Source organism: Pseudomonas sp. P4_B3 (genome assembly GCF_056402295.1).
The window spans coordinates 1-55989 of record NZ_JBFUHR010000033.1 but is presented as its reverse complement, the minus strand read 5'-3'; the positions used below and the strand labels follow the sequence as shown (position 1 = coordinate 55989).

The 55989-nt window shown below is 61.2% G+C and carries 54 protein-coding genes and 1 pseudogene (1 of these 55 only partly in view); 19 read left to right on the top strand and 36 right to left on the bottom strand.

Annotation, left to right across the window (positions count from 1 at the left end):
- Nucleotides 1-613 carry the 3' portion of a bile acid:sodium symporter family protein gene (locus AC1DWG_RS28760; RefSeq protein WP_477788686.1) on the top strand. Its footprint begins 386 nt before the window's first position, so only the last 613 of its 999 coding nucleotides appear in the window; its start codon lies beyond the left edge, outside the window; it ends in the stop codon at nt 611-613.
- Between the two features lie 43 nt (nt 614-656).
- Here the strand turns inward: AC1DWG_RS28760 and AC1DWG_RS28755 are convergent, their stop codons facing one another.
- From AC1DWG_RS28755 to ribBA, 6 genes are all read right to left on the bottom strand, one after another.
- A complete protein-coding gene (locus AC1DWG_RS28755) occupies nt 657-2372 on the bottom strand; it encodes an amidase (RefSeq protein ID WP_477788685.1) in 1716 nt (571 codons plus the stop codon).
- A gap of 264 nt (nt 2373-2636) precedes the next feature.
- A complete protein-coding gene (locus AC1DWG_RS28750) occupies nt 2637-3791 on the bottom strand; it encodes an ABC transporter ATP-binding protein (protein WP_477752785.1) in 1155 nt (384 codons plus the stop codon).
- A gap of 17 nt (nt 3792-3808) precedes the next feature.
- The gene (locus AC1DWG_RS28745) at nt 3809-4618 is read right to left on the bottom strand and encodes an ABC transporter permease (RefSeq protein WP_007976227.1); all 810 of its coding nucleotides are present in this window, start codon (nt 4616-4618) and stop codon (nt 3809-3811) included.
- A gap of 6 nt (nt 4619-4624) precedes the next feature.
- Nucleotides 4625-5557, bottom strand: a complete 933-nt coding sequence (locus tag AC1DWG_RS28740) for an ABC transporter permease (protein ID WP_223463131.1) — start codon at nt 5555-5557, stop codon at nt 4625-4627.
- Entirely contained in the window at nt 5554-6579 is a 1026-nt protein-coding gene (locus AC1DWG_RS28735) for an ABC transporter substrate-binding protein (protein WP_477765532.1), read from the bottom strand. The genes AC1DWG_RS28740 and AC1DWG_RS28735 overlap by 4 nt, the downstream gene beginning before the upstream one ends.
- Nucleotides 6580-6910: 331 nt before the next feature.
- Entirely contained in the window at nt 6911-8020 is a 1110-nt protein-coding gene (gene ribBA, locus AC1DWG_RS28730; protein ID WP_477788684.1) for a bifunctional 3,4-dihydroxy-2-butanone-4-phosphate synthase/GTP cyclohydrolase II, read from the bottom strand.
- 70 nt (nt 8021-8090) lie between these two features.
- Here ribBA and AC1DWG_RS28725 point away from each other — a divergent pair, with 70 nt between their 5' ends.
- The gene (locus AC1DWG_RS28725) at nt 8091-8387 is read left to right on the top strand and encodes a DUF1330 domain-containing protein (protein WP_477765534.1); all 297 of its coding nucleotides are present in this window, start codon (nt 8091-8093) and stop codon (nt 8385-8387) included.
- A 1007-nt stretch (nt 8388-9394) separates the two neighbouring features.
- Here the strand turns inward: AC1DWG_RS28725 and AC1DWG_RS28720 are convergent.
- Together AC1DWG_RS28720 and AC1DWG_RS28715 are read right to left on the bottom strand one after the other, a co-directional pair.
- Nucleotides 9395-10705, bottom strand: a complete 1311-nt coding sequence (locus AC1DWG_RS28720; RefSeq protein ID WP_477788683.1) for an ATP-binding protein — start codon at nt 10703-10705, stop codon at nt 9395-9397.
- Complete coding sequence (locus tag AC1DWG_RS28715) at nt 10702-11442, bottom strand: response regulator (RefSeq protein WP_007978356.1); 741 nt, start codon at nt 11440-11442, stop codon at nt 10702-10704. Before AC1DWG_RS28715 ends, AC1DWG_RS28720 begins: the two co-directional genes overlap by 4 nt.
- Before the next feature lie 295 nt (nt 11443-11737).
- Here AC1DWG_RS28715 and AC1DWG_RS28710 point away from each other — a divergent pair, with 295 nt between their 5' ends.
- The 3 genes from AC1DWG_RS28710 (at nt 11738) to AC1DWG_RS28700 (ending at nt 13627) form a co-directional block, all read left to right on the top strand.
- Nucleotides 11738-12001, top strand: a complete 264-nt coding sequence (locus tag AC1DWG_RS28710; RefSeq protein ID WP_223463033.1) for a DUF2790 domain-containing protein — start codon at nt 11738-11740, stop codon at nt 11999-12001.
- Nucleotides 12002-12049: 48 nt separating this feature from the next.
- On the top strand, nt 12050-12262 hold the full coding sequence (locus tag AC1DWG_RS28705; RefSeq protein ID WP_477788682.1) for a hypothetical protein: 213 nt from the start codon (nt 12050-12052) through the stop codon (nt 12260-12262).
- A 147-nt stretch (nt 12263-12409) separates the two neighbouring features.
- The gene (locus tag AC1DWG_RS28700; RefSeq protein WP_477788681.1) at nt 12410-13627 is read left to right on the top strand and encodes a cytochrome c biogenesis protein DipZ; all 1218 of its coding nucleotides are present in this window, start codon (nt 12410-12412) and stop codon (nt 13625-13627) included.
- A gap of 17 nt (nt 13628-13644) precedes the next feature.
- On the opposite strand, the gene AC1DWG_RS28695 is transcribed toward AC1DWG_RS28700, so the two are convergent.
- On the bottom strand, nt 13645-14106 hold the full coding sequence (locus AC1DWG_RS28695) for a GNAT family N-acetyltransferase (protein WP_477788680.1): 462 nt from the start codon (nt 14104-14106) through the stop codon (nt 13645-13647).
- A gap of 76 nt (nt 14107-14182) precedes the next feature.
- Complete coding sequence (locus AC1DWG_RS28690) at nt 14183-15160, bottom strand: AraC family transcriptional regulator (protein ID WP_477765279.1); 978 nt, start codon at nt 15158-15160, stop codon at nt 14183-14185.
- A 178-nt stretch (nt 15161-15338) separates the two neighbouring features.
- On the opposite strand from AC1DWG_RS28690, the gene AC1DWG_RS28685 reads away from it, so the two are divergent.
- Nucleotides 15339-15608, top strand: a complete 270-nt coding sequence (locus AC1DWG_RS28685; RefSeq protein ID WP_477765280.1) for a DUF4242 domain-containing protein — start codon at nt 15339-15341, stop codon at nt 15606-15608.
- 45 nt (nt 15609-15653) lie between these two features.
- Nucleotides 15654-16466, top strand: coding sequence for a class I SAM-dependent methyltransferase (locus AC1DWG_RS28680; protein ID WP_477788679.1), 813 nt, complete (start codon nt 15654-15656; stop codon nt 16464-16466).
- A 69-nt stretch (nt 16467-16535) separates the two neighbouring features.
- On the opposite strand, the gene AC1DWG_RS28675 is transcribed toward AC1DWG_RS28680, so the two are convergent.
- Both AC1DWG_RS28675 and pcsA read right to left on the bottom strand, forming a co-directional pair.
- Nucleotides 16536-16922 (bottom strand): DUF488 domain-containing protein, encoded by a 387-nt coding sequence (locus AC1DWG_RS28675; RefSeq protein ID WP_477765282.1) that lies wholly within the window; start codon nt 16920-16922, stop codon nt 16536-16538.
- 2 nt (nt 16923-16924) lie between these two features.
- The gene (pcsA, locus tag AC1DWG_RS28670; RefSeq protein WP_477752771.1) at nt 16925-17647 is read right to left on the bottom strand and encodes a phosphatidylcholine synthase; all 723 of its coding nucleotides are present in this window, start codon (nt 17645-17647) and stop codon (nt 16925-16927) included.
- A gap of 259 nt (nt 17648-17906) precedes the next feature.
- Between pcsA and AC1DWG_RS28665 the strand changes: the two genes are divergently transcribed.
- Nucleotides 17907-18632, top strand: a complete 726-nt coding sequence (locus tag AC1DWG_RS28665; protein WP_477788678.1) for a tellurite resistance TerB family protein — start codon at nt 17907-17909, stop codon at nt 18630-18632.
- A 102-nt stretch (nt 18633-18734) separates the two neighbouring features.
- Here AC1DWG_RS28665 and AC1DWG_RS28660 read toward each other — a convergent pair whose 3' ends face one another.
- From AC1DWG_RS28660 to potE, 8 genes are all read right to left on the bottom strand, one after another.
- Nucleotides 18735-19409, bottom strand: a complete 675-nt coding sequence (locus tag AC1DWG_RS28660) for a DUF3313 domain-containing protein (RefSeq protein ID WP_477765284.1) — start codon at nt 19407-19409, stop codon at nt 18735-18737.
- 50 nt (nt 19410-19459) lie between these two features.
- Nucleotides 19460-20728 (bottom strand): OmpP1/FadL family transporter, encoded by a 1269-nt coding sequence (locus AC1DWG_RS28655; RefSeq protein WP_477788677.1) that lies wholly within the window; start codon nt 20726-20728, stop codon nt 19460-19462.
- A gap of 68 nt (nt 20729-20796) precedes the next feature.
- A complete protein-coding gene (locus tag AC1DWG_RS28650; protein WP_477765286.1) occupies nt 20797-22410 on the bottom strand; it encodes an arylsulfatase in 1614 nt (537 codons plus the stop codon).
- A 216-nt stretch (nt 22411-22626) separates the two neighbouring features.
- The gene (locus AC1DWG_RS28645) at nt 22627-22905 is read right to left on the bottom strand and encodes a DUF3303 domain-containing protein (protein WP_116263655.1); all 279 of its coding nucleotides are present in this window, start codon (nt 22903-22905) and stop codon (nt 22627-22629) included.
- Between the two features lie 204 nt (nt 22906-23109).
- Complete coding sequence (locus AC1DWG_RS28640; RefSeq protein ID WP_477765287.1) at nt 23110-23649, bottom strand: HD domain-containing protein; 540 nt, start codon at nt 23647-23649, stop codon at nt 23110-23112.
- Complete coding sequence (locus AC1DWG_RS28635) at nt 23649-24050, bottom strand: hypothetical protein (protein ID WP_477752765.1); 402 nt, start codon at nt 24048-24050, stop codon at nt 23649-23651. The genes AC1DWG_RS28640 and AC1DWG_RS28635 overlap by 1 nt, the downstream gene beginning before the upstream one ends.
- Nucleotides 24051-24231: 181 nt before the next feature.
- Nucleotides 24232-26517, bottom strand: coding sequence for an Orn/Lys/Arg family decarboxylase (locus tag AC1DWG_RS28630; protein WP_477765288.1), 2286 nt, complete (start codon nt 26515-26517; stop codon nt 24232-24234).
- On the bottom strand, nt 26514-27923 hold the full coding sequence (gene potE / locus AC1DWG_RS28625) for a putrescine-ornithine antiporter (RefSeq protein ID WP_477752763.1): 1410 nt from the start codon (nt 27921-27923) through the stop codon (nt 26514-26516). Before potE ends, AC1DWG_RS28630 begins: the two co-directional genes overlap by 4 nt.
- A gap of 182 nt (nt 27924-28105) precedes the next feature.
- Between potE and AC1DWG_RS28620 the strand changes: the two genes are divergently transcribed.
- Both AC1DWG_RS28620 and AC1DWG_RS28615 read left to right on the top strand, forming a co-directional pair.
- Complete coding sequence (locus AC1DWG_RS28620; protein WP_477752762.1) at nt 28106-28435, top strand: hypothetical protein; 330 nt, start codon at nt 28106-28108, stop codon at nt 28433-28435.
- Between the two features lie 124 nt (nt 28436-28559).
- Nucleotides 28560-28976 (top strand): organic hydroperoxide resistance protein, encoded by a 417-nt coding sequence (locus AC1DWG_RS28615; RefSeq protein ID WP_007991821.1) that lies wholly within the window; start codon nt 28560-28562, stop codon nt 28974-28976.
- A gap of 117 nt (nt 28977-29093) precedes the next feature.
- Here AC1DWG_RS28615 and AC1DWG_RS28610 read toward each other — a convergent pair whose 3' ends face one another.
- The 6 genes and pseudogenes from AC1DWG_RS28610 to AC1DWG_RS28585 all read right to left on the bottom strand — a co-directional run.
- Nucleotides 29094-29603: a copper chaperone PCu(A)C gene (locus tag AC1DWG_RS28610; RefSeq protein WP_477788676.1), complete on the bottom strand. Its 510-nt coding sequence runs from the start codon at nt 29601-29603 to the stop codon at nt 29094-29096.
- 1 nt (nt 29604) lies between these two features.
- On the bottom strand, nt 29605-30210 hold the full coding sequence (locus AC1DWG_RS28605; protein WP_477752760.1) for an SCO family protein: 606 nt from the start codon (nt 30208-30210) through the stop codon (nt 29605-29607).
- A gap of 180 nt (nt 30211-30390) precedes the next feature.
- Complete coding sequence (locus AC1DWG_RS28600; RefSeq protein ID WP_477765291.1) at nt 30391-31275, bottom strand: ChaN family lipoprotein; 885 nt, start codon at nt 31273-31275, stop codon at nt 30391-30393.
- Nucleotides 31276-31327: 52 nt separating this feature from the next.
- Nucleotides 31328-32095: a heme ABC transporter ATP-binding protein gene (locus AC1DWG_RS28595; protein ID WP_477765292.1), complete on the bottom strand. Its 768-nt coding sequence runs from the start codon at nt 32093-32095 to the stop codon at nt 31328-31330.
- Complete coding sequence (locus AC1DWG_RS28590) at nt 32095-33078, bottom strand: FecCD family ABC transporter permease (protein WP_477765324.1); 984 nt, start codon at nt 33076-33078, stop codon at nt 32095-32097. Before AC1DWG_RS28590 ends, AC1DWG_RS28595 begins: the two co-directional genes overlap by 1 nt.
- 166 nt (nt 33079-33244) lie before the next feature.
- Nucleotides 33245-33388: pseudogene (locus AC1DWG_RS28585) on the bottom strand (hemin-degrading factor); the annotation flags it as partial.
- Between the two features lie 114 nt (nt 33389-33502).
- Between AC1DWG_RS28585 and metE the strand changes: the two are divergent.
- A complete protein-coding gene (gene metE, locus AC1DWG_RS28580; RefSeq protein ID WP_477788675.1) occupies nt 33503-35791 on the top strand; it encodes a 5-methyltetrahydropteroyltriglutamate--homocysteine S-methyltransferase in 2289 nt (762 codons plus the stop codon).
- 160 nt (nt 35792-35951) lie between these two features.
- Here the strand turns inward: metE and AC1DWG_RS28575 are convergent, their stop codons facing one another.
- The 6 genes from AC1DWG_RS28575 to AC1DWG_RS28550 all read right to left on the bottom strand — a co-directional run bounded on the left by AC1DWG_RS28575 (nt 35952) and on the right by AC1DWG_RS28550 (nt 41991).
- Nucleotides 35952-36623, bottom strand: coding sequence for a class I SAM-dependent methyltransferase (locus AC1DWG_RS28575; RefSeq protein WP_477788674.1), 672 nt, complete (start codon nt 36621-36623; stop codon nt 35952-35954).
- Between the two features lie 96 nt (nt 36624-36719).
- A complete protein-coding gene (locus tag AC1DWG_RS28570) occupies nt 36720-36938 on the bottom strand; it encodes a DUF4287 domain-containing protein (RefSeq protein WP_477788673.1) in 219 nt (72 codons plus the stop codon).
- Nucleotides 36939-37051: 113 nt separating this feature from the next.
- A complete protein-coding gene (locus AC1DWG_RS28565; RefSeq protein ID WP_477765296.1) occupies nt 37052-39430 on the bottom strand; it encodes a DUF3772 domain-containing protein in 2379 nt (792 codons plus the stop codon).
- A gap of 108 nt (nt 39431-39538) precedes the next feature.
- A complete protein-coding gene (locus AC1DWG_RS28560; RefSeq protein WP_477765297.1) occupies nt 39539-40969 on the bottom strand; it encodes a heavy metal sensor histidine kinase in 1431 nt (476 codons plus the stop codon).
- Between the two features lie 8 nt (nt 40970-40977).
- Nucleotides 40978-41649: a heavy metal response regulator transcription factor gene (locus tag AC1DWG_RS28555; RefSeq protein WP_477788672.1), complete on the bottom strand. Its 672-nt coding sequence runs from the start codon at nt 41647-41649 to the stop codon at nt 40978-40980.
- Nucleotides 41650-41733: 84 nt separating this feature from the next.
- Nucleotides 41734-41991, bottom strand: coding sequence for a DUF2790 domain-containing protein (locus tag AC1DWG_RS28550; protein WP_477765298.1), 258 nt, complete (start codon nt 41989-41991; stop codon nt 41734-41736).
- 372 nt (nt 41992-42363) lie between these two features.
- On the opposite strand from AC1DWG_RS28550, the gene AC1DWG_RS28545 reads away from it, so the two are divergent.
- Genes AC1DWG_RS28545 through AC1DWG_RS28535 form a run of 3 tightly spaced genes read left to right on the top strand, consistent with a single transcriptional unit; the run spans nt 42364 to nt 45337 of the window.
- On the top strand, nt 42364-43329 hold the full coding sequence (locus tag AC1DWG_RS28545) for a Bug family tripartite tricarboxylate transporter substrate binding protein (protein WP_477788671.1): 966 nt from the start codon (nt 42364-42366) through the stop codon (nt 43327-43329).
- 1 nt (nt 43330) lies between these two features.
- Nucleotides 43331-43813 carry a tripartite tricarboxylate transporter TctB family protein gene (locus tag AC1DWG_RS28540; RefSeq protein ID WP_477755625.1) on the top strand — a complete coding sequence of 161 codons (483 nt, stop codon included), beginning with the start codon at nt 43331-43333 and terminating at the stop codon, nt 43811-43813.
- A gap of 15 nt (nt 43814-43828) precedes the next feature.
- Nucleotides 43829-45337, top strand: coding sequence for a tripartite tricarboxylate transporter permease (locus AC1DWG_RS28535; protein WP_477755624.1), 1509 nt, complete (start codon nt 43829-43831; stop codon nt 45335-45337).
- Between the two features lie 25 nt (nt 45338-45362).
- Here the strand turns inward: AC1DWG_RS28535 and AC1DWG_RS28530 are convergent, their stop codons facing one another.
- The gene (locus tag AC1DWG_RS28530; protein WP_477788670.1) at nt 45363-46250 is read right to left on the bottom strand and encodes a LysR substrate-binding domain-containing protein; all 888 of its coding nucleotides are present in this window, start codon (nt 46248-46250) and stop codon (nt 45363-45365) included.
- A gap of 161 nt (nt 46251-46411) precedes the next feature.
- Between AC1DWG_RS28530 and AC1DWG_RS28525 the strand changes: the two genes are divergently transcribed.
- Together AC1DWG_RS28525 and AC1DWG_RS28520 are read left to right on the top strand one after the other, a co-directional pair.
- Nucleotides 46412-47713, top strand: coding sequence for an NAD(P)/FAD-dependent oxidoreductase (locus AC1DWG_RS28525; protein WP_477788669.1), 1302 nt, complete (start codon nt 46412-46414; stop codon nt 47711-47713).
- 54 nt (nt 47714-47767) lie between these two features.
- A complete protein-coding gene (locus AC1DWG_RS28520; protein WP_477788668.1) occupies nt 47768-48856 on the top strand; it encodes a polyamine ABC transporter substrate-binding protein in 1089 nt (362 codons plus the stop codon).
- 108 nt (nt 48857-48964) lie between these two features.
- Here the strand turns inward: AC1DWG_RS28520 and AC1DWG_RS28515 are convergent, their stop codons facing one another.
- The gene (locus AC1DWG_RS28515) at nt 48965-49483 is read right to left on the bottom strand and encodes a carboxymuconolactone decarboxylase family protein (protein WP_477788667.1); all 519 of its coding nucleotides are present in this window, start codon (nt 49481-49483) and stop codon (nt 48965-48967) included.
- A 134-nt stretch (nt 49484-49617) separates the two neighbouring features.
- Here AC1DWG_RS28515 and AC1DWG_RS28510 point away from each other — a divergent pair, with 134 nt between their 5' ends.
- Nucleotides 49618-50433, top strand: a complete 816-nt coding sequence (locus tag AC1DWG_RS28510; protein WP_477788666.1) for a helix-turn-helix domain-containing protein — start codon at nt 49618-49620, stop codon at nt 50431-50433.
- A 131-nt stretch (nt 50434-50564) separates the two neighbouring features.
- Here the strand turns inward: AC1DWG_RS28510 and AC1DWG_RS28505 are convergent, their stop codons facing one another.
- Entirely contained in the window at nt 50565-50996 is a 432-nt protein-coding gene (locus AC1DWG_RS28505) for a nuclear transport factor 2 family protein (RefSeq protein ID WP_223515445.1), read from the bottom strand.
- 158 nt (nt 50997-51154) lie between these two features.
- On the opposite strand from AC1DWG_RS28505, the gene AC1DWG_RS28500 reads away from it, so the two are divergent.
- Nucleotides 51155-51805 carry a DUF2238 domain-containing protein gene (locus AC1DWG_RS28500; protein ID WP_477765303.1) on the top strand — a complete coding sequence of 217 codons (651 nt, stop codon included), beginning with the start codon at nt 51155-51157 and terminating at the stop codon, nt 51803-51805.
- A 180-nt stretch (nt 51806-51985) separates the two neighbouring features.
- Here the strand turns inward: AC1DWG_RS28500 and ilvD are convergent, their stop codons facing one another.
- Nucleotides 51986-53668, bottom strand: a complete 1683-nt coding sequence (gene ilvD, locus AC1DWG_RS28495) for a dihydroxy-acid dehydratase (protein WP_477765304.1) — start codon at nt 53666-53668, stop codon at nt 51986-51988.
- Nucleotides 53669-54078: 410 nt separating this feature from the next.
- Between ilvD and mqo the strand changes: the two genes are divergently transcribed.
- Nucleotides 54079-55725: a malate dehydrogenase (quinone) gene (gene mqo / locus AC1DWG_RS28490; RefSeq protein ID WP_477765305.1), complete on the top strand. Its 1647-nt coding sequence runs from the start codon at nt 54079-54081 to the stop codon at nt 55723-55725.
- Nucleotides 55726-55989: the final 264 nt, after the last annotated feature.

Sequence of the window (55989 nt, the reverse complement as noted above, 5' to 3'; positions counted from 1 at the left end):
GGCGATTTGCAGCGCGGCGGCGTCCAGCCTGTTCGGGATTTTCCTCACGCCGTTGCTGGTGACCCTGTTGCTGAATGTCCACGGCGAAGGCTCCTCGACCCTCGACGCCATCCTCAAGATCAGCGTGCAGTTGCTGCTGCCGTTCATTGCCGGGCAGATCGCGCGGCGCTGGATCGGCAACTGGGTGGCGCGCAACAAGAGCTGGCTGAAGTTCGTCGATCAGGGTTCGATTTTGCTGGTGGTCTACGGCGCGTTCAGCGAGGCGGTGATCGAAGGCCTCTGGCATCAGATTCCGCTGTGGGAACTGGCCGGGCTGGTGGTGGCGTGCTGTGTGCTTCTGGCATTGGTGCTGGTGGCCTCAACCGTGCTGGGCAAGGCATTCGGCTTCAATCAGGAAGACCGCATCACCATACTTTTCTGTGGCTCGAAGAAGAGCTTGGCGACCGGTGTGCCGATGGCCCAGGTGTTGTTCGCCGGTAGCACCATTGGCTTGCTGATCCTGCCGTTGATGCTGTTCCACCAGATTCAACTGATGGTCTGTGCCGTGCTGGCGCAGCGTTATGCCAATCGGCCGGAATCGATTGCGGAACTGATGGCCCAGGTTGATCCCTGATGATCCGGGACTGGAGCGGTAAAGGCTCCAGTCCCGGTGTCGATTACCGCTTGTCAGCCGCCAATGGCGGAGTACGCGGCGGGATCATGCGTTTGTTGCCGGTCGACTCGAACGCCGATGCCAGGTGCAGCAGCGAGGAGTCGTCATAGGCGCGCCCGGCAAACGTCAGGCCGACCGGCATGCCGATGTCCGGCATCACGCCCATCGGCACGGTGACCGTTGGCACGCCAAGGTGACGGATGGCGAGGTTGCCGTTGGCGACCCATACGCCATTGCTCCAGGCGATATCCGCCGATTGTGGATCGATATCGGCATTCGCCGGGCCCACATCGGCGACGGTCGGGAACAGCACCGCGTCGAGACCCAGGCGATCCATCCAGTCTTCCAGATCGATCTTGCGGGTTTTCTCCAGCCCGCGCAGGCCATCGGGCATCGTGCTGATCTGGTCCCACGGGGTGATGCCACGCTCGGCCATGCGCACGTATTCGTCCATGCCGGCAACCAGGTCGCCCTCGCGGTTGGGCAGGGTGCCCGGGTCGTGAGGGAAGATCTGCGGGCCGTCGACATCGACCAGACGGTTCAATTTCGGATCGCCGTTCGCTTGCAGGAAATCATCGAACGCCCAGGCGGTCAGGTCCCACAGTTCGTGGTGCAGGAATTCCTTGGAAACGATGCCGCGATTGAACACGGTCGGCGCGCCAGGACGATCGCCTTCGCAATTGGAAACCAGCGGGAAATCCACGTCGATCACTTCGGCACCCGCGTCTTCGAGGGCCTTGCGTGCCTGTTCCCAGAGCCCGATCACCGAAGGACGGGTGTTGATGCGTTGGCCGGTCGGCCCACCGATGCCCGGCGCTTCGGATGTGCCGGCTTCAGGGTCGGCGTTGATGTACATGCGTGGAATGCCGAACTTCTTGCCTTTGAGCGCCTCGCTGTTGGCGGCCAGCGCCGCGTAGGATTTGGGGCGCACCAGGGACGAGCTCGGGATCGGCACCCAGGGTTGCAGGCGCCACAGGTCGCCACGGGTGTCCGGGTCATCGGCGACCACCACGTCGAGCACTTCGAGCAGGTCGGCCATGGTCCGGGCAAACGGCACGACCACGTCCATGGTCGGGGTCAACGGCCAGTTGCCGCGCACCGAAATCACTCCGCGCGAAGGCGTGTAGGCGCACAAGCCATTGTTCGAGGCCGGTCCACGGCCGCTCGACCAGGTTTCTTCCGCCAGGCCGAAGGCCGCGAAACTCGCGGCAGTGGCCGTACCCGCGCCGTTCGACGAACCGGAGGCGAAAGGGGCGGTGAGGTAATCAGCGTTGTACGGGCTTTCGGCGCGGCCGTAGACACCGCGCTGCATCCCGCCGTTGGCCATCGGCGGCATGTTGGTCTTGCCCAGGCAGATCGCCCCGGCGGCGCGCAGGCGCTCGATGGTGAACGCATCGCGATAGGCGACCAGGTCCTTGAAGGCCGGGCTGCCGGAAGCGGCGGTGAGGCCCTTGACCAGATAGCTGTCCTTGGCGGTGTAAGGGATACCGTCCAGCGCTCCCAGCGTCTGGCCCTTGGCGCGACGGGCGTCGGACGCCTGCGCTTCGGCGAGCGCCTCGGGGTTGCGCACCACGACCGCGTTCAGCGCGGTGGGGGTTTCGGGGCCGTCATAGGCGTCGATCCGCGCGAGATAAGCCTGGACCAGTTCAACCGAGGTGGTCTGGCCGGATTCGAGCGCGGCGCGCAGCTCGGCAATGGAAACTTCGGTAACTTCGATCATGCTGCCACCGCCGCTTGCAGGTGGAGGGTCCCAAACACTTCAGTTTTCTCGAAATGGACTTTCATATCGTTATTCTCGTTGCACTGTGTGGCACGACAGGGTCGGGTGTTAAAAATACTGAGCACTATTTAGCATTAAACCGGGATTTTAGGAATAAGTTGTCCAATTTATCTTACAGGCGACAGAAAAAAGGCCACCACAACCCGACGTTGTGGTGGCCCGAGGGTGACTCATTATAGTGGCCCGCGCGCGCAGGCCAATGGATCAGTGAGCGCCGGCGGCCTTGTTCAGGTCGCTTTCGGCCCATTCGGTGTAGACGCAGGCATCGGCGGTGGCCCAGCGCACCCGCACCGGGTCACCGGCCTTGAGCGGCATGCCGGCGGCGGACAGTGCCTTGACCGTCATCGAGGTACCGCCCGCGGTGACCACGCTGCAGGTCTGGCTTTCGCCGAGAAACAGCACTTCCACGACCTTGGCCGAGACTTCGTTCCAGCCGGCGGCCAGCGGTTCGGCAAGGGCTTGTTCATTGCTCAGGGCCAGGGCTTTTTCCGGACGCACCATCAGCAGCACGTCCTGATCGGTGTGCAGGCCGGCCGTGAGTCGGATCGACAGCGCCTGGCCTTCGAAGGTCGCCACCGCATTACCCTGGGCCTTGAGCTTGAGGAAGTTCGAGTTGCCGAGGAACGAGGCGACAAAGGCGTTCGGCGGATTCTGGTACAGGTCATAGCCGCTGCCGAGGCCGACGATTTTGCCGTGGCTGAAAATCGCGATGCGCTGGGACAAACGCATGGCTTCTTCCTGATCGTGGGTCACGTAGACGATGGTGATGCCCAGGCGCCGATGCAGTTGGCGCAGTTCATCCTGCAAGTCTTCACGCAGTTTCTTGTCCAGTGCACCGAGGGGTTCGTCCATCAACAGGATGCGTGGCTCATAAACCAGCGCCCGTGCAATGGCGACTCGTTGCTGCTGGCCACCGGAGAGTTGCGAAGGGCGGCGATGGGCAAATTGCTCAAGCTGCACCAGCTTGAGCATCGCATCGACCCGGCGTTCGCGTTCGGCGGCGGCCAGTTTGCGAATGGCCAACGGGAAGGCGATGTTGTCGCGTACCGACAGGTGCGGGAACAGTGAGTAGCGCTGGAACACCATGCCGATGTCGCGTTTGTGCGGCGGCACGTTGACCAGCGACTGGCCGTTGACCAGAATCTCGCCGCTGCTCGGGGTTTCGAAGCCGGCAAGCATCGACAGCGTGGTGCTTTTGCCCGAGCCGCTGGAGCCGAGGAAGGTGAGGAATTCACCGTCCTTGATGTCCAGCGAGATGTTGTCCACGGCGGCGAAGTCGCCGTAGTGCTTGTTCAGGTTACGCAGGCTGACCAGGGGCTTGTCATTTTGCTGCGCGGAATCTTTGATCACTGCACTCATGTCGTACTCCTGGGCGCTCAGGCGCTGATTTCGTTGCGCCGGCGCAGAGCGGCGGCAATCACCATGACCAATACCGAGAGGCCGATCAGCAGCGTCGAAGCGACGGCGATCACGGGCGTCAGGTCCTGGCGCAGGGTGGTCCACATTTTCACGGGAAGGGTTTGCAGGGTCGGGCTGGCCATCATCACACTCAGCACCACTTCATCCCACGAGACGAGGAAGGCGAAGAGGGCGCCAGCCACCATGCCCGGACGGATCGCCGGGAAGGTCACCTTGAACACCGCTTGCAGGCGCGAGGCGCCGCAGATCACCGCTGCATCCTCGATCGACTGGTCGAACAGCTTCAGCGAGTTGATGATCGAGATGATGGTGAACGGCAACGCGACGATGACGTGGCTGACCACAAACGCGAACATGGTCCCGGTGTAACCCAGTTTCAGGAACAGCGCGTAGACCGCCACGGCGATGATCACCAGCGGCACGATCATCGGCAGGGTGAACAGGCCGTAGAGCATTTCCCGGCCGGGGAAGCGGCCACGCACCAGGGCGAAAGCGGTCGGCAGGCCCAGCGCGACGGCGAAGAACGTGGTCAGCACCGCGACTTTCAGGCTGGCCATGGCGGCGTTCATCCAGTCGGCGTTGGAGAAGAACTGGCCGTACCATTTCAGCGTCCAGCCCGGCGGCGGGAACACCAGCCATTGCGACGATCCGAACGACAGCAGCACGATGAACACAATCGGCAACAGCAGGAACAGACCGATCAGCCCGGTGGTGGCATACAGGCCGAAGCGCATGCGCCGGCTCATGGCATTGGGGGTCAGGAGCATGACGGCTTACCTCGCGTTGCTGGCGCCAACCGGGGATTCCGGCTGAAGCTTCAGGTAGAAGTAGAACAGCACCAGCGTGATCACGATCAGCAACGCGGCGCCGGCACTCGCCAGGCCCCAGTTGAGGAACGACTGCACCTGCTGAATGATGAACTCGGGCAGCATCATGTTCTGTGCACCGCCCAGCAGCGCCGGGGTCACGTAGTAACCGAGGGACATCACGAACACCATCAAACCGCCGGAGAACAGCCCCGGCCGACACAGCGGCAGGAACACCCGGAAGAAGTTGGTCCAGGGGCTGGCGCCGCAGATCGAACCGGCCTGCAGGATCATCGGGTCGATGGCCTGCATGGTCGCCTGCAACGGCAGCACGATGAACGGGATCATGATGTAGCTCATGCCGATCACCACGCCGGTGAGGTTGTGCACCATCTCCAGCGGCTGATCGATGATGCCCATGGCCATCAACGCCTTGTTGATCACCCCGGAGGCTTGCAGCAGCACCAGCCACGAATAAGTGCGGGCGAGCAGGCTGGTCCACATCGATAGCAGCACGATGTTCAGGATCCAGCGGCCCCAGCCGCGGGGCACCAGGGTGATCGCCCAGGCCAGCGGGAAGCCCAGCAACAGGCTGAACAGGGTCACCAGGCCGGCCACCGAGAAGGTGTTCAGCAACACCCGGGCATAGGCCGAGTTGGCAAACAGTTGCTCGTAGTTGCCCAGCCCCGGCACCGGTTCCAGCACGCCGCGCAACAGCAGGCCAATCAGCGGCGCGAGAAAGAACAGGCCGAGAAACAGCAGGGCGGGGATCAGGTTGCTCGATCCGCGCCAGCGCTGGGCCAGGCTTGGCGATTGCGTCATTGCAGCCGCCTTGCCGGCAGCGCCAGGGGCGCTCCCGACTGACGTGGAGGGACGGGATGCGGTTGCCGTCATTTTCATTTGACCAGCCATTCGTTCCACCGTGTCGCGATGGCCGGACCGTTCTTGGCCCAGTACGCGAAATCAAGAGTGATCTGATCCTTTACGTAGGCGGTCGGCAGATTCGGGGCCAGCACCGAGTCCAGGCGCTGCACGCTGTCGACGTTGACCGGGGCGTAGGCGGTCAGGTTGGAGAAGTCGGCCTGGCCCTTGGCACTGCTGGCGTTGGCCAGGAACTTCATCGCCGCGTCCTTGTTTTTCGAACCCTTGGGGATGACCAGAATGTCGGCCATGACCAGGTTCTGCTTCCAGCTTACGCCGACCGGGGCGCCGTCTTCCTGCAGGGCATGAATCCGGCCGTTCCAGAACTGGCCCATGCTCGCTTCACCGGAGGCCAGCAGCTGCTGCGACTGCGCGCCGCCGCCCCACCAGACGATGTCTTTCTTGATGGTGTCGAGTTTTTTGAAGGCGCGGTCCAGGTCCAGCGGGTAGAGCTTGTCCGCCGCTACACCGTCGGCCAGCAGCGCCAGTTCCAGCACGCCAGGGCTTGGCCATTTGTACAGGGCGCGTTTGCCGGGGTAGGTCTTGGTGTCGAACAGCGCGGACCAGTCTTGAGGCTTGTTGGCGCCGAGCTTGCCTTCGTTGTAGCCGAGGACGAAGGAGAAGAAGAACGAGCCGACGCCGTAATCGCTGACGAAGCGCGGGTCGATCTTGTCGCGTTCAATCACTTTGAAATCGAGGGGCTCGAGCAAGCCTTCGGCGGCGGCGCGCAGGGCGAAGTCGGCTTCGACGTCGACCACGTCCCACTGCACGTTGCCGCTCTCGACCATGGCCTTGAGCTTGCCGTAGTCGGTCGGACCATCCTGCACCACGGTGATGCCGCTGGCCTTGCTGAACGGGTCGGCCCAGGCCTGCTTCTGTGCATCCTGGGTGCTGCCGCCCCAACTCACGAAGTTGACGCTTTCAGCCGCCAGCAATGCCTGGCTGGTCACGCTCAGCAGTCCTGCAAAAAAAACCGCGGTCGCACGTTTGTTCAACACCATTTTCACGCCCTCATTGTTGTGTTTATGAGCGGGGCTTTGGAGTGCCCGCCAATCGGGAGCAGTAGGTCCGTCGAGTCAGTGCTGACTGTCCGGTCTATGGAATATCATATTATGGTATTCCAAACTTTGTGCAAGCACTTTGCCGTACCGGCTATCAGCCGAAAGTGGATTTTTTGGCTCTGGGGGATTGGCCTGAGCCCGTCAGGCAGCGCAATCCCCTGTAGGAGCGAGCCTGCGCGCGATGAGGGCGTGTCTGTCGATATCAGTGTTAACTGTCATGCCGCCATCGCGAGCAGGCTCGCTCCTACAATGAATCGCGTTAAACCAAGCGTCAGTCCGTGAAGGCGATACTCTCCACCACCTCCAGGTCATACCCGGTCAAGCCTGCATATTTCAGAGGCGGACCCAGATGACGCAGCTTGCCCACGCCAAGGTTCTGCAGGATCTGCGCTCCAGTACCCACCTCCGAATAAATCCGTGACTGCGAGCGGCTGAACTGCCGGGGCGGCTGGGTCAGTTGCGGCACGCGTTCGAGCAGCGCCTGCGAGGATTCGTGATTGGCCAGCACCACCACCACGCCGTGGCCTTCGGCGGCGACGCGCTGCAAGGCGGCCCACAACGTCCAGTTGGTCGGCCCGCTGTATTCGGCGCCGACCAGATCGCGCAACGGATCGATCACATGCACGCGCACCAGCGTCGGCTCATCGCGACGCAAATCGCCCATGACCATGGCCATGTGGACACCGCCTTCGATGCGATCCTCAAAGGTGATCAGACGAAAGGTGCCATGCACGGTCGGCAGGTCACGTTCACCAATGCGCACGATGGTGTGCTCGGTGCTCAGGCGATAGTGGATCAGGTCGGCGATGGTGCCGATCTTGATCCTGTGCTTGCGCGCGAACACTTCCAGGTCAGGGCGGCGGGCCATGGTGCCGTCGTCGTTCATCACTTCGACGATCACCGAGGCGGGTGTATGGCCGGCCAGGCGGGCCAGGTCGCAGCCGGCTTCGGTGTGGCCGGCACGGGTCAGCACGCCGCCTTCCCGGGCGCGCAACGGGAAGATATGGCCGGGTTGCACGATGTCGGCAGGGCCGGCATGGGCGGCGACAGCAGCGGCCACGGTGCAGGCACGATCTGCAGCGGAAATGCCGGTGGTCACACCGACGGCGGCCTCGATGGACACGGTGAAGGCGGTGCTGAACACGCTGCCGTTGCTTGGCACCATCTGCTCCAGGCCCAGGCGTTTGCAGTGCTCGTCGGTCAGGGTCAGGCAGATCAGGCCGCGGGCTTCCCGGGCCATGAAACTGATCGCCTCGGGTGTGCAGCAATCGGCGGACAGCAACAGGTCGCCTTCGTTTTCCCGGTCTTCATCGTCCACCAGCAGGACCATTTTGCCGAGGCGGTAATCTTCGATGATTTCTTCGATGCTGTTGAAGGCCATGCTGGAGTCTCGGTATTTGTTGGATTGGTAATGTGGTATACCATAATACAAAATAAACCGAGAGGTCACTATGAAGGCTTACTGGATTGCTCACGTGGATGTCACCGACCCCGATCAATACAGCCAATACACTCAGCGGGCGCCGCAGGCGTTTGCCCTGTATGGCGGTCGGATTCTGGCTCGCGGTGGGCGTAGCGAGGCGATGGAAGGCCGGGCTACGCCGCAACGCAGCGTGGTGATCGAGTTCGATTCCTATGAGCAGGCGGTGGCTTGTTATCACTCGGCGTTGTATCAGGAGGCTAGGGGGTATCGTGAAGGGGTGGCTTCGGCTGAGGTGATTATTGTCGAGGGCGTGGCGCCGCTCTGAATGGCGACTGAGTACATATCCGTTGCTGCGGTAACGGCGGCTGGCGGTTTCGCCCTTACGGCGAGTCCCTTTTTTTACAAGCGCCTAAAAAAGTAACCAAAAAAACGCTCGCCCCGAACGTACGGCCCCTCGCTAAGGCTCGGCGTTCCTTCGCTCCGGCATTCATCCGGGGGCATTGCCCTCCGGTCGGCTTCGCTTCGACCTACATGCAATGAGTTCGACTGCGTCGAACGGCGCTGCGCGCCAATCCCCGGATAAACACCTCCGCTCAGCCTGCCGAGGGGGCGGGTGGATCAAGATCAAAAGCTGCAGGCGAGCTAACGCTCGGCCTGATGAGTGGTGAAGAGCGTGGGTGTACGCCGCTCTGCCTTTGCTGTTCTGTGGGCGAGCTTGGTCCGGGCGGCGTTCCGACGAAGGCGGCCTGCCAGCCGACCAATTTCTTTCGAATGTACCCAGCTCAACTGTAGGAGCTGCCGAAGGCTGCGATCTTTTGATCTTGTTTGTAAGTAATAAAGCCAAAAGATCGCAGCCTCGTTGCACTCGACAGCTCCTACAGGGAAATGCGCACGCATGAAGAACCAGGCCGGCCGGTAGGCCGCCTCGCTTTTGCTTTTGCGGTACACGCCCCCTCGTGAGGCCGAGTGGAGGTTCTGCGCAGTGGGCAACCCGGCATGGATGCCGGGTTAGCCGCCCCTGGCCATGGATGGCCGATGGCGGCGGGCCCACGGAGCAGGACCGGAGCGAGGGCATGCCGAGCCTAGGCGAGGCACCGAATGTCAGGGGCAAGAGCCCTTGGTTACTTGGGGCTTTTCCAAGTGACCCGCCGTAAGGGCGGAACCCTAAGTGGCCGTTACCGCAGCAACGGATAGGTACACCCTCAAAAATCCATGCCGCCTGACACAAAGCCATCGTCGGAACGCCGCCCGGACCAAGCTCGCTCCCACAGGGATCTTCAGTGGCCACAAGTCCCGAGTAAACCCGAGAACCGGAACCGAAACCGAAAAGATCTACACCGACAATCGCAACTCCGCACACAACCCGCCACCCTCACGATTGCTCAAGGTCAACGACCCTCCAATGGCAATTGCCAATTGCTGGGCGATCGCCAGCCCCAACCCGGTGCCACCAGTGCTGCGGTTGCGGGAGTTTTCCACGCGGTAGAACGGTTCCATCACTTGCTTGAGTTCTTCTTCAGCGATGCCCGGGCCGCGGTCGAGGATCTTGATCGACAGGTTGCCATCGGCCTGTTTTTCCACTTGCAACTCGGCAGCACCGGCAAATTTCAATGCGTTGTCCGTCAGGTTGACCAGCACCCGGCGCAAGGCGTGGGGGCGGGTGTCGATGACGGTGGCGCTTTTGCCTGTGAGCCGAACGTCCTTGCCCACGTCCTGGTAGTCGAACACCAGGCTGTCGAGGAACGAGTCGAGGTCGGTGCGGCGGCTTTCTTCGGTGGCGCCGTGGATGCTGCGGGCGTAGGCCACGCCTTCGCGGACCAGGTGTTCCATCTCGCCAAGGTCGTTCCACAGTTTGTCTTTTTCGCTGGAGTCGTCCATGAACTCGGCGCGCAGTTTCATGCGGGTGATCGGGGTTTGCAGGTCGTGGGAAATCGCCGCGAGCAACTGCATGCGTTCCTTCAGGTACGCCGCGATGCGTGCCTGCATCGAGTTGAAGGCCTTGGCGGCGTGGGCGACTTCGGTCGGGCCTTTTTCGTCCAGGAGTACTGGGTGCGCGTTGGGGTCCAGGGTTTCGACGGCACCGGCGAGGCGGGTGAGGGGGCGGATGGCGATTCTGACCGCCAGCCAGGAGCAGGCCAGCATCAGCGCCAGTTGCCCGAGCAACACGATGGGCAGCCAGGGCGACAACGGGACCATTGCCGGACGGACGTCGATGGTCAGCGGGCTGCCATCTGCCAGGTTCAAGTGCACTTGAAAATGTTTTTTCGGCCCGGGAATGTCGGTAAAGGTCATCGGGTAATCGTGACCGATGGCGTCTTTGATCGAGGCGATGGCAATGGGCGTATCGGGCATGTCGGTGCGTATGGGCGTGCCCGGCGAACCCTCATTGAGCAGGTAGCTGTAATTGCGCCGCTCCAGTTGTTGCAGCCAGCCGGATCGCTCGTTGGCGGGCAAGCGGTCGAGGATGGCTATGGACGTGGAAACGTCGGTTTCCAGGTTGCCGAGCATGGTGTTTTTCGAGGATTCGTAGCGCTCGTAATACTGCGCGCCGAAGGACAGCGCCTGGGCGAGGATCAGGCCGATCAGGAAAATCAGCGACAGCCGCGAGGCCAGGGTCCGCGGCCAATGCAGCGCCTGCGTCATGATTGATCGCCCAGAATTTCCACCGGCAGGGAGAACACATAGCCTTCGCTGCGCACGGTCTTGATGTAGGCCGGTTCGCGGGCGTCGTCGAGCAGGCGCTGGCGCAGGCGACTGACCAGCAAGTCGATGGAGCGGTCGAACAGGTCGGCATCGCGGCCCTGAGTCAGGTTCAGCAGCTGATCACGGTTGAGCACTCGTTGCGGATGATCGAGAAACACCCGCAGCAATCGATACTCGGCACCGCTCAGGGCAACCATGGTGCCGTCTTCGTCGAGCAGGTGACGGGCCGAGGTGTCCAGACGCCAGCGCCCGAAGGCCAGTAGGCGGCTGGCTTCGGTCACCACCAGGTTCGGCGGCAGCATGCGGGTGCGCCGTAGCACCGCGTTGATCCGCGCCAACAGTTCACGGGCCGCGAAGGGCTTGACCAGGTAGTCGTCGGCACCCATTTCCAGACCGAGGATGCGATCGGTTTCATCGTTGCGGGCGGTGAGCATCAGCACTGGCGTGGTCTTGTGTTTGCCGGCGCGCAGTTCGCGGCACAACAGCAAGCCATCGTCCCCCGGCATCATGATGTCCAGCACGATCAGGTCCACCGGGGTGGTTTCCAGAAAAGCGCGCATCTGCCGTCCATCCGCCACGACCGTGGTGCGCAAGCCGTTCTTCTTCAGGTAGTTGCCTACCAGCTCGCGGATTTCGCGGTCATCGTCAACGATGAGGATGTGATCAACGTGATCCATTGGGCCAAACCTCTGATAAATGGGGAATGCCACACAGTCTATCGAGCCTGGGCGGGCTCGCCTGCCGCCCTTTGTATTGCAGTGTATCTGGCTTGCCTGAGGATACACACGAAGGCAAAAAAGCCGATTTTCAGCGGTTTTGTATTGCTCTGTATCTGCGCCCGGTTCTGATACGTACCGATTGATTCACGCCGATTCCCGACACAGACGAGATACCTCGCAAGCTTTTAATAGGTTCCATCGAGGCAAACCAGACCGCTTCGGATCAACCTTTTGAAACCTTGAGGAACTCGCCATGAACACCAAAGCCATCTACGCCGCGTGCCTGTTTGCCGCACTGAACATCTGCACCCTGTCGGCCCGTGCCGAAGCCGATGTCGCTCCGAAAACCTACACCTACGGCACCCAACTTGACATCAGGAAAGTGGTGTCGCTGACCGAAGACGCTACGCCTTCCTGCGGCGTGGTAAATGCGCGGCTGACGTACCTCGACGCTCAGTCGAAATCCCAGGTGCTGGATTACCGAAAATTCGCCGACAACTGCAACTCGCAAAACTGAGTGTTGCGACCAACGATCGCCCAAACCATTTGAAACAGGAAGGACATCATGAACAACGTTTCCCGCTTTTTGACCGCCATCGCCTTTTCCGTCGCCGGTGTGGCCGCCCATGCCAACGCCGCTGTCGAGCAAAGCGCCTGCGCCAGCAACACCTGCTTCCAGCTCACACCCGTGGCGGAGAAGGGCACCAATGGCTTCCTGGCGCAGGACGGTTCCAGCCGTACACCGCAAGGGCAGATGCTGGATGAGCAGACTGCTTGAGAACACCCCCAACCCGCTGTAGGAGCTGGCTTGCCAGCGAAGGCGGTCTTGCAGGTGATATCTGTATTGAATGTGCCGACGCCTTCGCAGGCAAGCCTGCTCCTACGGTGGTGATGTGTCGCCCTCTAATGTGTATTAGGTGATCCCATGTTACTCATTGCTTTCCTGGGCGGCATATTGACCGTCCTCAGCCCGTGCATCCTGCCGGTCGTGCCATTGCTGTTTGCCGGGGCCGACCACACACGCTCCTCGATCCTGCTCACCCTCGGCGGCATGGTCCTGACCTTTGCCCTGGTCTCCAGCCTGGCCGTGGTCAGCAGTGAGTGGGTGATTCAGGCCAGCAACACCGGCCGCCACGTAGCGCTGGTGGTGATGGTGCTGTTCGCCCTGTCGCTGATTTCCGCTCGGGTCGGTGACTGGCTGGCGCGGCCCTTCGTGCTGCTGGGTAATCGCATCGACCCGAACTCGCGCAAGGTGTCCGGGCCGCTGGCTTCGATCATGATCGGTGTCGCCACCGGGTTGCTCTGGGCACCGTGCGCCGGGCCGATCCTCGGGGTGATTCTGACCAGCGCCATGCTGCAGGGCGCGAACGCCGGCACCAGTCTGTTGTTGGTGGCCTATGGTGCGGGCAGTGCGCTGTCCCTGGGCACCTTGATCTTTACCGGTCGCGGCCTGGTCAATCGCTTGAAACCGTCGATTCCGGTTACGGGCTGGTTGCGCCGTGGCGCCGGGGTTGCGGTGCTGGCCGGGGCGGCGGTGATTGCAACGGGGGCCAACGACCTGTTGCTGGCCAATACTTCTTCGCAAGGTGTCAGCAGTGTCGAGAAGGGCGTGCTGGAGACCGTGCCGAAAGTCTTCGATTACCTGGTCAGCAAGGTAAAGGCCGACAGCGCCATGGACAATGCCCAAGGCGCGATGCCGTCGCTGTCCGGCGCGGTGGATTGGTTGAACTCGCCCGCACTGACTAACGAAGCGCTGAAAGGCAAAGTGGTGCTGGTGGATTTCTGGACCTTCGACTGCATCAACTGCAAGCACACCCTGCCGTACGTGAAGGACTGGGCGAAGAAATATGAAAAGGACGGACTGGTGGTGATCGGCGTGCACACGCCCGAATACGGCTTTGAACGCATCATCGACAACGTCAGGGCCAAGGTGAAGGAGTACGGCATCACCTACCCGGTGGCGATCGACAACAACTACGCGATCTGGCGCAACTTCGACAACCAGTACTGGCCGGCGCACTACCTGATCGATGCCAAGGGGCAGGTGCGTTACACCCACTTCGGTGAAGGCAGCTACGACACGCAGGAACAAATGATTCAGCAGTTGCTGCAGGAGGCCAGGGCCAGCGCGCCTGCGGCGTAATCCGCTTGATCAATGGCTCACAGGTCCCGAGCCATGAGCCATTGATCTTTTTCCCACGCTTCAAATCGCTCCAGCACCACCCAGCCGCGCTTGGCGTAATAAGCGCTCTGGTCCTGGGTGTGCAGGTAGATTCTCTTCTCGCCGCTGGCTTTGGCTTGCGCGCAAATCCCTTCGATCAATCGCTCTGCCAGGCCCTTGCCGCGTGCCTCGGGGGTGATGAACACGCAAGCGAGCCACGGCCCCAGATCCGGGCGATGGTCCAGGTCGGCCCTGGCCAGTGCTGCGCCGCCCACCAGCTCGTCGTGGTCGAGGGCGATCAGACATTTCCAGTCGCCGTTGTCTTGGCCTTCGGTGAACTCACGTTGCCAGTCAGGCAGGGGCTGTCCGGCGTATTCGTAGTGGAACTGCTGGTGGATCCACGAAGCGAATGTGTTGCTGTGCTGCATATGTCGAGCAAGCCAGTCCAGGCGGGGTGCCATGTTGTGAGTCCTTTCAGAGGTCAGTCGCTGGGTAGCGAGAGTAGCGGGCCTGGGCGGTGCTGTCGCCTGCGCTGGCTCAGCGACCGCTCAAGTGATTCGAGGCCACCTGAGCGCGCCGCCACGCCGCCGGCGGCGCACCGTACTCGCGACGAAAGGCGCGGCTGAAGGCGGTATCGGTCTGGTAGCCGACTTCTTCGGCGATCCGCGTCAAGGAGCTGTTGCTGCTGCGCAACAGATTGGCGGCCAGCAACATGCGCCATTGCGTCAGGTATTGCATCGGCGACACCCCCACCAGTTGCTGGAAACGCTCGGCCAATACCGATCTTGAGGTGCTGGCGGTGCGCGCCAGTTCGTCCAGCGTCCAGGCGTGGCAGGGTTTTTTATGCAAGGCGTTGAGGGCAGCGCCGACGATGCGGTCGCGAACACCGGCCAGCCAGCCGGTGCGGCCTTCGCCCTGTTCATTCATGTACAGGCGCAGCACTTCGATGAACAGCACTTCGGCGAGTTTGGCCAATACCCCTTCGCCGCCGGGGCGGGGCGAGCGGGCTTCGGCGAGGGCATAGCGCACGGAGGATTCCAGCCAGATGCCGGCATCCGAGCCGCGCACATTGACCCGCACCACGGCCGGCAAGCCCTTGAGCAACATGCCTGCCAGGCGCGTGTCGCAGGCCAGGTACCCGCACACCAGGCGGGTGACCGCGCCACCCCCGCCATAACTCAGCTGCCGGGGCCGCCGCGCCAACACCGCATCCAGTCGCGCACCCGTGGCCGGGGGTAATCCGGGACGTGAGCACATGCGATGGGCATCGCCCTGGGGGAAGATCACCACGTCGCCCGCACTCAGCAGCAGCGGCGGGTCATCGCCCAGTTCGACATAGCACTCGCCCTCGGTGATCAGGTGAAAGATCACCACCCGTTCCGCATCGGGCTCCAGAAACGGCGCCGCCGTATCGGCGCTGGGCGACTGGTAGCACCAGGGCGCAGTGAAGCGGGCGTTGATGAAGATCGCGCCGACCAGATGCACGACGCGCAGGGTCTGTGACAGAGCGTCCATTGGGGTTTCCCCGTGGGAGGGTTCCTGATTGTGAACGCGCCGGCGCGCAACGTGGAATCTCCGGACGATCGGGCAGGGTTGGGCGACGATCGGGCAGGACGCCAGCGCCCGTCAGGACGATAGTTTGACCACAGGGTGAGTGCCGCCCTGCCATCCAGAACAATAAAGAGAGGTTGCCATGCCTAAGTTCGTCATCGAACGTGAGATCCAGGGCGCCGGAGCTCTGTCGGAAAGGGATTTGAAAGCCGCTTCGCAAAAGTCCTGCCGGGCCTTGCGTGAGTTGCCAGAGGTGCAGTGGCTGCAGAGTTATGTCACCGGTGACAAGCTCTACTGCGTGTACATCTCGCCGAACGAGGAGCAGATCAGGGAGCACGCCCGGGTGAGCGGGTTTCCCGCCAATCGCATTTCCCAGGTCATGAACATTATCGACCCGACAACGGCGGAGTGAACGCCCGCCAGGCCCGATTCGTGTTTCACCCCAGAGACCGTTTCCATGAGTACACCCATTGACCTCACTGCCTTGAAAAACCGCCAGATGGCCTCCTGGGCCAGCGGTGACTACGCCGTGATCGGCACCACCCTGCAAATTGTCGGCGAGCAACTGGCCGAAGCCTGCGACCTGTTGTGCGATGAGCGCGTGCTCGATGTTGCTGCCGGCAACGGCAACGCGACACTCGCGGCTGCACGCCGTGGTTGCCAGGTGACGTCCACCGACTATGTCGCGGCCTTGCTCGAACGCGGCGAAGAACGGGCCCGGGCAGAACGCCTGAACGTCTCCTTCCAGGTCGCCGATGCCGAAGCCTTGCCCTTTGCCGACGGCAGTTTTGATGCCGTGCTGTCGACCTTCGGCGTGATGTTCACGCCGGACCAGCCCAAAGCCGCCACGGAACTGGCGCGGGTTTGCCGCCCGGGCGGCCGGATCGGCCTGGCCAACTGGACGCCGGAAGGTTTCGTCGGCCAGATGTTCAAGACCCTGGGCCAGCACCTGCCACCCCCGCCGGGAGCGAATCCGCCCTCGCGCTGGGGTACTGAAGCCTGGCTGCACGAGCATTTTGACGAGCGGGAATTTCTGCTCCAGGTGACGCGTCGCACCTTCAATTTCCGCTATCGCTCGGCGGCGCATTTCATCAACACCTTCCGCGAGTGGTACGGGCCGGTGCACAAGGCCTTCGCCGCGCTGCCCGCGGACGGCGCCAAGGCCCTGGAGATGGACCTGACCGAACTGATCCACCGGATGAACCGGGCGGGCGACAAGTCGCTGGTGGTGCCGAGTGAATACCTGGAAGTGGTGATCACGCGGCGCTAAGCGATAACAATGCAACCCCCCCTGTAGGAGCGAGCAGGCTCGCTCCTACAGGGGGGGTTGGAGTTCCGGCTAAATGACCTTCGCACCACGCGCCTCCAGCAACTCGCGCAACACCGAGCGATGACAATGCGCTTCATCCTCGCAATAACAGCCCACGGCCAGGGATGTCTGATGGGACAACGCAGCCAGCAGGTCGAGCATCTGACTGGCAGCGGGCTGGCTCATCTCGGCCTTGAATTTGCGTCTGAACACCTCCCAGGCCTTGGCATCTTGCGCAGCCTTGGCCTCGGCCACCAGCTCCGCGCTGGGCGACAGCAGCGGCTGCCAGACATCATAAAAATCCCGACAGGCGAATTCGGCTTTCGGTACGCCACGGGGAGGGCGGCGTACCGTACCCAGGCGCAAACCTTCGTCGGGTCGACGGGGTGATCCGAGTTGAACAATATGGACCGCCATGGCTACTTGAGCCGCGATTGGTCAAACCACTCGAGCGCCGTGCGCCATAAGCAGATGCCCAGGAAGTACGCCGACATCAGCAGCCACAGCCCCATCACCAACGGGTTGATCACCGGGTGGTTGAGCACCAGCGACAAACTGCACAGCAACCAGATGGCCGTCACCGCAATGTTGATCGGCATGAACCGGCGCACGCGGAACGGATGCAGGAATTTCATCCGGGTCACGGTCAGCAGCGCCAGGCCAATCACCGTAACAAAGGTGATCCACGGCGACGGAGCGATGATGTACAGGCACAGGGCAACCACGTTCCAGGCGGCGGGGAAGCCCTGGAAGTAGTTGTCCTTGCTCTTCATGTTGACGTTGCAGAAGCAGAACAGCGACGACACCAGAATCAGCGACACGCTCAGCAGCAAGGTGTAGTCCGGCAACGGGATGTAGCGATAGATGAACAGTGCCGGGATAAACACATACGTCAGGTAATCGATCACCAGGTCGAGGATCGAGCCATCGAAGCTCGGCAACACTGACTGCACATTGACCTTGCGCGCCAGTGCACCGTCCAGCCCGTCGACGATCAGGGCGACGCCCAGCCACAGCAGGCAATGGGTCGGCTGGTTATCCAGCAGGGACAGGGTGGCGAGGAAAGCGGTGACCACGCCAGTGGCGGTAAAACCATGGGCGCCCCATGCTTTGAGTCTGGCGATTCGTAGGGTTGAAATCACGGGGGCGTTCTCCAGTGAATGAAGCAAGCCAGTTGTCACCCCGCGTATGGGGGCGGTGGCAAACCGGGTCGGGTTGCAGGTATCGACCGGGTATCCGGGAATAAGGTTCACCACCTATGAATCTTAGCTGCGCCGCAAAAAAATACTCCGGACCCATCTGCGGTAGCACGGGCGCGTCAGCCCAACGGTGCTGGCACATTCGCCTGCGGGGACTATCGTTGCCTGACTGGATAAACCCCTTCCAAAGAGGACAAGCGTCATGAACACCAGCGATCTGCTCGAACAATTATTGCGCGCCGGCCAGGGCTCGATGGCGCAGCAGGGTGGCAGTGGCGCGGCGGCCCAAGGCGGGCTCGGCGACCTGGGTGGATTGCTCGGCGGGTTGTTGGGCGGTGGCGGCGGTGCTGGCGGCGGTGGCGCAGGGTTGGGCGGTTTGCTCGGTGGTTTGCTCGGCGGCGGTTCGCCGATGGGTGGCGCGCCACAAAGCCGCTCCGGTGGTGGCACAAATTATGCGGCGCTGGCGTCCCTCGGCATGATGGCGTTCCAGGCGTACCAGGCCTGGCAGCGCAGTCAGGCGTCGGCCCCGCAAGAAGCTCCGCGCACGGTGGACTTGCTCGCCGGCCCGGAAGCCGAGGAGCACAGCCATGCGATCCTGCGGGCATTGATTGCGGCGGCCAAGGCTGATGGCCGGATCGACGACGCCGAGAAGCAGATGATCAGCACCGAGATCGGCCGTCACACTGACGATCCTCAATTGCAGCAATGGCTGGACGATGAAGTCGCCAAGCCACTGGACCCCAATGACGTGGCGCAGTCGGCGACCGATCCTGGAATGGCCTCGGAGATGTATCTGGCCAGCGTGATGCTGGTGGACGACCAGCAGGACGCCGAGCGCAACTATCTGGATGAACTGGCCGCGGCGTTGCAGATCGAGCCGCAGCTGCAATTGCATCTGGAGCAGAAAGCCAAGGGCGGCGCGGCCTAAATCGCCTTCGACAGCAGAAACGTGGGGATGAAGGAGTGACCGCAAGAGTCAGGAAGGAACCCCAGGTGGCGAGGGAGCAAGCTCCCTCGCCACAAGAGTGTGTTACTTCAGGAACGCCTGGAAGTCGGTGCCCAGTTTGTCGATCGCCGCCTTGAAGTCCTTGGCGGTAATCTTCTGGCTTTCGTTTTCCAGGGCGGTGCCAAACACCTTGCGCACCACTTTGGCCACGGTCTGGTTGCTCTTCGCGTCGACGAACTCGGCTTCGATGAACAGGGTGGTGTCCTGGTCGCGGTGACCGGTGGCGGCCTGAGTCGCGCCGACAACGGCTGCGACCGGGACCACTTCATACCACTTCATGCCTTCGTTCTCGGCGGTCACCCCGGTAATTGCCGCACGCATGATCAGGGGCCTGGAACCGGCCGGTGCGGACGAGGTGTTGGACACTACGCGGTATTTCTGACCCAGGGTGGCCTTGGCCTTGCTGGTCATGTAGTTCTGGATGTCGGAGAGCGTTTGCTGGTTGACCCGTTCGTTGGGCTTGGGCGCCGGGTACAGCTCCAGCTTGTTGAACACCACGGTGTCATAGGCATTCGGGTTCCACGAAGGGCTGACCCAGCGCATCGCGGTGCCGCCGCTCGGCGTTTGGACTTCCTGCAGGTTGTTGTAGTTGGACAGGAAGCCAGAGTATTGCTCCTTCTCAGTCACTTTCGAGGTGCAACCGCCTAGCAACAGACTGGCCAGCGCGGCGCCGACAAGCAGGTTTCGGGACAGATTCATAGTGGTGTTTACTCCTTGGATGAAATCGTCGTTCTTTCGTTTACAAGACATCAGAATCGCCAGGTCATATTCCCGGTCAAGGCTTGAATCCAGGCATTGTCGAATTCACCGGAAACTCGATTGCCCGATACGGATTTGGCCTGGTCAACCGGCATGTCGCCGATCCAGACCATGGCCCAGCTGACGTTGACATCAGTGTCTTTGTTCAGAGCATAGGTGGCTCCTGTGGCAATGCGCCAGGATTCGCTCATCGGCACGACCACGCTACGGTTGCTGTCCGAGACGGCACTGCTGTCGTAGGCCACGCCGAAGTTCCACAACCACTGCTCGGTGGCCTGGTATTGCGCGCCAAGGGAAAGGTGCCAGGTGTCCTTGAAGCCGGCGTCGACCGTTGTCGATTGCGCACCAAGGGCCGTGGTGTCGACCTCTACGGCGATGTCGCCGAACTTGGACCAGTCCTGCCAGTTGGCCGAGGCCAACAACGCCCATTGCCGGTCCAGTTGCTGGAACAGACTCAGGGTGACGGTTTGCGGTACCTTCATGTCGAGTTCGGTGTTGGTGTTGTTGACGCGCTCGAGCAGACGTCCGTCGCCCTTCACATCGAGCCGGTCCTCGAAGTCCAGGTCGACCTGGCTGGTGTAGGTCAGGCCGATGCGTGTGCCGGGTTGCGGGGCGTAGATCACTCCGACGTTGGCGCCATAGCCCCAGGTGTTGTCCCGGTACTTGAATTGGCCGTCAGAGCGGTCAGTGAAGCCGAAAGGGGAGCGGTCGATGGCGGTGTCGGCCTTCAGCATGCCGTACATGGCCTTGATGCCCAGGCCGACCGACCACTGCTCGTTGAAGCGATAAGCCACGCTCGGTACTAGCGACAGGCCGAGCAGGCTGGAGTTCTGTGCGAAGTAACGGCCGGACCAATCGTTGTCGTAGTTGACCGCCAACCCGAAGTCACCGTACTGGCCGAAACCGACGCTCCAGTGCTCGTCCAGTTCATGGCTGATGAAGAAGCTGCCACCGGGAATCGGATCGAGGGCATTGCCACTGCCGCTGCCCGGGACGTTGGTGCCAGAGTCGCGGTCGAAGCTCAGGTCGCCATACAGAACCTGCAAGCCGGCGGTGATTTGCGTGCCCGGCAGGTAGCTCATGCCCGCGGGGTTACTGGCTATGGTCGAGGGGCCTTGGGCACGGGCGGCGGCGCCGGCGTTGGCCAGGCCAGCGTTATCGGTGCCGATTTCATAGAGCATGATGCCACCGGCCCAGGCTTGCTGGCAGCACAGGGCAAGTAGCGCAGAAGCGGGCAGGGTAGCGGTTTTTGTCGGCATTGAAATCCCTCAGCAATTGTCCATTTCGAATACGGGTGGACTGCACCAGCCACCCGTGGATTCGGCTGTTACTTAGCCATCTCTGCTCGAGCCTTGGCGATCTTGGCTTTAACCGAGTCGAGGTTGAAACTCGCGCCTTTTTGCATCGGCGGGAACTCGATCGCTGTTTCAGCCAGTTTGGCCACCTGCTGCTGGACGAACACGAAACGCCAGAATTGGAACTTGAACCAGTCGAAGTATTGTTGCGAACCCTGTGCGGCCTGATTTTCCGGCCAGCCCATGCGCTCGAATGGGTCGAGTCGAAGATTGGTCAGGTTCGGCACGTCCACATCAACTTTAGCCCCCAACCAGCCACCCGGTTGATCAATGAAGCGATATTTGTAGTCGTCTATGCGCACTGCACCCAAGGAGCTTTCTCCGAAGTAGAAAACTTCATGTCGGTTCGACGGACCTTTTCCGGTGATCATTGGAGTTTGATCATAGCCGTCCAGGTGAACTTTGTAGGTGGTATCGCCCAATTGTTTGCCTTTGAGCAGTTCCGCCGTGATGTTCGGGTTGCCTGCCGCCGCGACCAGGGTCGGGAACCAGTCCATGCCGGACATGATGCCGTTGGCGATCTGATTGGCCGGCACCTTGCCTGGCCAGCGAATGATTGCCGGCACCCGGAAGCCACCTTCCATGACCGTGCCTTTGCCCATGGCGAACGGCGTCGTGCCGCCATCGGGCCAGGTGAAGTTTTCCGCACCATTGTCGGTGGTGAAAATCACGATGGTGTTGTCGTCCATGCCGTCTTTTTTCAGCTTCGCCAGGACGTCGCCAACGATGTCATCGAGCTGCGCCATGCCGGCTTCCTGTTCCGACCAGCCATTCTGCGAGTTGCGCATGGCCTCGTACTTGTCGGACAGGTGCGTGACGATGTGCATGCGGGTCGGGTTGAGCCAGACGAAGAACGGTTTGTTGTCCTGTTTGGCCTTGTCGATGAAAGAGAAGGCCTTGTCGCGAATCTCCTCGTCAACGGTTTTCATCCGCTCCGGATAGAGCGTGCCGGCATCTTCGATTTTCTGCTTGCCCACCTTGCCCCAGCGCGGCATCACGGTCGTGTCATCGGTGGTGGAGGCCCAGCTGTGGACCATGTTGCGTGGGCCGACGCTGTCCAGCAGTTCCTTCGGATAATTGGGGTGTGCCGGATCCTCCATGGCGTCGAGGTGATAGAGGTAACCGAAGAATTCATCGAAACCATGGACGGTGGGCAGGAACTGGTTGAGGTCACCCAAGTGGTTCTTGCCGAACTGGCCGGTGGCATAACCCATGGCCTTGAGGGTGGTCGCGATGGTGACGGCTTCGGCGGGAATACCCACGGGCGAGCCGGCCTGGCCGACAGTGGTCATTCCCGTACGAATCGGCAGTTCGCCGGTGATGAAATTGGCGCGGCCGGCGGTGCAACTGGCCTCGGCGTAATAGTCGGTGAAACGCATGCCTTCGTTCGCTAGCTGATCAAGGTTGGGCGTTCGGCCGGCCATCATGCCCTGGTTGTAGACGCCGATATTCGACCAGCCGATATCGTCGCCCATGATCACCAGGATGTTGGGGGCTTTGTCGGCGGCAAGGGTCAGGCTGGGAAACGCCATTGCAGACAGCAACAGGGGGACCGCTAACATCGAGGTTAAGGTTGTCCGATTCATGTCGAGCTCCTGCGTACTTGCGTGAGTAAATCGAGACGAGCCCCCAACCGTCGTTGAAATTCGTAACCCCCGGGAAGAGCGTAGGTTTGAATTGCGAAATATCCAGTAATGGATAGTCAGAAAGCATTGATTCAGGCGCATTGCGCCGAAAGAGTGTCCCGTTAAAGACACCGGCGAAATCGGGGCGGCGAGCGGTACTCGCCGCCTCAATCGTCATTACCGGGCGGCAGTGGCGGCCAGCAAGGGTGCGATTTGCTCATCGGTCAATGCGGCGTGCACGTCCATGCTCATCAGGTCGTTCCACTCCAGCACCCATTTTTGAATCGGCACCAAATCACTCGCCTCGGCAATGCCGAAGCCGGCCGAGCTCCCTACAGCATGCCAGCGTCCGTGCATGGTGACGCCTGCAGGCGGCGCGCCACCGGTCTTGAGAAAACGTGCGATTGCGGCATCACGGTTATCCGGGCTGATTGTCCAACTGACGATGAATAACATCGGCCACCTCCTGTTACGGATTGGCACCGGTCTTTATGCGCGTACCTGGCTGGCGCCGGGGCCGTGGCCGCGCTTGGGTTTCCAGTTCCGTCCTGGCTGGCTTGCGGCAAAATCTCCCATGGAAGGCATAGCAGTGCACCGCGATTCCTGTATGACCGCTGATCCTGTTCCGGTGCATTTTCGAGGGGGTAACAGACGCCTGTTTCACCAGCGAAACATGGGCAGCGGGCGCAGCGGCGAGCGGATGAATTGCCGGGCTGAAAGCTTCATCAGCATCGAGTGAAAACCGTGATCGGGAAAGGTCGCCTGCACGGTTTTGATGAAGCTTCGGGGCAAGCCGAAACGCACCAGGCCCAGCGACACATCCACCAGATCGGCCTGGCGGAAGTGTTCGACACTGTTGGCACAAGCGCCGCGATACCGGCGCAGCTTGTGATGCTCAAGTATCAACGCGCTGACTTCATCCTTCAGTTCCACTCGTTGCTGGCTGTCGAGGTACTCAGTGGCCAGGGCAATGGATGGCGGCAGGTAGTCGAGGGTGTCATCGGTCCAGATACCCAGGTCATGAAACGCCGCTGCGATCTGTACGGCGTCCGAGGGCAAACCTTCGGCACCGCTGAGGGCGGTATGGAAATTCAGCACCCGGTAAATGTGGTTGCGGTAGCCCTGCAGGTCGGCACCGATGGCCAGGGCGTACGTGGTGAGAATCTTGTCGGTGAGGGGGAACTCGAGAATGGGCTTCATCAGGCGTCACGCAACAGGTCGTTGGCATTGAGCAATTCGTAGGCAATCTCCGGGCGCTTTTCCATGGCACGGCGAATAGCGGCGGGGATGTTGGCGCGGGTCTTGCGGCACAGCCCCGGCAGTTCGCCAACGCGGATGCCGATGCCGCGCATGGTGCGCACTTCGTTGAAGCCGGGGGCGATGTCCACGCGCAGACCCAACTGTTCGAACATGCGCCGTTGCACGTGCTCAAGATCGCTCAGGCTCTGCAGGTTTTCCAGGCGTTCGATCAGGCGTTTTTCTTCGTTGCGGGTCAGAAACAGAATGCGCAGGTCCGCCCCCGGTGTTTCCAGCAACGGGTCACGCCCGCAGTCGCAGGCGCCGGGCGGGCAGGGTGAGCGGATTGCAGCGGTGGTGGTCATGGGGATCAATCATAGAGCGCTGTGATCGAATTTGCCCATAGGGATTTGTGGGGGCGATGCAAAGCAATGTAGGAGCGAGCCTGCTCGCGATGGCGTCGTGTCAGGCAACAGTGATGTTGGCTGCAAAAACGCTATCGCGAGCAGGCTCGCTCCCACAGGGGTTGCGGTGAACCTGCGTGACTTATTTCAGTACCAGCATCCGATAAACGCCGTCCTCGACTTCGATCCCGTGGGTGTCATGGGTGAAGCCGGGGAAGGATTTGTCGAAGGCTTCCAGTGCCTTGAGATACGCCAGCAATGGACCGTCCGCAGGCCCTGCGTTCTCACCCGGCATGAGCAACGGGATGCCTGGTGGATACGGCACGATACCGGTCGCGGCAAGACGCCCGGCGGCTTCGTTGAGGGTCACCAGTTCGATGTCGTTGCGCACCAGTTTTTCGTAGGCCTCCACCGGGCTGAACTCGGCCTTTGGCAGGGTGCCGAAGGCCTGGGACATGTTGGCGGTGGTCTTGTGTTTCTTCATGGCGGCGAAGATTTCGTCGGCCAGATCCTTCAGGCCCATGCCGGCATAGCGGTGCTGGTTGGCGTTGTACAGATCGGGCAGGCACAGCTCGAGTTCGGCGTTGTCGTCGTAATCGCGCTTGAAGTCGAGCAGGGCATTGAGCAGTGTGCCCCATTTGCCTTTGGTGATACCGATGGAGAACAGGAACAGGATGGTGAAGTCGGTGGTTTTCTCGACCACGATACCCTGACGCCCCAGGTACGCGGTGACTACGCAGGCGGGGATGCCGTTGGTGAGCAGGTTGCCGTCGTCGCCCATGCCCGGGGCAAGTACCGAAACCTTGATCGGGTCGAGCATGCAGTAGCCGTCTTCGATGTCACCGAAACCGTGCCATACCGCGTTCGGGTGCAGGACCCAGCAGTTCGGGTCGGTTTTAAGCGTAGCCGGGTCGACCTCATGGAACGGCACGGTCGCTGCGCCAACCTGTACGGTCGGCGGCTGCCAGCAGGTGAAGAACCAGTCATCCTTGCTCAGCATCTCGTTGTGCATGCGCGAGAGCACCTGGCGGAAGCTGATGGCTTCTTCGATCGATTCGCTGGTGAGGATCTGCCCGCTCGGTGCTTCCATCATTGCCGAGCTGACGTCGCAGGACGCCATGATCGCGTAGTTCGGCGAGGTCGAGGCGTGCATCATGTACGACTCGTTGAAGCGCGCATGTTCGATCGGGTTACGCCCGTCGCGCACGTGGATCATCGAGGCCTGGGACAGGGCGGCCAGCAACTTGTGGGTCGACTGGGTGGCGAACACGGTCGGCTTGGACTTGTCGTGATCGGCAGGGTTGCCGTGCATGGCATGGCGCCCGCTGTACAGCGGGTTGAAGCGCGCATAACCGTACCAGGCTTCGTCGAAGTGCAGACGGTCGACACTTTCGCCCAGCAGCTCTTCGACACGGGTGACGTTGTAGGTCAGGCCGTCGTAGGTGGAGTTGGTGACAATGGCGTGCACGGGTGTCGGGTCGATGCCTTCCTTGACCAGCGGGTTGTTGGCGATGGCGGCTTTCACGCCTTCGGCACTCAGGGTCTGCGGCAGGATCGGGCCGATGATGCCGTAGCGGTTGCGGGTCGGCACCAGGTAGGTCGGAATCGCCCCGGACAGAGTCATCGCATGCTCGGCGGACTTGTGGCAATTGCGGTCGCACAGGGCGATCTGGTTGCGCGTAACGCTGGCCATGAGGATGACGCGGTTGGACATCGACGAACCGTTGGTCACGTAGTACGTGCGGTGCGCGCCGAAAACCTTGGCGGCATAACGTTCGCCCTGGCCGATGGGGCCGCTGTGATCGAGCAGCGAACCGAGTTCGCCAACCGAGATCGACAGGTCGGAACGCAGCAGGTTTTCGCCGAAGAACTCGTAGAAGGCCCGACCTGCGGTGCTTTTCAGGAATGCCGTGCCACCGGCATGCCCAGGGGTGTGCCACGAGTATTCATAGTTGCGGGCAAACTTCACCAGCGCGCCGAACATCGGCGGCAAGGCGGCCTGGCGATAGCGTTCGATGGCCGCCAGGATGCGCCCGCTGAGGAAACGGGAGGTGTCCTCGGGCAGCCAGATGAAGTCGTCGGCGTGTTGCATGACCAATAACGGAATGGTCGACGCGGTGGTACGGTCGCTGATCAGGAACACCGGCACCCGGGTGTTGCGCTCGCGCAGCTTGACCAGCAATTTGGTGCAGTCGGCGTGGCCTTCGCTGGTGTCCATTTCCCATCGGATGAGCACGCATTGAATGGCCGGGTCCGAGCGCAGGATCGATGCAGCATCGGTGAGGCTTTCCGAGGCCAGAACACTGACACCACGTCCCTCTACGTCGTGGACCAGTTGGTCCAGGGCGCGGCCGAACACCGTTCGCTTGTCCGGCGGACTGCTGACCAGTAGCGCCAGCATGCCCAGCGAGTGTTTATATTCCGTCATGCTTGAACCTCCATAGTGGCTGTATTCAGATTATTCACCGGCACTGGCTCGGCAGTGAGGTGCTGCGCGCTGACGGTTTGCGTCGGTACGCTGTTGTTGAGAGCTTCGAGGCGGATCAGGCGGTTGTTGACGAAGCCGAACAGGGTGTAACCGAAGATCGTGGCCACGCCGCCCAGCATCAGGGCCTGCTCACCGGAGCTGTACAGTGCCAGGTAGCTGTAGGCCGCCGCGATCAGGGCAATGACGTTGGTCACCAGTGCCTTGCCTTCCGGCACGTTGGAGACTTTCTGCATGGTCATCAGCGCGGCCATGGACAAGATGTAAGGCACCAGGTTGGTCACCACCGCGAGATTGACCAGGGTGTCGAACTGCTTGCTCAGGTCAGGGCTGATGGTGAGCAGGGCCAGCGCGGTCTGTGCGGCGAGCAGTACCAGCATGCCGACAATCGGCGTTCCCGCTTTGTTGGCCTTGGCGAAGATCGACAGGAAGTAGCCGGTGTCGGCCGAGCTTTTGTACACCTGGGCAATCGTGAACTGCCAGCCCAGCAACGAGCCGATGCAGGCGAGCACCATGGCCGCCATCACGATGTCGCCGACCATCGGGGTGAACATCTTGGCAAACACCAGGCCGAACGGTGCGGTGGACGCGACCAGTTCTTCGTTGCCGACGATACCGAAGATGACGTTGGTGGAGACGATGTAGATCACCGCCGCACCCAGGGTGCCGCCCAGCACGGCAATCGGTACGTTGCGCTCAGGGTTTTCCACCGCGTCGGTGTTGGCGCAAGCCGATTCCAGGCCGAGGAAGGCCCACAGGGTGATCGCCACCGAGGCGCCTGCCGCTTCGAACCAGCCTTTGTCGTGAGGGTTCCAGCCTGCGGCGTAGACGCTGCTGTCGAACCAGAACCAGCCCACCGTGGATACCAGCACCACCGGGGCAATCACACCCCAGACCGTGATCGCACCGATCCGGCCGGTGATGCTGGCGCCGCCAAAGTTGGCGAAGGTGGTGATCCACAACAGAGCAATAGTCGCCAGACCTACTTGCAGCGAATCGAGTTTTATCCCGAACAACACCTGGATATAACCAACCGCAGTAATACTGATCGCCACGTTGGCAATCAACAGCGACAGACCGTAGGTGTAGTTGGTGATGTAGTTACCCGCTTTACCGAAGGTGTATTCGGCATAACCGCCCATGCCGCCGGTCTTGCGGCTGAGCATCCCGCATCGCGCAAACGCGTAGGCCAGAGCGAGGGAACCGGTGGCCGTCACCAGCCAGGAGAGGATCGAAATTGCACCGACTTCCGCGAGTTTCGTCGGTAGAAGCACAATGCCGGAGCCCAACATGTTGACGGCAGTCAACATTGTCAGTTGCCCCACACTCATTTTCTTTGCGACTGACATTCCGTTGCCTCACTTAGTTGGCGATTGAGAGTCTTAGCTATAGCAAAGGATTGAAAACTCGCAAGAAATGACATTGCCCATCTCGTTTTCGCTTTAATTTGCAGAAAAGGCACGATGCTGGCCCCCAAGTTTAAAAATCCTCAGCAAAATTAGTTAATTTTCAGCCAGTTAAATAGGTCAAGATGCGCAAGATATGGATCGCGTTAATCCCGCTGGTAGTTGCGGGTGTAGCTAATTCGGCTCAAGCCAAAGAACTGGCCAGCAATGATCAGTACATGTGCAGTTGGGGTGCGGGCACCGCTGCAAGGGCACAGGAACTCAAGCTTGCAGGCGTTTCTTTGTATGCCGCCCGCCAGAAAATTCAGGTCTACAAGTTCGCCAAAACCTGGATGCGCATGATGGCACTTGGCATTACAGAGCAAACTTATGACAGTCCGTCGCGATTCAAACCGACTGCTGTACGGCAGAGCTTTTATGAGGACTGCGTCAGGTACAAGTTGGCGCGTAAATAAACAAGAAACGGGCGCTGGTCGGATCGACCACGGTGTGGGCGTGTGACGTCTATATTGATTGACCATCCCAGCGACCCGATGGGGTGTTAAAACCGGTTTCTTACAACTTAATCAGGAGGTCACCATGAACCAGATCGATAAAGTGTTGTACACCGCCAAAACCCACACCACCGGCGGGCGTGACGGCGCCTCCCGCAGCTCCGACGGAATCCTCGATGTGAAGCTGTCGTCGCCAGGTGCGGGCGGTGGCGGTACTAACCCTGAGCAACTGTTCTCTGCCGGATGGTCAGCCTGTTTTATCGGCGCCATGCAGGTTGCGGCCAGGGAAATGAAAGTGGCGTTGCCCAAGGATGTGGCCGTCGATGCCGAAGTCGACCTGGGCACCAATGAAGGCGGCTACCTGCTCCAGGCGCGGCTCAATGTCAGCCTGCCAGGGCTGGATCGCGAAACCGCGCAGAAAATCGTCGACACCGGGCACCAGTACTGCCCGTACTCGAAAGCCACGCGCAACAACATCAACGTCGTACTCAAGCTGGTTTGAGTTGACATGAAAAGGTCTTGATCAAAAAAAGATCGCAGCCTGCGGCAGCTCCTACACCGATTTCGTAGGAGCTGCCGCAGGCTGCGATCTTTTTGGTGTTGCAATACTACGGGAAAATCAATTCATCTTGCTGTGATCATGCATCATCGAGCTGTGATCCATAGTGCCAATCGCCTTGGCAACGGCTTCAACCTGAATCGACTCTTTCTCACCCCTGGCGTCTTCCACGGTCAGGGTCAGCGGCACCTTGTCGCCTTCCTTGATCTGGCCCGTCAGGTTCATGAGCATGATGTGGTAGCCGTGGGGATCGAAGCTCACCGCTTTACCGGCGGGCAGTGCGACGGCGCCCACCTGCTGCATTTTCATCACGTCGTCTTTCATGCTCATTTCATGGATCTGCACAAGCCCGGCAACCGGCGTTTGCACGCTCAGCAGTTTGCTGTCGCTGCTCGCGGTGACGGTCATGAAGGCACCGCTCGACGGCTGGCCGGCCACGGTGGCGCGGACCCAGGCGTCTTCGACCTCGGTTTGTGCCGACGCCTGAAAGGCCAGGCCGACCAGGGACAAGCCCAGCGCCAGTTGCTTGCAGCGTTGTGCGAAACGGTTTTTAGCCTGCGGGGCATTCATTTCAGCAAACCTCCATCACGGTGAGCAGGTCTTCTGCGCACTCTTGGGCCGTCAGGGACGTGGACAGTCCCAGGCGCAGAGTGCCCCGGGAGTCGAAGACATAGCTGGTCGCGGTATGGGAGAGGGTATAGGTATCGCCGCTCGGGACTTTTTCAAAAAACACGCCAAATTCCTTGGCGGTGGCAGCGGTTTCTTCCAGGGTGCCGTACAGCGCTTCAAAACTCGGGTCGAAGGCTTTTACGTATTTATCGATCATCTCTGGCGTGTCGCGCTCAGGGTCCAGGGTGATGAAGATCACCTGCAGCCTTTCGCCATCGCGACCCATCAGCTTTTTGGCCTGGGCCGCGCGGGCCAGGGTGGTCGGGCACACGGCCGGGCACTGGGTGAAACCGAAGAACACCATCGGCATCAGGCCGCGATAGCTGCCCAGCATCCGGGTTTCGCCCTGAGCGTTCTTGAGCTTGAAGTTGCGCCCCATGATCTTGTCGCTGAGGTCTTTGCCGTACTTGAACGACAGCTTGCTGCTGTCGTCGCAACCGGCGAGCAGGCCCAGGCTCAACAGGCCCATGCCTTGCAGGACCGTTCGGCGGGTATACACAGTACTCATGAAAAAAAGCATCCTGTTGAACAGGCTGAAATGACAGCGTGATGACTGTACAGACGAAAAAATCGTGGGGATGTTAACAAACTGTGTCGGTGCCGGAGGGGCGGATACGACCATTGGACCGACACAGAGGCGTGACATAGTGTCGCGCCGGAACGGGGCTTGATGATTTTGTAGGGGGGATTAACGACGCAGCTGCGCGCAATGATCCTCTTCCGGTTGTGCGGCGGTGTACCACACGTAATCCGCACTCTCGGCAGTCACGGTCTTGCCCACTTCGGCCAGGATCAGCACCGCATTCCCTTCACCGGCACCGAGGTCTTTCAAGTGCAATGGCACCCCCAGGTCCTTGCGCACGTGGAAGGCACCGGCCAGCAACAGCGCAGGTAGAGGCGCGGCCATCAGGCGCTCCGCCATGCGCCGGTCACGCTGTTGCTGCACAGCGAGCATCGCCGGCATCTGTGCTTCGGGCAACAGACCACAATGGGATTCGCGGATGTCGTCCAGCAAGGTCGCCTGCACCTGTTGGGTGGTGGACGCTTGCCCCGTGAGTACCGGGCGCTGTTTGTAGATCTGCATGATCTGCGCGCGGTCCAGGTTCGCCGCCAACAGCGGATACGGTTGTCGCAGCGCGTAGGTGACCAGTGCGCCATAAACACTCCAGTCCCAATTGGCCTGCCAGGCCAGCGCCGTGAACGCATCGGCCGGTGGCTGTCCGGCGCGGGTCGCGGCTTGGGCGGCATCGACCCTGGCCTGTTGATCGGGATTGAGCATTTCCATCAGCAGACTGCCCTGGGCGCGTTGTGCCGCCAGTTCGCGCAGCAACCACAGTTGCAGGGCGTGGTGGTCCGGGTTGTCGTGCTGCTCTCCGACCAAAACACGTGGGGCAGCGGCCAGGCGTTGGACCAGTTCTTGCGGCGTCAGCGTGCGGCCCGTGGCGAGTTCACGGATGACCCCGAAGTCAGTGTGATCACGCCCTTGCGGGGCGATCGACGCCGGCAGTGGTGTAACTTGATGGGTTTGGCAGGCAGCCAACAGGCTGAATGCACAGAGCAACACAAAGCGCATCGGTTTTCCTTATTGGACAGATGCCCCCTCGATGACAGAGGAGGGGGCGGTATCAGCGCGCGATGATCAACGGGTGGCCGCGTTCCGGATGCTGGTGGATCAGCACCTCCAACCCATAGACCGCCGCCAGCGCTTCGGCGGTCAGCACCTCGGCCGGTGGACCGTAGGCGTGGGGCAGGCCCTGTTGCAACAACAGTAGTTGATCGCAGTAACGTGCGGCCAGGTTGAGGTCGTGCAGAATCACCAGCACCGCCGCCCCGCGCTCGGCGAAATCACGCACGGCTTGCAAAATGGTGTGCTGGTGCAGCGGATCGAGCATCGACGTCGGTTCATCGAGCAGCAGGGTTTGCCCTTCGGCACCCGGCCACAGTTGAGCGAGCACCCGCGCCAGATGCACGCGCTGGCGTTCACCGCCGGACAGGGCCAGGTAACTGCGTCCGGCCAGATGAAGCGCATCGGCAGCTGAAAGCGCCTCGGCGACGATTTCGCCATCGCGCACGCGGCCGCTGGCGTGAGGCAAGCGACCCATGCCCACGACGTCATTGACCGAGAACGCAAAGTTCAGGCTCGAACTCTGCGGCAGCACGGCCAGGCGTCTGGCCCGTTCCTGACCCGGCCAGTCGGCGAGTGGACGCTCGTCGAGGCTGACCGTGCCTTCGCTGCTCGCCAGTTCGCCGCATAAAGCGGTGAGCAGGGTGCTTTTGCCGGCGCCATTCGGCCCCAGCACACCCAGTACTTCACCGGGGCGCAACTCGATATCGATGTTCGCCAGTACCGTGCGCTTGTCACGGCGTACCAGCAAGTTGTTTGCCCGCAGCATCAGGAACGCCCTCGTACCAGCAGATAAAGAAAGAACGGAGCGCCGATCAGTGCAGTCACGATACCGATGGGTAATTCGGCTGGCGCCAACAGCAGGCGCGCCGCCAGATCAGCCAACAACAGCAGGCTGGCACCGGCCAGTAACGACGCGGGCAGCAACACCCGGTGATCCGGGCCGACCAGCAGACGCATCAGATGCGGTACCACCAGGCCGATAAAGCCGATCAGGCCGGCCGCCGCGACGGCCGCACCGACGCCGAGCGCCGTGCACAGCACCAGCTCAAGCTTGATCCGCTCGATGTCGAAGCCCAGGTGACGGGCTTCCGACTCACCCAGCAGCATGGCATTGAGCGCCGCCGCCCGACGGGGCAACCACAGCGCCACGCCCAGGGTGACGATCAGCAACGGCCACAAGCGCAGGTAGCTGGCACCGTTGAGGCTGCCCAGGTTCCAGAACGTCAAGGTGCGCAAGGTCGCGTCATCGGCCAGGTAGGTGAATAGCCCCACGCCGGCACCGGCCATGGCCGTCATCGCCACTCCCGCCAAGAGCATGGTGGCAACGTCGGTTTGCCCGTTGCGGCGACCAAAGCGATACACCACCGCCGTGACGATCAAGCCACCGGCGAAGGCGCTGACCGACAGCAGATAAGGTTCGATCGCCGCTGGCATGCCACCGAGCAGACTGCCGCCGACGATGGCGAGGGCGGCACCGAGTGCCGCGCCACCGGAAACACCGACCAGACCCGGATCGGCCAAGGGGTTGCGGAACAACCCCTGCATCGCCACGCCGGACAACGCCAGTACCGAACCCACGGCGATGCCGAGCAAGCTGCGCGGCAGGCGAATCTGACCGAGGATCAACTCCGCCTGCTGCGTGTCGCCACCGTCAAGCGGCAACCCGAGCAGGCGCATCCCGCCCAGCAAGGTATCGCCCAGCGGCAGGCTGACCGGCCCGAGGGCCAGGGACAGCCAGAACACCAGCACCAGCAACAGCAGCAAAAAGATCAACGTCGGACGCGGCCGAAAAATGGCCGTCATGGTTTGATCCCGGCGGTCTGCGCTTTGGCGTTCGGGTAGAACGCCGTGGCACAGGCCGGCAGTGTCTTGATACGCATCGGGACTATTCCTTAGCCGATCAGAGGGGGTGGTGGGCATCGAAACCTTCGTAGCGGGTGATGATGCCATCGCCGCCCGGCTTACGCACACGCCACAGTTCGGTCACGCCAGTGGTTTTCAGATGCAGGTTGAACATTGGGGCGAGCACGCTGAACCAGGTGTCCATCCAGCGCAGGCTGTGCAGTGTCATCGATCATGAGAATAACTTGTGATCATCACGATTAAAATGAGTTTGTCTCACTCGTTGGCACTGTCGACAATGGCCCCATTGAACGCATTGGAGTTATTTGACATGGCTGTGGCCCATTCCCTTGGATTTCCGCGCATTGGTCGCGACCGCGAACTGAAAAAGGCTCAAGAGGCGTTCTGGAAGGGCGAGCTCGACGAAGCCGGTCTGCGCACCGTGGGCCGCGACCTGCGTAAGACCCACTGGGACTTGCAGAAAAAGGCCGGGATCGAGCTGTTGCCGGTCGGTGACTTTGCCTGGTACGACCAGGTTCTGACCCACTCGCTGATGTTCGGTGTGATCCCTGAGCGCTTCCGCCCACACGATGGCAAGGCCAGCCTGCAAACCCTGTTCGGCATGGCGCGCGGTGTGAGCGACAGCTGCTGCGGCGGCGCGCATGCCCAGGAAATGACCAAGTGGTTCGACACCAACTATCACTACCTCGTGCCTGAATTCAGCGCCGATCAACAATTCCAGCTCGGCTGGGATCAGCTGTTCGAAGAAGTCGAAGAGGCCCGCGCACTGGGGCACCACGTCAAGCCGGTGATCATCGGCCCGTTGACTTACCTGTGGCTGGGCAAGGTCAAGGGCGCCGAATTCGACAAGCTGGAGCTGCTGGATCGTTTGCTGCCGTTGTACGGTCAAATCTTCCAGCGCCTCGCGGCACAAGGCGTTGAATGGGTACAAATCGACGAGCCGATCCTGGTCCTCGATCTGCCGCAGGACTGGAAAAACGCCTTTGAGCGCGCCTACAACCTGATTCAGCGCGACCCGCTGAAGAAGCTGGTCGCCACTTACTTCGGCGGTCTGGAAGAGAACCTGGGCCTGGCCGCCAACCTGCCGGTGGACGGTCTGCACATCGATCTGGTGCGCGCACCTGAGCAGTTCCCGACCATCCTCGACCGTCTGCCGGCCTACAAAGTGCTGTCGCTGGGCGTGGTCAACGGCCGCAACGTCTGGCGCTGCGACCTGGAAAACGCCCTGGCCACGTTGCAGTATGCTCACGAGCGTCTGGGTGATCGCCTGTGGGTTGCGCCATCCTGCTCGCTGCTGCACAGCCCGGTTGACCTGGGGCGTGAAGACAAGCTCGATGCCGAACTGAAAAGCTGGCTGGCGTTTGCCGTGCAGAAGTGTGAAGAAGTTGCGGTGCTGGCTCAGGCGGTGAAAGAACCGGAAGCGCCGAAGGTGCTTGACGCGCTGACTCGAAGCCGTGCCGTGCAGGCCAGCCGTGCTGCGTCGCCGCGCATCCACAAACCGGCCGTGCAGGCACGCGTTGCCGCGATCACCGCCAAGCACAGCCAGCGTCATTCGCTGTTTGCCCAGCGTATCGAGAAGCAACGCGCCGGTTTGAACCTGCCGCTGTTCCCGACCACCACCATCGGTTCGTTCCCGCAAACCGCGTCGATCCGTCTGGCTCGCCAGTCGTTCAAGCAAGGCAAACTGACCGAAGCCGAATACACCGAAGCGATGCACAGCGAGATCCGTCACGCTGTGCAAGTGCAGGAACACCTGGGCCTGGACGTGCTGGTGCACGGTGAAGCCGAGCGTAACGACATGGTCGAGTACTTCGCCGAGCAACTCGACGGCTATGTGTTCACCCGTTTCGGTTGGGTCCAGAGCTACGGTTCGCGCTGTGTGAAACCGGCGGTGATCTTCGGCGACCTGAGCCGTCCGCACGCCATGACCGTGGAGTGGATCCGCTACGCCCAAGGCCTCACCGACAAAGTGATGAAGGGCATGCTGACCGGTCCTGTGACCATGCTGATGTGGTCGTTCCCGCGCGAAGACGTGAGCCGCGAAGTGCAGGCCCGCCAACTGGCCCTGGCGATTCGCGACGAAGTGGTGGACCTGGAAGCCGCCGGGATCAAGATCGTGCAGATCGACGAAGCCGCGTTCCGCGAAGGCTTGCCGTTGCGCCGGGCGCAGTGGCAGCACTACCTGGACTGGGCGACCGAAGTGTTCCGCCTGTGCGCCTGCGGCGTGCGTGACGAAACCCAGATCCACACCCACATGTGCTACAGCGAATTCAATGATGTGATCGAGTCCATCGCCGCCATGGATGCCGACGTGATCACCATCGAAACCTCGCGCTCGGACATGGAACTGCTGGATGCGTTCGAAGCCTTCGCTTACCCCAACGAAATCGGCCCGGGCGTGTATGACATCCACTCGCCACGGGTGCCGGACTCCTCGGAAATGGCCAACCTGCTGCGCAAGGCCGCCAAGCGTATTCCCGCCGACCGCCTGTGGGTCAACCCGGACTGCGGCCTGAAAACCCGCGGCTGGCCGGAAACCGAAGCGGCGCTGGTGCACATGGTCAATGCGGCGCGCCAGCTGCGTAAAGAGTGGGCCTGACGCTGTATTGGGTGTACCACTGAAACCTGTGGGAGCGAGCCTGCTCGCGATGGCGGAGTGTCAGGCGACATTGATCTTGAATGTACTGGCCTCATCGCGAGCAAGCTCGCTCCCACAGGATTGCATGGTAGTCAGCACCTGCGTGAAGGATTTGCATCAATCACCGCCGCGGCTCGGCCACCAATAGCAATGACTGTGGCACAGGGCTTTGCGGGTGCTGCGGCTCCTGCAAGCCGGCTAGCGTAAAACCCGCCATGTCCAGCGCATTGAGCCAACTGGACAAGGTACGGAAATACCACGGCATGGGCTGCCACTGGCCCTTGAACCCGGCGAAGGTCTCTTCCCGCCAGCCATCCTGATAGTCACCCGCCGCAGCAGCCCACGGGTGCAGCGTCTGGATCACCAGCGCGCCACCCGGAGCGAGCAGGGCGTTCATGGCGGCGAGCAGGGGGATGATGTCCTGATGCAGCAGGGCAAAATTGGCGCAGATCAGGTCGTAGTCGCGGCCAATATCGACTTTCGCTTCGGCCAACGCCTCATAGCTCGCCACATGCACCTTCGACGAACCCGCCGCTCGCGCCGCCTCCACCAGCGTCACGTCGCCATCCACACCTACCGCGTCAATGGCCCGTTCAGCCAACGCGCGCAACAACCAGCCTTCGCCGCAACCCAGGTCGAGTACACGCTCGGGCTGACGACCCAGTACCGCCAGCAGAATGGCCTGGTCGGTGACCTTGAGGCGACTTTCGATGGTGCCGCTGCGGATGGCGTCGATCCAGGCCTGGGCGTTGTGGTGCCAGCTGTCGAGGAGGGTGGATTCGGGGGCTGACATGGTCGATGTCCGGCGTGATGGCTTGGATGAAAGGATAGGGCAACAGAAGGTTAACGGTGGAGCCGGTTTTTACCCGGCACCATCGACTGCGCGTGGTCAGGCGCTTTTGGTGGCTGCCAAATGATAGGCAACCAACGCGTTGGCGTGGCCGTGACCCATGCCGTGTTCGGCTTTGAGCCAGGCCACCATCTCCATGTGTTTCTTGTCGCCGACGGTTTTAAGCAGATCCAGCCAATGGGTGATCGACTGACCGTACTTTTTTTCGATTGACGGGAAGTACGAAGCCGGTCCTTTGGTTTTTGTCTCTTCGGTCACGATGCAAACTCCCTTTTCGATTTTCCAGGTTCGAAAGCAGCGCCGGTTACGTTACTTATTTGCCGTCAACGAGTCCATCATGATCCAGCAACCGCCTGCCGTGTGATCTCGCATCACACGGCAGGCGGTTTCGCCAGTTCAATCCCCGCGGCACCCAGCCGCTTGAGAATCTCGAACAGCAGCTCGCTTTTGATCGCGCCGACGGTGCGTGGGCTGCCGACATAACCGGTGATGGTCAAGGTGATGCCTTCCGGTTTCAGCTGACTGAAGCGCAAAAACGGCGCTGGTTTATCCAGAATGGATTCATGCTCGGTGTAGGTGTCCATCAGCAGGTTTTGCACCAGCTCCGGATCGATATCCAACGGGAACATCAGTTCGAGTATCACCACGCCCTGGGCGCTGCCGCCGAGGGTGACGTTGCGCAGGTTCTGCGAAATCAGGTGGGAGTTGGGCACGATCATGATCGAGCGGTCGGCCAGTTGTATTTCCGTGGCCCGCACGTTGATTCGGCGAATGTCGCCTTCTACGCCACTGATGCTGATCAGGTCGCCGACTTTCACCGGGCGCTCGGTCAGCAGGATCAGGCCGGAGATGAAATTCTTCACGATCTCCTGAAGGCCGAAGCCGATACCCACGGACAGGGCACTGACGATCCAGGCCAGGTTGGTCCACTTGATCCCCAGCGACGCCAGCGTGAGCAGGACGACGGACACGTAGCCGATGTTGGCGAACAGGGTGCTCAGCGAGGCGCACATGCCCGGGTCCATCTCGGTTTTCGGCAGGAACTCGTTATCCAGCCAGCGCCGTAATGAGCGAATCAGGTAGATGCCGATCACCAGGGCGAGGATGGCATTGACCAGGTTGTCCGGGACGATGTTCAGTTTGCGCAGCCCTTCGCCGCCGAGTATGGCCACGGTGCCGGTGACCAGTTGCCCGAGCGTCGTCCCCACGCCGCCGACAAACAAGGCAATGATGCCGATCAGCAGGAGGATGGCGCGGCCTGCCCCGGACAACACGGTGCAGATCTGCTCCAGGCGCGGATTGCCGATGCCCAGCAGCTGTTTGATGGTCTTGCCGGCGGGTTGCCGGGGCGAAAAAACGTAGTCGCAGGTGTCCTGGTAAACCTGTGTGAGCAGGTAGAAACCGGCGAAGATGATGAATATCCAGACCAATTCATAGGTGATGAAGCGGGCCATCGTCACGTAGCCGATCACCAGGGCGAACAGGGACACCACCACGGCAATGCCGGTAAACGCATAAATCAGGCCGGCGAAGGTGGTGACGCCTTCGGGAGCCTCGCCGGCCACTATCAGGTCCCTGCGAGTCTTGCTGACGCGCAACAGCAGCGCACCGATCACCAGTGCCGCGAGCAACGCCACGATGCCCCGACCGAACAACACCACTTCGGCGCTCATGCCGGTGACATTGCTCATCTGCACCAGGGTCACCAGCACCAGCAGCATGCTAGCCAGCAACCTCGGATAGGGCTCCATCGCCAGCGCCACCGGATCGGCAATATCGGGCAGGCGCCATGAGGGATGTTTGGTCGACAACAGTGCGCGACTCAATCCGGTGATCAGCACGCAGGTATAGGCCAGCTTTTCCAGATACTGCGCCAGGTCGGCCAGCAGCGGGGTGTAGGGCAGTTGGCGGGTCCCGGCAAAATGCAGCAGTTGCAGGGCGATGCCGGCGGTCAGCACCGTCGCCATTACCGATGCCAGCGCAAGGGAGCTGCGCCGCAACCGGCCTTCAGGCATTCGATGGATGCACAACCATGCCAGAACCCGGCCGGCGAGCTTTCGCCCCACGGTCCAGATGGCCAAGGCCAGGATCAGCAGGGCGGCCGTGATCCCGCGTTGTCCGGGTTGCCAGGCAGCCCGGTGCGTGACCTCGAGTTGCTCGATGAGAGCGCTGAAACGTTGGCGGTCCTCGATCGGAAAATCGAACAATGGCGACCAGAAACCCGGGTTCAGGATACTGCTGGTCTGCTGGGTCACTTCCGCTTCCAGCAGGCTGCGCCGAATACTGCCAATCTGGGTGATCAGCTCGGCGGCACTTATTTTCAGCGCGGCCAGGGTTTTGAGTTGGCTATCGATCTTGTTTTTTTGCTCGCTGAGGGTGTCTCGTTGGGTGGTAATCGCCGACGTCACCAGTGCGTTCTCGTCGAGCAGCACTGGCCCCAGCACGTTGAGTTGCGCCTGCAACTGCGCCTGCCCGGGCAGCAGCGATGTGGACAGGCGTTCAATATCCTGAATGAGTACTTGCACCAGGTCCTGTGAGCTTTCCAGCTGGGTGTAATTGCTGGCCTGGGAAACCTGCTGCTTGAGGCTGTTCAGCTGGTTTTGCACCCCCAGTAATTCGCTGTCGGAGATGCTGATGATCGGGGCTGCGGGGGCGGGGGCAAGGGTGTCGGACGCCGCCAACAGCCATCCCGGGCTGGCCGTCAGAAGCGCGAAGGCGACGTAAATCATTGACCTCAGTACATTGCACATCGGCGTGCTCGACGGGTTGTTAGTCACTTAGCCAATGAGGTTAGGTCATGACACGCGCCCTCGAGCATTGTTTTGTCGCAAGTGCCCCGGGTGGTTTTCGCTCAGGCGTTACTCATGCTGTTGCCGCGCCGGGAAAAACAGTTCGAAGCAGGTGATGCCGTCGGCACTGCTGACGTGGCAGGCACCGTTGTGCAGTTGCATGATCGTCGCCACGATCGACAGGCCCAGGCCATTGGATTGGGCCGAGCGTTCGCGGGACTCATCGACCCGGTAGAAGCGTTCGAACAGCCGTGACAGATGCCGGGCCGGGATGGTCGGGCCGTGGTTGCGCACTTGTACCTGGATGCCGTCGGCGGTCGGGCTGGCGTGGATGCACAGCTCGGAATGCGGCGCGCCGTACTTGATGGCGTTGGCGCACAGGTTGGCCAATGCACGACGCAGCAACATGGGCTCGGCCCAGATCAGGCCGCTGCCCCGGGCATTGATGCAGATGCCAACGTCGGTTGCCGGGCCTTCGAAATAGTCGGCCATGCGTTGCATTTCGTCGGCGGCATCCAGCTCCTGACGCTGGCGCAAGGCACTGCGCGGATCGGTGCGGGCCAGAAACAGCATGTTGTCGAGCATGCGCGCCAGGCGTTCAAGCTCTTCGACATTCGAGGCCAACAGCTGTTGATAGGCGTCGGTGCTGCGGTTCTGTTGCAGGGCCACCTGGGTTTCGCCCAGCAGGTTGTTGATCGGCGTGCGCAGCTCGTGGGCCATGTCGGTCGATACCTGGCCCAGTTGTATGAAGCCTTTGTCCAGCCGGTCGAGCATGGCGTTGAAGGCGTCGATCATCGGCAACAGTTCCAGCGGCGCGCCCTGGCTGTCGAGGCGTTCGTTGAGGTTGCCGACGTCGATGCTCTGGGTGTGGCGGGCCAGGCGCCGCACGGGCAACAGGCCGCGATGCACCAGCACATAACCGGACAGCGCCAGCAGAATCGCCGCGACGCTGGCGAACAGGTACACATTGAGCCGGTAGTCGGCGAGCACGGCGGTGCGTTCGGTCATCAGGCGCCCGGTCACCACTTGCAGGCTGCCCAGGTCACCGGAGTCGATGGTCGCTGCCAGGGCGGAAAACGGCACGCCATTGACGTTGGGCAAATGCTGCACGTCGTCCAGGGTCAGCCGATGATCCATGGCCACCGGGGTCAGCACCGGCATTGTCAGGTTGCCTGGGTTGACCACCAGCAACGGCGGTTGGCCCGGGGTGCCGATGGTCAGCAGGGCCTCGCGGTTGCCCATCATGTTCTGGAACAGCGCCGGCTTGGCCTTGATCAGGTCCAGGGTGTTGCTGTCGTTGAGGAAGGTGCGCAACTGGTCGATGCGAGTGATCAGGGCAATGTCGTCGCGACGGATCAACTCGCGCTCCAGGTCGCGGTACAGCGCGACACCCAGCAGCGCCAGCGAGACAAACGCCAGCAGGGCAAACACCAGCGCCAGACGCAGGGTCAGGGAGTGGCTGAGACGGGAGGCGGATTGCAGCGGCGTCATGGCATTCATGGGAGCATTCAGGGTTGAGAGTCGAAGCGGTAGCCGATGCCGCGCACGCTGTGGATCAACTTGAGCGGGAACGGATCATCGATTTTCAGGCGCAGGCGGCGCACGGCGACATCGACGACATTGGTGTCGCTGTCGAAATTCATGTCCCAGACTCGCGAGGCGATCATCGAGCGTGACAACACTTCGCCCTGATGGCTGGCGAACAGGTGCAGCAGGGCAAATTCCTTGTTGGTCAGGGTGATGCGGTTGCCGGCGCGGCTGACGCGGCGCTTGAGCACGTCGATCTGCAGGTCGTCGACGTGCAGGTGTTCTTCTTCCCGGGTAGGGCCACGCCGGGTCAGGGTGCGCAGGCGTGCCACCAGTTCGGCGAAGGAAAACGGTTTGATCAGGTAATCGTCGGCGCCCAGTTCGAGGCCTTTGATGCGGTCGGCGATGTCATCCCGGGCGGTGAGGAACAGCACCGGCGTGTCGGCTTCCTTGCGCAAGCGACGCAGGACTTCCCAGCCATCCATCTTCGGCATCATGACGTCCAGCACGATCACATCGAAATCGTGTTCCAGGGCCAGGTGCAAGCCGTCGACGCCGTCCCGCGCCAGGCTCACGGTGTATCCGAGTTCCTGCAGGCCGTTGAGCAGGTAATTGCCGGCCTTGGGTTCGTCTTCGACTACGAGGATGTTCATCGGGACCTGCCTGTTTCGGTCGGGCTACGGGGGCGCATCAGTGGCGCAAGTGTAGCCCGATCAGCGGTGACGGCAGGCATCCGCTCAGTTCTCACCAATGCAGCCCACGCCCTGGACCTGGTAGTCCAGCTGGTGCTCGCGACCCTGGTGGTCGAGGTAGTTGAACTGCGCTGGCACGATGCCGCACTTGCCGTTGAGGTCGGTCATCGACAGGACCTTGGCCACCTCCACCGGGACATAGAAGCCGTCTTTGTCGTGAATGATCGATGAGGTGGGCTGGTTAGCGGCAAACGCCGAACCGGTGGCGAGCAGGGCGGCAAATCCAAGGATCAACATTTTCATGACGAATCTCTCTCTACAAGGGCAGGGTGGCTGCCGGTGGTTGGCCTGACAGTGAGTTCAGGTTAACGAGGCGATCCGGACAGCCGACCAACAGCTTGATGACAAAGTTGTAATGAAAGGCAGGTTGGAACACCGCAAACCCTTGTAGGAGCGAGCTTGCTCGCGAAGGACGTAAAGGCACTGTGTTTATTCAGACAGCACGCGTAATCGTTAGCGTCCATCGCGAGCAAGCTCGCTCCTACAAGGTGTCGCAGCGCTTTAAAACAAATCAACCCACGGATCCATGGCCTAAGCTTGTTCGCAAGCCCATGTTCATCGAGTACGTCGATGGGCAAACGGCACCTATAAAAACAATGCAATCAGGAGATGCCCATGTCCGCTTTGATCCATCGTTTCAGTCGCTGCGTGGCCGCTGGTTTGACCGCTGCCGTGCTGGTCGCACCCGCCTTCGCGCTGGATACCGTGAAATTCATGGCCCCGGGCTCGGTGGGCGGTGGTTACGACCAGACCGCCAGGGTGCTGGGCAAGGCCATGGTCGAAGCCAATACGGCCAAGGCCGTCACTTTCGAGAACAAGGGCGGGGCCGGCGGGACCCTGGGCCTGGCGCAATTTGCCAACAGCACCAAGGGTGACCCGAACGCCTTGTTGGTGGTCGGGGCGATCATGGTCGCGGGCATCGAACAGAACAAACCGCAGATCAGCCTGAAGGATGTGACGCCCATTGCCCGGCTGTTCACCGAGTACAACGTGATCGCCGTGCGCAAGGAGTCCGAGTTCAAGACCCTCGATGACCTGATCAAGGCCTTCAAGGCCAATCCGACGAGCATCACCTGGGGTGGCGGTTCCAAGGGCTCGGTGGATCACATCGGCATCGCCGAGCTGGCGGGCAAGCTGGACGTGCCGGTCAACAAGGTGAATTACGTGGCCTTTGGTGGCGGTGGCGAGGTGGTTGCCCAGGCGCTGGGCGGGCAGCTCAAGGTGATCACCGGCGGTTACGCCGAGCTGGGCCAATACATCAAGACCGGCCAGTTCCGTGTCCTGGCCATCGGCGCGCCGGAGCGCGTTCCCGGCATTGATGCACCGACCCTCAAGGAGAGCGGCTATGACGTGACGATCGGCAACTGGCGCGGCGTTTACGGTGCAGCGGGTCTCACCCCGCAGCAGCGCAAGGAAGTGATCGACGCGGTCGTGGCCGCCACCAACAGCAAGGTCTGGCAGGACAATATCCAGACCAACGCCTGGACGCCCAGTGTGCTGACCGGCGATGAGTTCGGCAAATTCGTCGAGGAAGAACACGTGCGGTTGCACGCCATGCTGGTCAAGGTCGGGCTGATTTGAAATGGCCACACTGCGCGCAGTGGTGCCGACGCAATTGGCCGTCGGCATCGGCCTGATCGCCATCAGCGTCGTGCTGGCGATTGGCGCCTACCGTTTTCCGCCTGAAATGGGTTTTGTCATCCTCCCGGCGTACGTTTATCCCTATGTCGTGGCAGGGTTTCTGGGCGCAGTGGGGCTGCTGCTGGGGTATCAGGCCATCAGTGGCGGCTTTCGCGAGCTGGATAACGACACCCCGACGGTGCCGGGTGGAAAAGCCGGTGCGGCCTGGGTGACCGCGGGTCTTGTCGGGGTGGCGGTGCTGATCAACCTGATCGGGTTTGTGCTGGCCGCCGGGTTGCTGTTTGCCTGTTCGGCGCGAGGTTTTGGCAGCCGTCATCCCGTGCGGGACCTGGCCATCGGCATTGCCTTGACCCTGCCGATCTACTGGCTGTTCAACGCCGGGCTCGGGGTTTCCCTGCCGTCGCTGATCAACATTTGGCTTTGAAAGGAGATCGACACCGTGGACATTCTTTCAAGCCTGGCGATGGGTTTTGCCGCGGCGTTGACGCCGATCAATCTGATGTGGGGGTTCATCGGCTGCCTGCTCGGCACCGCCATCGGCGTGCTGCCGGGGATCGGTCCGGCGTTGACAGTGGCCCTGTTGTTGCCGATCACCGCCAAGGTCGACCCCACCGGCGCCTTGATCATGTTCGCCGGTATCTACTACGGCGCGCAGTTCGGCGGTTCCACCACTTCGATTCTGCTCAACACCCCCGGCGAGTCGTCGTCGATGGTCACGGCACTGGAAGGCAACCTGATGGCGCGCAACGGCCGGGCCGGACCTGCGCTGGCAACGGCGGCGATCGGCTCGTTCGTCGCCGGCACCATCGCCACGATTTTGCTGACGCTGTTTGCGCCCATCGTGGCCAGGCTGGCACTGAATTTCGGCCCGACCGAGTATTTCGCGATCCTGGTGTTGTCGTTCACAACCGTGTCGGCGGTGCTCGGCGCCTCGATGCTGCGCGGGTTTGCCTCGCTGGGCGTCGGGCTGACCATCGGTTTGATCGGGCTGGATTCGACCTCGGGTATTGCCCGCTACACGTTGGGCGTTCCCGAACTGGTGGACGGTATCGAGGTGGTGCTGGTGGCGGTCGGTTTGTTCGCGGTGGGCGAGGCGTTGTACAGCTTGCTCTATCAAACGGAGTCAAATGAAGGGCGGCATCGCCTGACCTCGCTGTGGATGACTCGCGCCGACTGGAAACGCTCAGTCCCCGCCTGGTTGCGCGGCACCCTGATCGGTTTCCCGTTTGGTTCGATTCCGGCCGGTGGCGCCGAGATTCCGACCTTTTTGTCCTATTCCACCGAACGCAAACTCAGCAAGTATCCCAAGGAGTTTTCCGCCAACAAGGGCGAGGGCGCCATCGAAGGCGTCGCCGGCCCGGAAGCGGCCAATAATGCCAGCGCGACCGGATCGCTGGTGCCGTTGCTGACCCTGGGCATCCCGACGTCCGCCACCGCTGCGATCCTGCTGGCGGCGTTCCAGAACTACAACCTGCAACCGGGGCCGATGCTGTTCGAAACCTCCGCCGACCTGGTCTGGACGCTGGTGGCCTCGCTGTACATCGGCAACGTGATCCTGCTGGTGTTGAACCTGCCGCTGGTGGGGCTGTGGGTCAAACTGCTGCAAATCCCCCGGCCGTACCTGAACGCCGGCATCCTGGTATTCGCCACCATCGGCGTGTACGGCATGCGCCACTCATCCTTCGACCTGATCCTGATGTTGGCGATTGGCTGGGGCGGGGTGCTGATGCGCCGTTTCGACTTCCCCGTCGCCCCGGTGATCGTCGGCATGCTGCTGGGGCCGATGGCCGAGAAACAACTGCGCAACGCCTTGTCCATCGGCCAGGGCGACTGGACGGTGTTCGTCACGCAACCGATCTCGGCGTTCTTCCTCGCCCTGACGCTGCTGGTGCTGGTGGTGCCCCATGTGTTGCATAAACGCGGCATCAAGTTGCATGAGGATGATTGAGTACCCCCTGCTCGCTCCCACAGGGTCATGCAGTGGTTTGCGCGGCAAACCACTGCATGACCGGCGCGCACGCCGGATGCGATGCCGCCGAAGGTTGCAGGCACAACGAGTAAATCCCCCGGGTCTTCAACGGCTCGCCGAATGGAATCACCAGTTCGCCGCGCTGGATCGACTCACCTGCCAGGGTCATGTCGGTCATCGCCACGCCCAGGCCCCGGGCGGCGGCATCGAGCGCCAGTTCGTCGAGGTTGAAGGGGATGTGTCGATAGTCATGCAACGACTTGCCGCCATGGGCTGACAGCCAGATCTGCCAGTCATGTTGATCGGAGGAGCGGTGCAGCAAGGCGAACCCCGACAGATCTTCCAGCGAAGCCAATGGCCGGTCGTTGGTGCCCAGCCCTGGCGCACACACGGGCACCAATGCCTCTTCGAACAGGGTCAGGCAATCGGGCGCTGTAGCCGGCTCCGACAGATAGAGAATGTAGGCGTCGCTGTCACTGGCCGGCTCCACGACTTCGGTGGCCACGGTTTCAATTGCCAGGGATATGTCCGGGTGATGCCGGTAGAAATCGCTCAGCCTGGGCAACAGCCAGCGCACCGCCAGCGACACGTGCATGCGAATGCGGAACGGGCGTTTTTGTGGCGCGAGCCGGTCTTCGAGGGTGCGCAACTGTTCGAGGATGCTGCGGGCGCTGGCCAGTACCTGTTCGCCCTCCGCGGTCAATTGCAGGCTGCGGCTGCTGCGCACGAACAGCGCGACGCCGAAGTGACTCTCCAGCTGCTGGATCTGCCGGCTCACCGCACTTTGCGTCAGGCAAAGCTTTTGCGCTGCCTGGGTGAAGCTGCCCGAGGCGGCGACTTCCACCAAGGCCTGCAAACCCTGCAGCGAGGGCTCGTGACGAATTTTAACCATGCGTTTTCAGAATGCCTCGATGATTTAATAACGTTGGTTGTGCCAGTGAGGAGCCTTTAAATTCTAGTCATGGCTACCGTCATCGAAAATCGTTCATGCGAATCATGCATGCAACGCAGTTGATTCGCCACGGTTCGCAGAACAAGAAAACGAGGTGACACATGGAAAATATCTGTGGCTGGATTGCGCAAGCGGGGAGTTCTCCGTTACGCGATCCACTCAAAGGCACGCAGCACGCCGACTGGCTGGTGATCGGTGCCGGTATCACCGGCCTCAGTGCGGCACACGCTCTGGCGCAAATGCACCCCCAGGCACGCATCGTAGTCGTTGACCGGCAGCGGGCTGCGCAGGGGGCATCGGCGCGCAATTCCGGTTTTGTGGTGGCTCATGAGCATCCCGCCGCTGGCGAGTTGGCGGGCAGCGATGGGTTCGCCGGGTATCAAGTGGATACGTCCATCGGCCGCGCAGCCGCCGACGAAGTCCGCAAGCAGATTGCCCGCCATGGCATCGAATGCGACTTCAGGGAATCGGGCTATTTCTTCGCCGTCAGCGATCCACGCAAGCTGACCCACGTCGAGACCAAGTTGCGGACCCTGCGTGCCGTTGGCGCCAGTGCGCAGTTCCTGCAAGGCGAGCCATTGATCGAGAAACTCGGCACACGGCACTACCGTGCTGGTATCTGGTGCGGCAATGGCAATGCGCTTCTGCAACCGGCCAAGTACGTGAAGGGCTTGCTCGATGCCTTGCCAGAGAAGGTCACACTCTACGAGAACACCGATATCAGCGGGCTTGAGCGCTTGAGCAACGGCCGAATTCGCGCTCGCGGCGACAATGGATGCGTTGAGGCCAAACAAGTATTGGTCTGCCTGAACGCCTTCATCCCCCGTTCAGGGATCGACGGCAGCGGTACATTTGCAATGGAACTCAGTGCCAGCCTCACGCGGCCGCTCAGCGATCAAGAGTTTAAAGCCCTGGGTGCGCCAGCGTCCTGGGGCGTGCTGTCGACCCGGCCATTGGGTGCGACGGTACGCCTGACCCCGGATCGCCGGGTGATGATCCGCAACACCGCGGAATACCGTTCCCGGGATCTGTCATTGAGCGAATTGTCGACCCGACGTCAGCATCATGTCGTTGGATTGCAGCGCCGGTTTCCGATGCTCGGCGACCAGGACATCGAATACACCTGGACCGGCCATCTCAGCGCTTCGCGCTCCGGGCAACCGTACTTCGCGAAAGTCGAGGAGGGCGTGTTCGCCGTGGCCGGGTGCAATGGTTCGGGGGTGGCGCGGGGCACGCTGTGGGGCCGCTTGCTCGCGGAACTGGCCTCGGGCCTTGATTCACCGCTGCTGCGCTCGGTCATTCAACGGGCGCAGCCCGGCTGGCTGCCGCCCAAGCCGTTGCTCGACATCGGTGCCATGCTGCGTATGCGCGTGGAGACGGTCCGGGCCAGAAGCGAAATCTGACAACACCCGTTTCACAACAAGAACAAAAGCACTTCCCATCGAAGGTGATTCAACATGCGCGTCAATACGCTTTCCCTTGTGGCCCTGATCTCGACCTTTTCCGCCGTCACTTATGCCGACGAAACCGTCAATATTTCCAACTGGAACGGCTACATCGCCGAAGACACCCTAGTCAACTTCAACAAGGACACCGGGATCAAGGCGACCTACGACATCCACGACAGCAACGAAGTGCTGGAATCGAAGCTGATGACCGGCAACACCGGGTATGACGTGGTCAGCCCGTCGAACCACTTCCTGTCGCGCCTGATCAAGGCCGGCGCCATCCAGAAACTCGACAGGAGCCAGTTGCCCAACTGGAAAAACCTCGACCCGGCGTTGATGAAAAAGCTCGAAGTCAACGACCCGGGCAACCAGTACGGTTACCCCTACATGTGGGGCACGGCGGGCATCGGCTACAACGTCGAGAAGATCAAGGCGATCTTTGGCAACACCGATGTCACCCATTCCTGGAGCCTGTTCTTCGACGAGAACAACATCAAGAAGCTCAGCGAGTGTGGCGTGGCGATCATCGACAACCCGACGCAGATCCTGCCGATCACCCTCAATTACCTGGGCCTGCCGCCCCACAGCCATGAGCCTGCCGACTACAAGAAAGCCGAGCAGGCGCTGCTGAAGATCCGGCCTTACGTACAGTATTTCCATGCGTCCAAGTACATCAGCGACCTGGCCAACGGCAACGTCTGCGCGGTGATCGGTTTCAACGGCGATATCGTGCAGGCCGCCGCCAGCGCCAGGGAAGCCAAAAACGGGATCGATATTGCCTATTCGATCCCGGACGAAGGGTCCACCTTGTGGCTGGACATGGTGGTCATGCCGAAGAACGCGCCACACGAGAAGAACGGTTACGCCTACATGAACTACCTGCTGGAACCGAAGGTGATTGCCAACATCAGCAACAGCATCCACTACGCCAACCCCAACAGTGCGGCGGATGCCTTCGTCGACCCGGCGGTGAAGCAGGACCTGGCGATCTATCCGCCGAAGAGCGTGATGGACAAGCTGTTTACCGTAGAGGACTTGCCCGCGGCCATCGCACGCCTCAGCACGCGCTTGTGGACCAAGTTGAAAACCAATACCTGATTACACACCTGTCACTGTAGGAGCGAGCCTGCTCGCGATGGCGTTATGTCAGACACCTATGATGTCGACTGACACTCCGCCATCGCGAGCAGGCTCGCTCCTACAGGTTCAGGCGCCGATGGCCGGGAAGTCGATGTCGGTCAGCGCTGTGTTGTTCAGGTAGTTGGTCAGTGTCTGCGAAGCCACGTGGGCGATCACTTCGATGATCTTGCCGTCGTCGATACCGGCGGCACGCGCAGTGGCGATCTGTTCGACCGTCAGGTGGCCACGGCTTTCGGTGACCTGGCGGGCAAGGGTGGCATAGGCGTTGAGTTCACCCTGACGCGCACTGAGGATGTCCTGACCTGATAGCCCGGCCTTGCCGGCAAACAGCGTGTGGGCCGCCAGGCAGTAGTCACAGCCGTTGACCTGCGAGGTGGCGAGGAACACCGCTTCTTTTTCCGTGGCGCTCAAGGACGTCTTGCCCAGTGCGGCCGAGTTTTGCAGGTACGAGGCCAGTACCGCCGGGGCGTGGGCCAGTACCTTGAACAGGTTGGGCAGAAAACCGATTTTCTTCTGCACGCCTTCCAGCAGCGGGCGGGTGGCGTCGGTGGCGTGTTCCAGGCTGATCGGGGCAATGCGGGTCATGGTGATACTCCGTGGTGTGAGGCGCGGAATGCGCTGGGTACGGAGCTGATGTTAGGGAGAGTACTTGGCTTTTTGGATGCAAATCGTCGAGGATATGCGACAGATCGTCCAAAACTGCCTTCGGGAGCTTTGTCATGGATCGCTTGTCCACGTTGCTCACGCACTTCGGCGTCAATGCCGGCACCTTTCACAGCGGCACATTTTGCGGCACCGCCGCCTACGACGGCCAACAGGCCAGCGGCCATCTGCACCTGCTTCAGGCCGGTGAACTGTTGCTCAAGATGGGCGATCAGCCGGATCTGCAGATGAGCGAACCGACCCTGATCTTTTTCCCCCGGCCCTATCGACATCGCCTGTTCGCGTCTGAAGCGTCCGGCACGCAACTGGTGTGCGCGACCCTGGATTTCGACGGCGGTGCGGGCAATGCCCTGGCGGCGGCGCTGCCGGATTACCTGGTGCTCAAGCTCGATGAAATTCCGACCCTGGCCGGGACTCTGGAATGGCTGTTCAACGAGGCGTTTGACGGTACGTGCGGACGCGAAGCGGTGATGGATCGCCTGTTCGAGCTGCTGGTGATTCTGTTATTGCGGCACATCCTGAGCACCACTGGCCAGCAGCCGGGCATGATGGCCGGCCTTGCCGATGCGCGCCTGGCGCGGCCCCTGAGCCTGATGCACGAAACCCCGGCCAAGGCCTGGAGCGTGGCCGAACTTTCGGTCGCCGCCAACATGTCGCGGGCCAGTTTCGCCGAGCACTTTCGCCAGGTGGTCGGGCAGACGCCGGTGGATTACCTGGTGAGCTGGCGCATCAGCCTGGCGCAGAAACGCCTGCGCGAGGGCCGGCCGATTGCGCTGATTGCCGAGGAGGTCGGTTACGAAAGCCCCTCGGCGCTGGCCCGGGCGTTTCGGCGCAAGACCGGGCTGAGCCCGCGGGAGTGGAAGGGTAACTGACTAACGCAAAACCCATGTAGGAGCGAGCCTGCTCGCGATAGCGTCAAGCCATTCGACATTGATGTTGAATGGACTACCGTCATCGCGAGCAGGCTCGCTCCTACAGGTTATGTTGGTGGCTTACGAATTCATCAGAACTTGAACGCCTGTCGTCCTACCAGCAGCCATTTACCGTCCTGCTTTTGCCAGATCTGGAAGTTTTCGATTTCGGTTGGTACCACTTCAGTACCTTTGAGCGCTTGCGCCGAGAAGTGGTGACGGACCAGCGCGACATCGCCCGAGACGGTTATGGTCTGGTTCTGCATCTCCAGGGTCTTGAACGCGCTTTTGCCGGTTTCGATGTCGGCGATGAAGGCCTGCTTGTCCTGGATCTTGCCGCTGGAATGCCCGTAGGTCAGGTTCTCGGCGGTCAAGGCGTTCAGTTCCGGGATGTCTTTGTGCAACATGGCCTGGGTCAGGTGGTCGACCGCCTGGGCCACGTCCTTGTCCGCGGCAGCGGGGGTGGCGGCGACGTAGCCGCTGAACAGGCACAGAAAACCGATCAGCACTTTTGCTTTTTTCATGAGTGTTTCCTTGTTGTTGTAGGGATAGCGCGACGACTGGACGATAATTCGTCAGTCATCGTACAACCTATCATGCATTGGAGGAAAAAAGCGAACTTGCCTGGCACCCTTGCCTCGAAGCTAAAAGGGCGATGTCCTGACTTCGAGGTATTGCAGTCATGCAGCCTAACCAACGTTTACGGCACGACCTGACATTGCTCGTGGTATTTCTGCTGATTGTCGTGGTGTCGGGTTTTTCTCCCCGCAGCCGGGTGGACTGGGCGCTGGAAAACCTGCTGGTGCTGTTGCTGGTGGGGACGCTGGTGACGGTTTCTCGCTGGTTTCGCTTGTCTGCGACGTCCATCACGCTGGTGTTTGCGTTTCTGTGCGTGCATGAATTGGGCGCTCACTACACCTATTCCCTGGTGCCTTATGAACACTGGTCTTCGGCGTGGTTGGGCTTCAGTTTCGACCAAGCGTCCGGTATTCACCGCAATCACTACGACCGACTGGTGCATTTCAGCTACGGGCTGCTGCTGGTCTATCCGGTGCGCGAAGTGTTGTGGCGCCTGACGCCGTTGCGCGGGTTCTGGCTGTTTTTCGTGACGCTGAACGTCATGCTGTCGACGTCCGCTGTGTATGAACTGGTGGAGTGGATCGGCGGTGCCTTCCTGGGCAATGACACGGCGAATGCCTTCGTCGGCGCGCAAAACGACCCCTGGGACTCGCAAAAGGACATGGCCGTCGCGGTGGTCGGTGCGTTTGCCACTCTGTTGCTGGTGTCCCTGCGCGGCATGGTGCAAAAACAAGCGATGACGACCGCAAGGTGATTGGGTAGACGGCTTCGGCGGGGTAGCTGTTGAGGTAGAGGTTGCCTGACAGGACGCCATCGCGAGCAAGCTCGCTCCCACAGGGATTGGGGTTGTACACAAATGCTGCGTACACCTGATTCACTGTGGGAGCGAGCTTGCTCGCGATGGCAATATCCCAGACAACGCAGGACCAGCCCCCTAAAGATACTTATCAGTCACAGCCCCCTCCGAAGCACTGGACACCGTCTTCGCATACTTGGCCAGCACCCCGCGCTTGTATTTCGATTCCGGGCGAACCCAACGGCTCTTGCGCTCGGCCAGGTCCGCGACAGACACGTCAACGGTAATCTGCCGTGTCTCAGCATCAATGATGATCCTGTCGCCATTCTCGACCAACGCAATCGGCCCGCCCTCAAAGGCTTCCGGCGTGATGTGACCGACCACGAAACCGTGGGAGCCGCCGGAGAAACGGCCATCGGTGATCAGCGCCACCTCCTTGCCCAGGCCCTTGCCCATGACCGCCGACGTCGGCGAGAGCATTTCGCGCATGCCCGGTCCGCCCTTGGGGCCTTCATAGCGGATCACGATCACTTCGCCGGGCTGCACTTCGCCATTGAGAATGCCGGCCAGCGCACCTTCCTCGCCGTGATAGACCCGGGCCGTACCTTCGAAGCGCAGGCCTTCCTTGCCGGTGATCTTGGCCACGGCGCCGCCGGGCGAGAGGTTGCCGCGCAGAATGACGAGATGGGAATCCTTTTTGATCGGCTGGTCGAAAGGCCGGATCACGTCCTGGCCGGCGGGGTAATCGGGCACGTTTGCCAGGTTCTCCGCCAGGGTCTGGCCGGTGACGGTCAGCACATCGCCGTGCAGCATGCCGGCATCGAGCATGCGTTTCATCAGTGGTTGAATGCCGCCGATGGCCACCAGCTCGCTCATCATGTATTGGCCGCTGGGGCGTAGGTCGGCGACCACCGGGGAAATCTTGCCCAGCTCGGCGAAGTCATCCAGGGTCAGTTCCACATCCACCGCGTTGGCCATGGCCAGCAGATGCAGCACGGCATTGGTCGAGCCGGCGAGGGCGATCACCACGCGAATGGCATTCTCGAAGGCTTTACGGGTCATGATGTCGCGAGGCTTGAGGTCGAGCTTGAGCAGCTCCATGACCTGCTGGCCGGCGCGGAAGCTGTCCGACGCCTTGTCGCCGCCAATGGCCTCCTGAGAGCTGGAACCGGGCAGGCTCATGCCCAAGGCTTCGATGGCCGAGGCCATGGTGTTGGCGGTGTACATGCCGCCACAGGAACCGGGGCCGGGAATCGCCACTTCCTCGATCTGCTTGACCTGGATCTCGCTGATATCGCCCCGCGCGTGCTGCCCCACGGCCTCGAACACGGAAATGATGTCGGTGTGGCCGGCGCCCGGCTGGATGGTGCCGCCATAGACAAAGATCGACGGGCGATTGAGCCGTGCCATGCCGATCAGGCAGCCCGGCATGTTCTTGTCGCAGCCGCCGATGGTCACCAGGCCGTCGAAACCCTCGCAACCGGCCACCACTTCAATGGAGTCGGCGATCACCTCGCGGGACACCAGCGAATACTTCATGCCTTCGGTGCCGTTGGCGATGCCGTCGGAAATGGTGATGGTGTTGAAGATCACGCCCTTGGCACCGGCGGCATTCGCGCCTTTTTCGGCTTCGAGCGCCAGCTTGTCGATGTGCATGTTGCAGGGCGTGACCATGGCCCAGGTCGAGGCGATGCCGACCTGCGGCTTCTGGAAGTCTGCATCGGTAAAGCCCACGGCCCGCAGCATGGCACGTGCCGGTGCGGCTTCCACGCCGTCGATCACTTGAGAGGAGTACTTGCGCAGATCGTCTTTGTCGCTCATGACTGCTCCTTTCGCTCATGGCTGTTCCTATCACTCATGGCTGTTGCTCACACACTCGGTGAGAAAAACAGGATGAGTATAGAAGGCCGGGCGCCCGGGCCCGGACTAACCGGTCGGGAACAGACGCGCGGGTAAGCCTTGTCGTGATATTCTGCGCGCCAACTTGGTTTGACCTATTCAGTTTGCATGTCCGCAAGACGTGCCGACGGAATCACTGTCGCTCAAGTAGCTGAAGCCAATAACGATAAAAAGTCAGTTCAGAAGGGACATTAAAGTGGGGTCGATGCGGTTCATCGGCCTTGTGTGCCCACCCTGCAATCCTTGAGTGCCGCCCCCGTGACTGCCGTGAAACATGGGGCTGTGCGCATGAGGATGGAAGGGCGGATGGCGTTTTATCATAGGTGCTACAGATGTTTAAAAAAGTGAACACGGCCCTGCTGGGGCTGGCTTTGTCGATGGGGATGTCATCCGTCCACGCGCAAGAGGCCAAGAAAGTCGATGTGCTGCTGATCGGCGGCGGCATCATGAGCGCGACCCTGGGTGTCTGGCTCAATGAGCTGGAACCTGGCATGTCGATGGAAATGGTCGAGCGCCTCGACGGCGTCGCCCAGGAAAGCTCCAACGGCTGGAACAACGCCGGTACCGGTCACTCCGCCCTGGCCGAGCTGAACTACACCCCGGAAGACGAGAACGGCAAGGTTTCGATCCCGAAGGCCGTTGAAATCAACGAGGCCTTCCAGATCTCCCGTCAGTTCTGGGCCTGGCAGGTTCAGCAAGGCGTGCTGAAGAACCCGCGTTCGTTCATCAACTCCACCCCGCACATGAGCTTCGTGTGGGGCGATGACAACATCAAGTTCCTGAAAAAGCGCTACGAAGCCCTGCAAGCGAGCCCGCTGTTCGCCGGCATGCAGTATTCCGAAGACCCGGCTGTGATCAAGCAGTGGGTGCCGCTGATGATGGAAGGGCGTGACCCGAACCAGAAGATCGCGGCCACCTGGAGCCCGCTCGGCACTGACATGAACTTCGGCGAAATCACACGTCAGTTCGTTGCACACCTGCAAACCACGCCGAAATTCGACTTGAAACTGTCCAGCGAAGTGCAGGACATCACCAAGAACGAAGACGGCAGCTGGCGCGTCAGCTACAAGAACCTCAAAGACGGCAGCAAGACCGAAACCGACGCCAAGTTCGTGTTCATCGGCGCCGGCGGCGGTGCCCTGCACCTGCTGCAGAAGTCCGGCATTCCTGAAGCCAAGGAATACGCTGGCTTCCCGGTAGGCGGCTCGTTCCTGGTGACCGAGAACCCGACCATCGCCGAACAACACCTGGCCAAGGCCTACGGCAAGGCTTCGGTGGGCGCACCGCCGATGTCGGTTCCACACCTGGACACCCGCGTGCTGGACGGCAAGCGCGTGATCCTGTTTGGCCCATTCGCGACCTTCAGCACCAAGTTCCTGAAAGAAGGTTCGTACCTGGACCTGCTGACCACCACGACCACCCACAACGTGTGGCCAATGACCAAGGTCGGCATCAAGGAATACCCGCTGGTCGAGTACCTGGCAGGCCAGCTTATGCTGTCGGATGAAGACCGCATGAACGCCCTGAAAGAATACTTCCCGAACGCCAAGGCTGAAGACTGGCGCCTGTGGCAAGCCGGCCAGCGCGTGCAGATCATCAAGCGTGATGAAGCCGCCGGTGGCGTGCTGAAACTGGGCACCGAAATCGTCGCATCGCAAGACGGCAGCATCGCCGGCCTGCTGGGCGCCTCCCCAGGCGCTTCGACTGCCGCACCGATCATGCTGAGCGTGCTGCAGAAAGTGTTCAAGGACAAGGTCGCGACCCCTGAGTGGCAGGCCAAGCTGCACCAGATCGTACCGAGCTACGGCACTCAGCTGAACAACAGCCCTGAGAAAGTTGCAGAAGAGTGGGCCTACACCGCCAAGGTGCTGCAGCTGACTCCGCCACCAGCGGTGATCGCGCCGGCTGTGAAGCCAGTGACTGTCGATACTGCTGTGAAGGCTCCGAAGGCTAATGCTGCGAGTGATATGGCTCTGTAATTAGAGACCGGATCAAAAAAATCTATGGTCGCCCCCATTTTTGCAATACTGATTAACGGGTGGTGTGGTTGGCTTGCTTAAATCTATCCGGCGTCTGTTTGGGGCATGCCCCAGCGCCACGATGAGAATCGCGCCTGACGATCCTAAAAAGCCCATCGGCTTCTTAAAGCCGATTTTTATGCCAGGATCTTCGCCAGGCCGGTAGGCCGTTCACGTCATCTGTTGTTCAGCTATCGCAAAACCTGAAGGGTGAATCGTGGTACT

Bases quoted from the DNA above. Each gene is read 5' to 3' on its own strand.
- AC1DWG_RS28500 (WP_477765303.1), top strand. From the start codon at position 51,155: ATGCAGCCTAACCAACGTTTACGGCACGACCTGACATTGCTCGTGGTA.
- AC1DWG_RS28745 (WP_007976227.1), bottom strand. From the start codon at position 4,618: ATGCTCCTGACCCCCAATGCCATGAGCCGGCGCATGCGCTTCGGCCTG.
- AC1DWG_RS28520 (WP_477788668.1), top strand. From the start codon at position 47,768: ATGCGCGTCAATACGCTTTCCCTTGTGGCCCTGATCTCGACCTTTTCC.
- AC1DWG_RS28600 (WP_477765291.1), bottom strand. From the start codon at position 31,275: ATGCGCTTTGTGTTGCTCTGTGCATTCAGCCTGTTGGCTGCCTGCCAA.
- AC1DWG_RS28655 (WP_477788677.1), bottom strand. From the start codon at position 20,728: ATGCCGACAAAAACCGCTACCCTGCCCGCTTCTGCGCTACTTGCCCTG.
- ribBA (WP_477788684.1), bottom strand. From the start codon at position 8,020: ATGGCCTTCAACAGCATCGAAGAAATCATCGAAGATTACCGCCTCGGC.
- AC1DWG_RS28515 (WP_477788667.1), bottom strand. From the start codon at position 49,483: ATGACCCGCATTGCCCCGATCAGCCTGGAACACGCCACCGACGCCACC.
- AC1DWG_RS28595 (WP_477765292.1), bottom strand. From the start codon at position 32,095: ATGCTGCGGGCAAACAACTTGCTGGTACGCCGTGACAAGCGCACGGTA.
- AC1DWG_RS28560 (WP_477765297.1), bottom strand. From the start codon at position 40,969: ATGAATGCCATGACGCCGCTGCAATCCGCCTCCCGTCTCAGCCACTCC.
- AC1DWG_RS28620 (WP_477752762.1), top strand. From the start codon at position 28,106: ATGCGCAAGATATGGATCGCGTTAATCCCGCTGGTAGTTGCGGGTGTA.
- AC1DWG_RS28715 (WP_007978356.1), bottom strand. From the start codon at position 11,442: ATGGATCACGTTGATCACATCCTCATCGTTGACGATGACCGCGAAATC.
- AC1DWG_RS28615 (WP_007991821.1), top strand. From the start codon at position 28,560: ATGAACCAGATCGATAAAGTGTTGTACACCGCCAAAACCCACACCACC.
- AC1DWG_RS28750 (WP_477752785.1), bottom strand. From the start codon at position 3,791: ATGAGTGCAGTGATCAAAGATTCCGCGCAGCAAAATGACAAGCCCCTG.
- AC1DWG_RS28700 (WP_477788681.1), top strand. From the start codon at position 12,410: ATGTTACTCATTGCTTTCCTGGGCGGCATATTGACCGTCCTCAGCCCG.
- AC1DWG_RS28610 (WP_477788676.1), bottom strand. From the start codon at position 29,603: ATGAATGCCCCGCAGGCTAAAAACCGTTTCGCACAACGCTGCAAGCAA.
- AC1DWG_RS28640 (WP_477765287.1), bottom strand. From the start codon at position 23,649: ATGAAGCCCATTCTCGAGTTCCCCCTCACCGACAAGATTCTCACCACG.
- AC1DWG_RS28660 (WP_477765284.1), bottom strand. From the start codon at position 19,409: ATGAATCTGTCCCGAAACCTGCTTGTCGGCGCCGCGCTGGCCAGTCTG.
- AC1DWG_RS28720 (WP_477788683.1), bottom strand. From the start codon at position 10,705: ATGACGCAGGCGCTGCATTGGCCGCGGACCCTGGCCTCGCGGCTGTCG.
- AC1DWG_RS28530 (WP_477788670.1), bottom strand. From the start codon at position 46,250: ATGGTTAAAATTCGTCACGAGCCCTCGCTGCAGGGTTTGCAGGCCTTG.
- AC1DWG_RS28630 (WP_477765288.1), bottom strand. From the start codon at position 26,517: ATGACGGAATATAAACACTCGCTGGGCATGCTGGCGCTACTGGTCAGC.
- AC1DWG_RS28725 (WP_477765534.1), top strand. From the start codon at position 8,091: ATGAAGGCTTACTGGATTGCTCACGTGGATGTCACCGACCCCGATCAA.
- AC1DWG_RS28525 (WP_477788669.1), top strand. From the start codon at position 46,412: ATGGAAAATATCTGTGGCTGGATTGCGCAAGCGGGGAGTTCTCCGTTA.
- AC1DWG_RS28645 (WP_116263655.1), bottom strand. From the start codon at position 22,905: ATGTTATTCATCGTCAGTTGGACAATCAGCCCGGATAACCGTGATGCC.
- ilvD (WP_477765304.1), bottom strand. From the start codon at position 53,668: ATGAGCGACAAAGACGATCTGCGCAAGTACTCCTCTCAAGTGATCGAC.
- mqo (WP_477765305.1), top strand. From the start codon at position 54,079: ATGTTTAAAAAAGTGAACACGGCCCTGCTGGGGCTGGCTTTGTCGATG.
- AC1DWG_RS28545 (WP_477788671.1), top strand. From the start codon at position 42,364: ATGTCCGCTTTGATCCATCGTTTCAGTCGCTGCGTGGCCGCTGGTTTG.
- AC1DWG_RS28705 (WP_477788682.1), top strand. From the start codon at position 12,050: ATGAACAACGTTTCCCGCTTTTTGACCGCCATCGCCTTTTCCGTCGCC.
- AC1DWG_RS28755 (WP_477788685.1), bottom strand. From the start codon at position 2,372: ATGATCGAAGTTACCGAAGTTTCCATTGCCGAGCTGCGCGCCGCGCTC.
- AC1DWG_RS28565 (WP_477765296.1), bottom strand. From the start codon at position 39,430: ATGTGCAATGTACTGAGGTCAATGATTTACGTCGCCTTCGCGCTTCTG.
- AC1DWG_RS28650 (WP_477765286.1), bottom strand. From the start codon at position 22,410: ATGAATCGGACAACCTTAACCTCGATGTTAGCGGTCCCCCTGTTGCTG.
- AC1DWG_RS28710 (WP_223463033.1), top strand. From the start codon at position 11,738: ATGAACACCAAAGCCATCTACGCCGCGTGCCTGTTTGCCGCACTGAAC.
- AC1DWG_RS28635 (WP_477752765.1), bottom strand. From the start codon at position 24,050: ATGACCACCACCGCTGCAATCCGCTCACCCTGCCCGCCCGGCGCCTGC.
- AC1DWG_RS28675 (WP_477765282.1), bottom strand. From the start codon at position 16,922: ATGGCGGTCCATATTGTTCAACTCGGATCACCCCGTCGACCCGACGAA.
- AC1DWG_RS28740 (WP_223463131.1), bottom strand. From the start codon at position 5,557: ATGAAAATGACGGCAACCGCATCCCGTCCCTCCACGTCAGTCGGGAGC.
- AC1DWG_RS28505 (WP_223515445.1), bottom strand. From the start codon at position 50,996: ATGAAAAAAGCAAAAGTGCTGATCGGTTTTCTGTGCCTGTTCAGCGGC.
- metE (WP_477788675.1), top strand. From the start codon at position 33,503: ATGGCTGTGGCCCATTCCCTTGGATTTCCGCGCATTGGTCGCGACCGC.
- AC1DWG_RS28665 (WP_477788678.1), top strand. From the start codon at position 17,907: ATGAACACCAGCGATCTGCTCGAACAATTATTGCGCGCCGGCCAGGGC.
- AC1DWG_RS28685 (WP_477765280.1), top strand. From the start codon at position 15,339: ATGCCTAAGTTCGTCATCGAACGTGAGATCCAGGGCGCCGGAGCTCTG.
- AC1DWG_RS28680 (WP_477788679.1), top strand. From the start codon at position 15,654: ATGAGTACACCCATTGACCTCACTGCCTTGAAAAACCGCCAGATGGCC.
- AC1DWG_RS28550 (WP_477765298.1), bottom strand. From the start codon at position 41,991: ATGAAAATGTTGATCCTTGGATTTGCCGCCCTGCTCGCCACCGGTTCG.
- AC1DWG_RS28555 (WP_477788672.1), bottom strand. From the start codon at position 41,649: ATGAACATCCTCGTAGTCGAAGACGAACCCAAGGCCGGCAATTACCTG.
- AC1DWG_RS28510 (WP_477788666.1), top strand. From the start codon at position 49,618: ATGGATCGCTTGTCCACGTTGCTCACGCACTTCGGCGTCAATGCCGGC.
- AC1DWG_RS28695 (WP_477788680.1), bottom strand. From the start codon at position 14,106: ATGGCACCCCGCCTGGACTGGCTTGCTCGACATATGCAGCACAGCAAC.
- potE (WP_477752763.1), bottom strand. From the start codon at position 27,923: ATGTCAGTCGCAAAGAAAATGAGTGTGGGGCAACTGACAATGTTGACT.
- AC1DWG_RS28540 (WP_477755625.1), top strand. From the start codon at position 43,331: ATGGCCACACTGCGCGCAGTGGTGCCGACGCAATTGGCCGTCGGCATC.
- AC1DWG_RS28690 (WP_477765279.1), bottom strand. From the start codon at position 15,160: ATGGACGCTCTGTCACAGACCCTGCGCGTCGTGCATCTGGTCGGCGCG.
- AC1DWG_RS28605 (WP_477752760.1), bottom strand. From the start codon at position 30,210: ATGAGTACTGTGTATACCCGCCGAACGGTCCTGCAAGGCATGGGCCTG.
- AC1DWG_RS28735 (WP_477765532.1), bottom strand. From the start codon at position 6,579: ATGGTGTTGAACAAACGTGCGACCGCGGTTTTTTTTGCAGGACTGCTG.
- AC1DWG_RS28575 (WP_477788674.1), bottom strand. From the start codon at position 36,623: ATGTCAGCCCCCGAATCCACCCTCCTCGACAGCTGGCACCACAACGCC.